The sequence below is a fragment of the Bacteroides sp. AF20-13LB genome, from assembly GCF_003603065.1.
Lineage (GTDB): Bacteria > Bacteroidota > Bacteroidia > Bacteroidales > Bacteroidaceae > Bacteroides > Bacteroides uniformis.
Window position 1 is genome coordinate 1 of record NZ_QTMH01000022.1, and the last position, 57,671, is coordinate 57,671.

48 protein-coding genes and 1 tRNA gene (1 of these 49 running past the window's edge) are annotated in these 57,671 nt (G+C 46.6%); 26 read left to right on the plus strand and 23 right to left on the minus strand.

Annotated elements, in window-relative coordinates; translation table 11 throughout:
* Positions 1-113: 113 nt before the first annotated feature.
* Positions 114-686: an FKBP-type peptidyl-prolyl cis-trans isomerase gene (locus DWX62_RS20285; RefSeq protein ID WP_005833142.1), complete on the plus strand. Its 573-nt coding sequence runs from the start codon at positions 114-116 to the stop codon at positions 684-686.
* A 92-nt stretch (positions 687-778) separates the two neighbouring features.
* On the opposite strand, the gene DWX62_RS20290 is transcribed toward DWX62_RS20285, so the two are convergent.
* Together DWX62_RS20290 and DWX62_RS20295 are read right to left on the minus strand one after the other, a co-directional pair.
* Positions 779-2,056 carry an L-serine ammonia-lyase, iron-sulfur-dependent, subunit alpha gene (locus DWX62_RS20290; RefSeq protein WP_034532834.1) on the minus strand — a complete coding sequence of 426 codons (1,278 nt, stop codon included), beginning with the start codon at positions 2,054-2,056 and terminating at the stop codon, positions 779-781.
* Between the two features lie 119 nt (positions 2,057-2,175).
* Positions 2,176-3,369, minus strand: coding sequence for a DUF4925 domain-containing protein (locus DWX62_RS20295; RefSeq protein ID WP_057252979.1), 1,194 nt, complete (start codon positions 3,367-3,369; stop codon positions 2,176-2,178).
* Positions 3,370-3,743: 374 nt separating this feature from the next.
* On the opposite strand from DWX62_RS20295, the gene aroC reads away from it, so the two are divergent.
* Genes aroC through DWX62_RS20315 form a run of 4 tightly spaced genes read left to right on the plus strand, consistent with a single transcriptional unit; the run spans position 3,744 to position 7,849 of the window.
* A complete protein-coding gene (gene aroC / locus DWX62_RS20300; RefSeq protein WP_008664052.1) occupies positions 3,744-4,820 on the plus strand; it encodes a chorismate synthase in 1,077 nt (358 codons plus the stop codon).
* Between the two features lie 9 nt (positions 4,821-4,829).
* Positions 4,830-6,185 carry a dipeptidase gene (locus tag DWX62_RS20305; RefSeq protein WP_008664054.1) on the plus strand — a complete coding sequence of 452 codons (1,356 nt, stop codon included), beginning with the start codon at positions 4,830-4,832 and terminating at the stop codon, positions 6,183-6,185.
* A gap of 15 nt (positions 6,186-6,200) precedes the next feature.
* Positions 6,201-7,280, plus strand: coding sequence for an anhydro-N-acetylmuramic acid kinase (locus DWX62_RS20310; protein WP_057252977.1), 1,080 nt, complete (start codon positions 6,201-6,203; stop codon positions 7,278-7,280).
* Positions 7,281-7,294: 14 nt separating this feature from the next.
* Positions 7,295-7,849, plus strand: a complete 555-nt coding sequence (locus DWX62_RS20315) for an NUDIX hydrolase (protein WP_008664057.1) — start codon at positions 7,295-7,297, stop codon at positions 7,847-7,849.
* 11 nt (positions 7,850-7,860) lie between these two features.
* Here DWX62_RS20315 and DWX62_RS20320 read toward each other — a convergent pair whose 3' ends face one another.
* The 3 genes from DWX62_RS20320 to mutA form a co-directional block, all read right to left on the minus strand.
* On the minus strand, positions 7,861-10,050 hold the full coding sequence (locus DWX62_RS20320; protein ID WP_118273916.1) for a DNA topoisomerase 3: 2,190 nt from the start codon (positions 10,048-10,050) through the stop codon (positions 7,861-7,863).
* Between the two features lie 313 nt (positions 10,051-10,363).
* Positions 10,364-12,511: a methylmalonyl-CoA mutase gene (gene scpA / locus DWX62_RS20330; protein ID WP_120173127.1), complete on the minus strand. Its 2,148-nt coding sequence runs from the start codon at positions 12,509-12,511 to the stop codon at positions 10,364-10,366.
* Positions 12,512-12,557: 46 nt separating this feature from the next.
* Positions 12,558-14,456 carry a methylmalonyl-CoA mutase small subunit gene (gene mutA / locus DWX62_RS20335; protein WP_120173119.1) on the minus strand — a complete coding sequence of 633 codons (1,899 nt, stop codon included), beginning with the start codon at positions 14,454-14,456 and terminating at the stop codon, positions 12,558-12,560.
* 271 nt (positions 14,457-14,727) lie between these two features.
* On the opposite strand from mutA, the gene DWX62_RS20340 reads away from it, so the two are divergent.
* Positions 14,728-16,389, plus strand: a complete 1,662-nt coding sequence (locus tag DWX62_RS20340) for a putative transporter (RefSeq protein ID WP_016273012.1) — start codon at positions 14,728-14,730, stop codon at positions 16,387-16,389.
* 93 nt (positions 16,390-16,482) lie between these two features.
* Here the strand turns inward: DWX62_RS20340 and DWX62_RS20345 are convergent, their stop codons facing one another.
* From DWX62_RS20345 to DWX62_RS20355, 3 genes are all read right to left on the minus strand, one after another.
* Complete coding sequence (locus DWX62_RS20345; RefSeq protein ID WP_120173120.1) at positions 16,483-17,412, minus strand: RagB/SusD family nutrient uptake outer membrane protein; 930 nt, start codon at positions 17,410-17,412, stop codon at positions 16,483-16,485.
* Positions 17,413-17,426: 14 nt separating this feature from the next.
* On the minus strand, positions 17,427-18,059 hold the full coding sequence (locus DWX62_RS20350; protein WP_016273014.1) for a cytidylate kinase-like family protein: 633 nt from the start codon (positions 18,057-18,059) through the stop codon (positions 17,427-17,429).
* Positions 18,060-18,143: 84 nt separating this feature from the next.
* Positions 18,144-19,499, minus strand: coding sequence for an MATE family efflux transporter (locus DWX62_RS20355; protein WP_009037946.1), 1,356 nt, complete (start codon positions 19,497-19,499; stop codon positions 18,144-18,146).
* Between the two features lie 114 nt (positions 19,500-19,613).
* On the opposite strand from DWX62_RS20355, the gene lysS reads away from it, so the two are divergent.
* From lysS to DWX62_RS20375, 4 genes are all read left to right on the plus strand, one after another.
* Positions 19,614-21,344 carry a lysine--tRNA ligase gene (lysS, locus tag DWX62_RS20360; RefSeq protein ID WP_005827209.1) on the plus strand — a complete coding sequence of 577 codons (1,731 nt, stop codon included), beginning with the start codon at positions 19,614-19,616 and terminating at the stop codon, positions 21,342-21,344.
* A gap of 98 nt (positions 21,345-21,442) precedes the next feature.
* Positions 21,443-22,438, plus strand: a complete 996-nt coding sequence (locus DWX62_RS20365; protein ID WP_120173121.1) for an NAD(P)H-dependent glycerol-3-phosphate dehydrogenase — start codon at positions 21,443-21,445, stop codon at positions 22,436-22,438.
* A gap of 48 nt (positions 22,439-22,486) precedes the next feature.
* Positions 22,487-23,824: a glucose-6-phosphate isomerase gene (locus DWX62_RS20370; protein ID WP_120173122.1), complete on the plus strand. Its 1,338-nt coding sequence runs from the start codon at positions 22,487-22,489 to the stop codon at positions 23,822-23,824.
* A gap of 130 nt (positions 23,825-23,954) precedes the next feature.
* A complete protein-coding gene (locus DWX62_RS20375; protein WP_120173123.1) occupies positions 23,955-24,710 on the plus strand; it encodes an HAD family hydrolase in 756 nt (251 codons plus the stop codon).
* 55 nt (positions 24,711-24,765) lie between these two features.
* On the opposite strand, the gene DWX62_RS20380 is transcribed toward DWX62_RS20375, so the two are convergent.
* Complete coding sequence (locus DWX62_RS20380; protein ID WP_008664066.1) at positions 24,766-25,392, minus strand: hypothetical protein; 627 nt, start codon at positions 25,390-25,392, stop codon at positions 24,766-24,768.
* Positions 25,393-25,594: 202 nt separating this feature from the next.
* Here DWX62_RS20380 and DWX62_RS20390 point away from each other — a divergent pair, with 202 nt between their 5' ends.
* Complete coding sequence (locus DWX62_RS20390; protein WP_005833165.1) at positions 25,595-26,032, plus strand: PepSY-like domain-containing protein; 438 nt, start codon at positions 25,595-25,597, stop codon at positions 26,030-26,032.
* Between the two features lie 422 nt (positions 26,033-26,454).
* Here the strand turns inward: DWX62_RS20390 and DWX62_RS20395 are convergent, their stop codons facing one another.
* The 5 genes from DWX62_RS20395 to DWX62_RS20415 all read right to left on the minus strand — a co-directional run bounded on the left by DWX62_RS20395 (position 26,455) and on the right by DWX62_RS20415 (position 29,681).
* Positions 26,455-27,336 carry an alpha/beta hydrolase-fold protein gene (locus DWX62_RS20395; RefSeq protein WP_117749123.1) on the minus strand — a complete coding sequence of 294 codons (882 nt, stop codon included), beginning with the start codon at positions 27,334-27,336 and terminating at the stop codon, positions 26,455-26,457.
* A gap of 108 nt (positions 27,337-27,444) precedes the next feature.
* Complete coding sequence (locus DWX62_RS20400) at positions 27,445-28,275, minus strand: MerR family transcriptional regulator (protein WP_120173124.1); 831 nt, start codon at positions 28,273-28,275, stop codon at positions 27,445-27,447.
* 90 nt (positions 28,276-28,365) lie between these two features.
* A complete protein-coding gene (locus tag DWX62_RS20405) occupies positions 28,366-28,839 on the minus strand; it encodes a hypothetical protein (RefSeq protein WP_005827232.1) in 474 nt (157 codons plus the stop codon).
* Positions 28,840-28,845: 6 nt separating this feature from the next.
* Complete coding sequence (gene msrA, locus DWX62_RS20410; RefSeq protein WP_225982599.1) at positions 28,846-29,397, minus strand: peptide-methionine (S)-S-oxide reductase MsrA; 552 nt, start codon at positions 29,395-29,397, stop codon at positions 28,846-28,848.
* Positions 29,398-29,608: 211 nt separating this feature from the next.
* Positions 29,609-29,681 (minus strand) — tRNA-Arg (locus DWX62_RS20415).
* A 212-nt stretch (positions 29,682-29,893) separates the two neighbouring features.
* On the opposite strand from DWX62_RS20415, the gene asnA reads away from it, so the two are divergent.
* Together asnA and ung are read left to right on the plus strand one after the other, a co-directional pair.
* Positions 29,894-30,931, plus strand: a complete 1,038-nt coding sequence (gene asnA / locus DWX62_RS20420) for an aspartate--ammonia ligase (protein WP_008664075.1) — start codon at positions 29,894-29,896, stop codon at positions 30,929-30,931.
* Positions 30,932-31,035: 104 nt separating this feature from the next.
* Positions 31,036-31,698, plus strand: coding sequence for a uracil-DNA glycosylase (gene ung, locus DWX62_RS20425; RefSeq protein WP_005827240.1), 663 nt, complete (start codon positions 31,036-31,038; stop codon positions 31,696-31,698).
* Positions 31,699-31,701: 3 nt separating this feature from the next.
* Here the strand turns inward: ung and DWX62_RS20430 are convergent, their stop codons facing one another.
* From DWX62_RS20430 to DWX62_RS20440, 3 genes are all read right to left on the minus strand, one after another.
* Positions 31,702-34,479, minus strand: coding sequence for a putative LPS assembly protein LptD (locus DWX62_RS20430; RefSeq protein ID WP_120137802.1), 2,778 nt, complete (start codon positions 34,477-34,479; stop codon positions 31,702-31,704).
* A 79-nt stretch (positions 34,480-34,558) separates the two neighbouring features.
* Complete coding sequence (locus tag DWX62_RS20435; RefSeq protein WP_005827246.1) at positions 34,559-35,095, minus strand: HD domain-containing protein; 537 nt, start codon at positions 35,093-35,095, stop codon at positions 34,559-34,561.
* A 27-nt stretch (positions 35,096-35,122) separates the two neighbouring features.
* The gene (locus tag DWX62_RS20440; RefSeq protein WP_117680594.1) at positions 35,123-36,856 is read right to left on the minus strand and encodes a glycosyltransferase family 39 protein; all 1,734 of its coding nucleotides are present in this window, start codon (positions 36,854-36,856) and stop codon (positions 35,123-35,125) included.
* Between the two features lie 187 nt (positions 36,857-37,043).
* Here DWX62_RS20440 and DWX62_RS20445 point away from each other — a divergent pair, with 187 nt between their 5' ends.
* From DWX62_RS20445 to DWX62_RS20475, 7 genes are all read left to right on the plus strand, one after another.
* The gene (locus tag DWX62_RS20445) at positions 37,044-37,421 is read left to right on the plus strand and encodes a GtrA family protein (RefSeq protein ID WP_005833184.1); all 378 of its coding nucleotides are present in this window, start codon (positions 37,044-37,046) and stop codon (positions 37,419-37,421) included.
* Between the two features lie 51 nt (positions 37,422-37,472).
* Entirely contained in the window at positions 37,473-38,444 is a 972-nt protein-coding gene (locus DWX62_RS20450; protein ID WP_120173125.1) for a glycosyltransferase family 2 protein, read from the plus strand.
* 358 nt (positions 38,445-38,802) lie between these two features.
* The gene (locus DWX62_RS20455; RefSeq protein ID WP_005827260.1) at positions 38,803-39,090 is read left to right on the plus strand and encodes a hypothetical protein; all 288 of its coding nucleotides are present in this window, start codon (positions 38,803-38,805) and stop codon (positions 39,088-39,090) included.
* Positions 39,091-39,346: 256 nt separating this feature from the next.
* Positions 39,347-39,829 carry a GNAT family N-acetyltransferase gene (locus DWX62_RS20460; protein WP_120173128.1) on the plus strand — a complete coding sequence of 161 codons (483 nt, stop codon included), beginning with the start codon at positions 39,347-39,349 and terminating at the stop codon, positions 39,827-39,829.
* Positions 39,826-40,182, plus strand: a complete 357-nt coding sequence (locus DWX62_RS20465; RefSeq protein WP_005827267.1) for a DUF3795 domain-containing protein — start codon at positions 39,826-39,828, stop codon at positions 40,180-40,182. Before DWX62_RS20460 ends, DWX62_RS20465 begins: the two co-directional genes overlap by 4 nt.
* A gap of 34 nt (positions 40,183-40,216) precedes the next feature.
* Positions 40,217-40,798, plus strand: coding sequence for a Crp/Fnr family transcriptional regulator (locus DWX62_RS20470; protein ID WP_005827269.1), 582 nt, complete (start codon positions 40,217-40,219; stop codon positions 40,796-40,798).
* Positions 40,799-40,941: 143 nt separating this feature from the next.
* Positions 40,942-41,217 carry a hypothetical protein gene (locus DWX62_RS20475; RefSeq protein ID WP_005833197.1) on the plus strand — a complete coding sequence of 92 codons (276 nt, stop codon included), beginning with the start codon at positions 40,942-40,944 and terminating at the stop codon, positions 41,215-41,217.
* 12 nt (positions 41,218-41,229) lie between these two features.
* Here DWX62_RS20475 and DWX62_RS20480 read toward each other — a convergent pair whose 3' ends face one another.
* Positions 41,230-42,183, minus strand: a complete 954-nt coding sequence (locus tag DWX62_RS20480; protein WP_005827275.1) for a transporter — start codon at positions 42,181-42,183, stop codon at positions 41,230-41,232.
* Positions 42,184-42,383: 200 nt separating this feature from the next.
* Between DWX62_RS20480 and DWX62_RS20485 the strand changes: the two genes are divergently transcribed.
* The 3 genes from DWX62_RS20485 to dnaA all read left to right on the plus strand — a co-directional run bounded on the left by DWX62_RS20485 (position 42,384) and on the right by dnaA (position 46,263).
* Positions 42,384-43,619, plus strand: a complete 1,236-nt coding sequence (locus DWX62_RS20485) for an N-acetylmuramoyl-L-alanine amidase (RefSeq protein ID WP_005827280.1) — start codon at positions 42,384-42,386, stop codon at positions 43,617-43,619.
* A 13-nt stretch (positions 43,620-43,632) separates the two neighbouring features.
* Positions 43,633-44,526, plus strand: coding sequence for an MlaD family protein (locus tag DWX62_RS20490; protein WP_005827282.1), 894 nt, complete (start codon positions 43,633-43,635; stop codon positions 44,524-44,526).
* Between the two features lie 351 nt (positions 44,527-44,877).
* Positions 44,878-46,263 (plus strand): chromosomal replication initiator protein DnaA, encoded by a 1,386-nt coding sequence (gene dnaA / locus DWX62_RS20495; protein WP_005827286.1) that lies wholly within the window; start codon positions 44,878-44,880, stop codon positions 46,261-46,263.
* Between the two features lie 71 nt (positions 46,264-46,334).
* Here dnaA and DWX62_RS20500 read toward each other — a convergent pair whose 3' ends face one another.
* Positions 46,335-47,069, minus strand: a complete 735-nt coding sequence (locus tag DWX62_RS20500; protein ID WP_044468986.1) for an NADPH-dependent oxidoreductase — start codon at positions 47,067-47,069, stop codon at positions 46,335-46,337.
* A gap of 417 nt (positions 47,070-47,486) precedes the next feature.
* On the opposite strand from DWX62_RS20500, the gene DWX62_RS20505 reads away from it, so the two are divergent.
* From DWX62_RS20505 to folB, 3 genes are all read left to right on the plus strand, one after another.
* Entirely contained in the window at positions 47,487-50,024 is a 2,538-nt protein-coding gene (locus tag DWX62_RS20505) for an adenosylcobalamin-dependent ribonucleoside-diphosphate reductase (protein WP_005827290.1), read from the plus strand.
* 131 nt (positions 50,025-50,155) lie between these two features.
* A complete protein-coding gene (locus tag DWX62_RS20510) occupies positions 50,156-52,849 on the plus strand; it encodes a 4-alpha-glucanotransferase (RefSeq protein WP_120173126.1) in 2,694 nt (897 codons plus the stop codon).
* A gap of 274 nt (positions 52,850-53,123) precedes the next feature.
* Positions 53,124-53,489, plus strand: a complete 366-nt coding sequence (gene folB, locus DWX62_RS20515; RefSeq protein WP_005830212.1) for a dihydroneopterin aldolase — start codon at positions 53,124-53,126, stop codon at positions 53,487-53,489.
* A 653-nt stretch (positions 53,490-54,142) separates the two neighbouring features.
* On the opposite strand, the gene DWX62_RS20525 is transcribed toward folB, so the two are convergent.
* The 4 genes in view from DWX62_RS20525 to mtaB are tightly spaced (at most 54 nt apart) and all read right to left on the minus strand, a layout consistent with a single transcriptional unit that may run on beyond the window.
* A complete protein-coding gene (locus tag DWX62_RS20525; protein WP_005830204.1) occupies positions 54,143-54,661 on the minus strand; it encodes a methylglyoxal synthase in 519 nt (172 codons plus the stop codon).
* A gap of 47 nt (positions 54,662-54,708) precedes the next feature.
* On the minus strand, positions 54,709-55,725 hold the full coding sequence (locus DWX62_RS20530; RefSeq protein ID WP_016273034.1) for a glycosyltransferase family 2 protein: 1,017 nt from the start codon (positions 55,723-55,725) through the stop codon (positions 54,709-54,711).
* Positions 55,718-56,617 carry a lysophospholipid acyltransferase family protein gene (locus DWX62_RS20535; protein ID WP_005833230.1) on the minus strand — a complete coding sequence of 300 codons (900 nt, stop codon included), beginning with the start codon at positions 56,615-56,617 and terminating at the stop codon, positions 55,718-55,720. The genes DWX62_RS20530 and DWX62_RS20535 overlap by 8 nt, the downstream gene beginning before the upstream one ends.
* Before the next feature lie 54 nt (positions 56,618-56,671).
* Positions 56,672-57,671: the 3' portion of a tRNA (N(6)-L-threonylcarbamoyladenosine(37)-C(2))-methylthiotransferase MtaB gene (gene mtaB / locus DWX62_RS20540; RefSeq protein ID WP_005833232.1), read on the minus strand. Its footprint extends 317 nt past the window's final position; the window shows 1,000 of its 1,317 coding nt (coding positions 318-1,317); the start codon falls outside the window, past its right edge — the gene reads right to left on this strand; the stop codon is at positions 56,672-56,674.

The window sequence follows — 57,671 nt, forward strand, 5'->3', positions numbered from 1 at the left end:
CTTATCTGCTTTATCCCCATCCCCAATGCGTAACATTGGAGGATGTTTGCTATCTTTGTCTCTTCAAATACTCAAAAAAAAGTATTTACTAATTAAATAAAGATAGAAAATTAATGGAAACAGTAGAAAACAAGTACATCACCGTAGCATATAAGCTGTACTCAATCGAAAACGGAGAAAAAGATTTCGAAGAAGAAGCACCCGTAGAGCATCCTTTTCAGTTTATCTCAGGTCTGGGAATGACACTCGAACCCTTTGAAGCCCAGATAAAAGACTTGCAGATAGGCGATAAATTCGACTTTACCATTCCGGCATCAGAAGCTTATGGTGAATATGACGACGACCATGTTATTGACCTCCCCAAAGAAATCTTCATGATAGAAGGAGAATTCGACAGCGACCGTGTAGTGGAAGGCGCCGTCATCCCCTTGATGACTTCTGAAGGTCAACGCATCAATGGAAGTGTAGTAGAAGTAAAGGAAGACGTAGTTGTAATGGACATGAATCATCCACTCGCAGGTTGTGATTTGAACTTTACCGGAGAAGTGGTGGAAAGCCGTCCGGCTACGAACGAAGAGCTTGCTGAAGTTGCCCGTATGATGGGTGGCGGTTGCGGCAGCTGCGGTTGTGGTGACTGTGGCGACGGATGCGGCGACCATGAATGTGGAGGCGGATGCTGCCACTAAAGAATTAAAAATTAAAGAATCAGACTACACAGTATTAAGCATGCCGCATGGTAATTCTTTAATTTTTAATTCTTTAATTTTTAATTTCTATATTATTTACTTGTCATTATCTCCAATACCAATTTATCCGTTTCATTCATTCCTTTAGAACCGATTTTTGTCAGATTACGGATACTTTGATCCACATCCTCATCAATAATACCTTCTACGGAAGTTACACAACGGTTTTCCATGGCCATGATGGCTGAAAGCACTGCGGTTGAAACTCCGGTAGTTACTTTCAATGCACAACTGGGTTTGGCACCATCACAAATCATTCCGGTAAGATTGGCAATCATGTTCTGCACAGCATATGCCACTTGTTCATAAGTTCCTCCCATTAGCCAGGTTATACCGCAACTGGAACCCGTGGCAGCAACCACACAACCGCATAAGGCGGATAAGCGTCCCAAACTCTGCTTGATATAGATTACTGTTAAATGGCTCAACATCAAGGCACGGATCAATTCTTCTTCCGATTTCCCGTTTTCTTCAGCATAAACCAGCACGGGAAGGGTAGCGGATATCCCTTGATTGCCACTGCCGGAATTGCTCATCACCGGAATCATGGCACCGGCCATACGGGCATCACATGCTCCCGAAGTGTAAGAAAGGATATGAGAGAAGACACTGTCGCCCATAATCCGGTGTTCGTAAGTGCCACGTAGGATTTTACCCAGTCCATGACCATATTCACCTTCGAAGGAACGTTCGGCGGCAGTCTTGTTCAGTCGTGCCGTATCAAGAATAAAACGGATGTCGTCTAATGGGGTTGTCATGGCGAAGTCATACACTTTGCGTAAAGTCAAGTCCAATACATCCTCCTCTTCGATACAAGAGGCAATTTGTTTGTCCAATAAGATGTCACCGTTGCGCGTTATATAAGTAAAGCAAGTATGCCCACCGGCAATAATAGCTGTTGCCTTGTTCGTATCAGCTTCACAACATACTTCTATATAAAGCTTCTCTTCCATATCGTTTTTTAAAGATATATGAATACGCTTTTCTTCTATGAAACGCTTTCCTGCCTCCACTGCATCAGGAGTACTTTCTTTCAAAACCTCCAATTGATATGCCGACTTACCTATTAAGGCGCCAAGCGCCACAGCAATCGGTAATCCAATCATCCCCGTACCTGGAATACCCACTCCCATTGCATTTTTCAGAATATTGGCACTCAGCAATACAGTTATCTTTTCGGGACGCTTATTCAGCACTTCCGCAGCCTTTGCTACACACAATGCCACAGCTATAGGTTCTGTACAACCAATGGCAGGAATTACTTCAGATTTAACCAAAGCAATAATCTGTCGTCTTTCCGTTTCTGTCATATCATTTCTACAATTTGATTATTTATCATGCAAATGTAGGAAAAAACAAACAAAAATCCCTCCTCTATAACCTGAAAATCAGGAGACAAAGGAGGGAAAATTCCATATCGAAAAAAAAGTTATTTAGCGGCAGTCAAGTTCAAACCAACTTCCAAACGAGTTGTTTCATTAATTATTTCAGGTAAACCCTTCAACATACCTTCTGCCATACCGGCCATACTTCCAAAATCAGGATCAGCTTTCATTGCTTCGATAAGCATATTTACAAACTCCTCATCCGAGAATAAAGGAGCAACTATATTTTTCATCAAAGGCAATAACAAATCCGTATTCAAATAAACCTTTAATTTACCTTCGTTCTTTTCGTAAGTCAAAGGCACACCGTCAGTTACCAAAGGAAGCAAAGACGTAACAGCCTGAGATAAAATTTCACTCATATCTATAGCCTTGGTAGAACTGCCCAGACGTTTTACATTGGCAATGATGGCATCCAGATTCAAATATACCTTCATTTGGGTATCACTGAGAACTACATATTGTGCAACATTCGCAGGAGTCTTAACAACAGAGGTACCTCCCTGAGCGGCATCAACATAAGAAGCTGAAATATTACCGTCAACACCCAAAGTAATATCATGCAACACACTACACAACATATCCTCTACATTCACTTTATCATCACCACCTGCGTCAATTAAAGGCATACGAAGAGCTAACGTCAAAATTGTTTGAATCGGTAGCTCCCAGCCAGGCATTACCTCTACATTCTTATTGGATTCCCAAATCAAATGAATCGGTTCTTCCGTATAATCAGAATTAAGGGGTGTAGGAACCCAAGTCGTTCCGGATAAAGCGGAATTTTTCAATGCGACATTAGTTAAATCTAATTTCAAGGAAGAAGCAGTAACCTTTCCTGCATAGTCAAAAGTACAATAATCGGTCTCACTTGTGCCGGAAAACGAACATTCATCACCTTGTATATTCAAAGTAACCGGAAGGGTTACAACCGGAGAACCAGGGAATACGCCTGCACCAAAAGAACCGGAAGCCGCTTCACGTGTAAGAATACCGGAAAGATCCAAATTGCCAGCCAATACCAAAGTAGCCTTGGTTGCATCAGAAGCATCCGGAGTAAAAGTTACTTTCTTTCCCAACATTGATCCACCGTTATAAGTCAAGTTCAAACCTGTTGCAACTGTAAACTCTGTTTGCGGCACAGGACATACTACCTTGTCATCGTCATCATCACTACAAGCCGTGAATAAACTCATTGAACAGATCAATGCAAATAAATAAAATAAATTCTTTTTCATACTTTTTTGAGTACTTGTTTAGTTAATAAAAAGCGTCCCAAGGGAGCTATTAATTTCCCATTTTAAATCAAAGGTGCAAAGTAACACTTTTTAAGGTTACAGTACAAGGTCTTTTCTAAAAAATAAATGTTCCTTTTTTCATCATTACGAGTGAAATTCGGATGCAGATTTCATAAAGAGTAAGCCATTTTTATAAAGAACAAGCCATTGGCCAAACTCTGGCAAAGGCAGGCAACTTTATGCGGAAAAGACTTTTTATCTTATTTCCTTAAACGTTTTATGAAAAAAAGTTGTTATCTTTATAAAGTCAAAAGCATTTCTTATAAAGCGTATTGGCACATTAACCTCATATATAAACCTTTAAAGCATTTGATATGTTCAACTCATTTGGAAATATTCTCCGTCTTACCAGTTTTGGGGAATCGCACGGTAAGGGCGTGGGAGGAGTGATAGACGGATTCCCTGCAGGAATAGTCATTGATATGGATTTCGTCCAGGCAGAGCTCGACCGACGCCGCCCCGGACAGTCACGTATCACTACCGCCCGGAAAGAAGGTGATAAAGTGGAGTTCCTCTCCGGCATCTTCGAAGGAAAATCCACAGGCTGCCCCATAGGATTCATTGTATGGAACCAAAACCAACATTCTGACGATTACAATAATCTGAAAGAAGTCTACCGACCGTCACATGCCGACTATACTTATAAAGTGAAATATGGCATCCGCGACCACCGCGGAGGCGGACGTTCATCAGCCCGTGAAACAATCTCGCGTGTAGTAGCGGGTGCCCTGGCCAAATTGGCGCTGAAGCAGCTGGGTATACACATCACGGCGTACACTTCACAAGTAGGTCCTATCCGCCTTGAAGAAAATTATACCGCATACGACCTCGACCTGATAGAGACCAATCCGGTCCGCTGCCCCGACCCGGCGAAGGCAAAAGAAATGGAAGAACTCATCTTCAAGATAAAGGGAGAAGGAGATACCATCGGAGGAGTGGTGACTTGTGTCGTCAAAGGATGCCCCATCGGACTGGGACAACCCGTATTCGGCAAGCTCCATGCAGCACTTGGAGCAGCCATGCTCAGCATCAATGCAGCAAAAGCATTCGAGTATGGAGACGGTTTCAAGGGATTAAAGCAGAAAGGCTCGGAGCAGAATGATGTGTTCTACAACAATAACGGACGTATCGAGACCCGCACCAATCATTCGGGCGGTATACAAGGTGGAATCAGTAACGGGCAAGACATCTATTTCCGTGTAGCCTTCAAACCCGTGGCAACCGTACTGATGGAGCAACACACCGTGAACATTGACGGTGTAGACACCACCCTGAAAGCCCGAGGACGCCATGACCCGTGTGTATTGCCACGCGCAGTACCCATCGTGGAAGCAATGACAGCAATGACATTGTTGGATTATTACCTGATTGACAGAACAACACAACTATAATATTCACCCATGGAAATAAAGAAATACATCACCGAGAACGAGCCTAAAATGCTGGAAGACTTGTTCAGCCTCATTCGCATTCCAAGCATCAGTGCCAAACCCGAGCATCACGACGATATGCTTGCCTGCGCCGAACGCTGGGCACAGTTGCTGCTCGAAGCCGGAGCGGATGAAGCCCTCGTAATGCCCTCCAAAGGTAACCCGATTGTTTTTGGACAGAAAATCGTAGACCCGGACGCCAAGACCGTATTGGTATATGCCCACTACGACGTGATGCCAGCCGAACCTCTCGAACTTTGGAAAAGCGACCCCTTTGAGCCGGAAATACGCGACGGACATATCTGGGCACGTGGTGCTGATGATGACAAAGGGCAATCTTTCATACAAGTGAAAGCGTTTGAATACCTCGTACGCAACGAACTGCTGCAAACCAACGTAAAATTCATCTTCGAAGGAGAAGAAGAAATCGGTTCGCCCAGCTTAGAAAGCTTCTGCCAGGAGCACAAAGAGTTGCTGAAAGCAGACGTCATTCTGGTTTCGGACACCAGCATGCTTGGTGCAGACCTGCCTTCACTGACCACCGGACTGCGCGGACTAGCCTATTGGGAAATAGAAGTGACCGGCCCCAACCGCGACCTACACAGCGGTCACTTCGGCGGTGCTGTTGCCAACCCCATCAATGTACTTTGCCAGATAATCAGCCAAGTGACGGACGCAGAGGGACGTATCACCGTACCGGGCTTCTATGACGATGTGGAAGAAGTTCCCCAAGCCGAGCGCGACATGATAGCCCGCATTCCTTTCGACGAAGAGAAATACAAAAAGGCTATCCATGTAAAAGCACTTTTCGGAGAGAAAGGTTACAGTACGCTGGAACGTAACAGTTGCCGTCCGTCTTTCGACGTATGCGGCATCTGGGGCGGATATACGGGTGAAGGGTCCAAGACCGTGCTCCCATCCAAGGCATACGCCAAGGTATCCTGCCGGTTGGTTCCCCACCAGGACCACCACAAGATATCCCGGCTCTTTGCCGACTACATTCTGGACATAGCGCCGGATTCAGTACAGGTAAAAGTCACTCCGATGCATGGAGGCCAAGGATATGTATGTCCCATCACCCTACCCGCCTACCAAGCCGCCGAAAAAGGTTTTGAAAAAGCTTTTGGAAAGAAACCGCTGGCAGTGCGTCGGGGTGGAAGTATCCCCATCATCTCCACTTTCGAGCAAGTACTGGGCATCAAAACCGTTCTGATGGGCTTCGGGCTCGAATCCAACGCCATCCACTCACCTAATGAGAATATACCGTTGGACATCTTCCGTAAAGGAATAGAAGCTGTTGTCGAATTCTACCTCAATTATAAATAAAACAAGAAAATCAGGATGAAAGACTTCCAAATTCAAGCCATCGGCCTGATGTCCGGCACTTCCCTTGACGGGCTGGACGTATGTTGTTGCACTTTCCGGCAGCAAGCCGGAAAATGGTCTTTCCACATAGACTGTGCAAAAGGCTATAGCTACCCCGACGCCATGAAGCAGATATTGGGTACCGGTGCACAGACAATGAGTGCTTTGGAGTTCATCACTTTCCACAGCTCCTATGGAAAGTTTCTCGGTGAACGTGTCAACGAGTTCATGCAAGAATTTGGAGTCCACCCCGATATTATCGCCTCCCACGGGCATACCATCTTCCATGAGCCTCAAAAGAGAATCATGTACCAAATAGGTGACGGAGCCGCCATTGCCGCTGAAACCCGTATACCTACCGTTTCGGATTTCCGGCGGCTGGACATCATGCTGGGTGGGCAGGGCGCTCCACTCGTACCTATTGGCGACCGGTTGCTTTTTGCCGACTACGACTTCTGTTTGAATATCGGCGGTTTCTCCAACATCTCATTCGAGCAGGACGGGCGGCGCATCGCTTTTGACATCAGTCCGGTGAATTACGTCATCAACCATTACTGCCGGCAAATAGGATTGGAATTTGACCGTGACGGCGAGATAGCACGGCAAGGCAACATCTGCCAAGAACTGCTGGACGAACTGAACGGAATGGATTTCTACCATCAGTCCGGACCGAAGTCATTGGGACGGGAGTGGGTGGAAACGCTGGTATATCCCATGCTCGAGCGTTATGGCTTGAGTATGGAGAATATGCTACGTACCTTTTACGAGCATGCCGCCTGGCAAATATCACGCATCATCACCGCCCGCCCCTTGCCCGATGGTAACGGAAAACTGCTGATTACCGGTGGAGGTGCATTCAACAAGTTCCTCATAGAACGTATCGACGCCTTGTGTCCGTGTGAAATCGTGATTCCCAGCCGGCAAATCATAGAATACAAGGAAGCCCTAATCTTTGCTTTCCTGGGTGCCCTCTATATGGTGGACACACCCGGATGCCTCGCCTCGGTGACGGGAGCCACGACAGATAATATCGGAGGGATGCTGTTTAAAATATAGTCAATTTTACCATTATGGAAAAATCAAAAGACACCTGGACCGTCTTATCCAGCGAATACCTGCATCGGGCTCCGTGGCTCACTGTGCGTAAGGACCATGTAGTGCTACCCAACGGCAACCACATCCCCTCCTATTATATATTGGAATATCCAAACTGGGTGAATACCATTGCCATCACCCGTGATGGACAATTTGTCTTTATCCGCCAATACCGGCATGGCATACAAGAAACGTCCTATGAGCTCTGTGCAGGGGTATGCGAAGAAGAGGACGGCTCTCCGATGGTTTCCGCACAACGGGAACTTTTGGAAGAAACCGGCTATGGAAACGGAGTATGGAAAGAGTTCATGCAAATCTCTCCCAATCCAAGTACCCACACCAACATTACCTACTGTTTCCTGACTACGGACGTGGAGAAAATCTCCGAGCAACAGTTGGAAGATACGGAAAACCTGACCGTACACCTGCTTTCCTTGCAGGAGGTCAAGGAATTGCTGCAGCAAGGAAGCATCCGCCAGGCGCTGATGGCTGCTCCCCTCTGGAAATACATGGCGGAGAGAATTATTTAATGTGATTACCCTTATTCAAACGGCTTACGGAATGTGCATCCGGATTTCCATTCGGAACAACCGTAAGCCGTTTTCCCCTTGATAACGGTACCTTTTCCGCAAAGCGGACAAGGCTGACCGACGAAATCGTCAGCTTGTACGGAAGCCTCCGTACTTGAAGCTGCCACAGCGCCCGAAGCCTGCTCCGTCTTTTTACCTGCGGCGGCAGACTTTCTCGGTGTTCTTTTCTTCGGCTCCTTTTTCGGCTTATCGGCAGCCTCTGTCTTGGCAGAAACCTTACTGCCCTTTTCGGGAGCAGGCGCTTGGATGGTGATGTGGCGGTTGCTGTTATCAGAAAGTACACTCATCACGACTTCCGATACCATCTGCTTCAATTCTTCCAAGAATTGTCCGGCATTATATGTCCGCCTTTCTATCTCACGTAGCTTTTTCTCCCAGATACCGGTCAGTTCCGCCGACTTCAACAGCTCCTCATGGATAATCTGTATCAGCTCCACACCGGTAGGGGTGGCTATCAGGTTCTTCTTTTCCTTGCGGATATAGTTTCGCTTGAACAGCGTCTCGATGATGGCTGCACGGGTAGATGGACGACCGATACCGTTTTCCTTCAGCGCATCACGCAGTTCGTCGTTATCCACCAGCTTGCCCGCCGTTTCCATAGCACGCAGCAGGGTGGCTTCCGTATAAGGCCGGGGCGGCTGCGTCCACTTCTCATACAAATCGGGGACGTGCGGTCCGCTTTCTCCTTTCACAAAAGCCGGAAGCACATTCTCCTCTTCTCCCTTCTCCTCTTTCTCCTCCTGCGATTGTGCCGAGGGGGTGCCGAAGATAATACGCCAACCCGGTTCCAGAATCTGCTTGCCGGTGGCCTTGAACTCTATGCTCTCTACCTCGCCCAATACGGTGGTAGTGGCAAACTTACAATCGGGATAGAATACAGCAATGAAACGGCGTGCTATCAAATCGAATACGCGACGCTCCATATCCGTCAGATTCTGCGGATGCTGGCCGGTAGGAATAATGGCGTGGTGGTCTGTTACCTTCGAGTTATCGAAAACCTTTTTGGACTTCAACAATGCAGTTCCTGTCAAAGGGGCTGTAAATGTCTCGTAATCACGCAGACCTTTCAAGATGCCGGGGCATTTGGGATAGATGTCATCACTCAAATAGGTAGTGTCTACACGTGGATAGGTAGCCACTTTCTTCTCATACAAAGACTGGATGATTTTCAGCGTCTCATCAGCGGAATAGGCAAACTTCTTGTTACATTCCACTTGCAAAGAAGTCAAGTCAAACAAGCGGAGTGGCGCCTCCCTCCCCTCTTTCTTGGTGACATCCGTCACGGTAAAAAGAGAATTCTTAATCTGGTCCAATAAAACAAGCCCACGTTCGCGGTCGGTAATGGGGTCGATACCCCGATTCTCTTCTTCTTTTTTAGGTTTCTTCCCGGCAGCTATAGCCTCTTTCTGCTTCTCGGCTTCCAATACCAGTTCCTCCTCACTTTTCCGGAGGATGGTGGAGAAAGTGGTATCTCGATAGACGGTCTTCAGCTCCCAGTATTGCTTGGGAACAAAATTCTGTATTTCCAACTGACGGTTTACAATCAGCGCCAGTGTCGGCGTTTGCACACGGCCGATAGAAAGTACCTGCCGGTTCTGCCCATACTTCATGGTGTAGAGGCGGGTGGCATTCATCCCGAGCAGCCAGTCGCCAATGGCACGCGACAAGCCTGCCTCGTACAAAGGCTGGAAATCCGACGCATCGCGCAGCTTGGCAAAGCCCTCACGGATGGCTTCCTCTGTCAATGAAGATATCCAAAGACGTTTCACCGGGCAACGTGCCCCGGCTTTCTGCATCACCCAGCGCTGTATCAATTCTCCTTCCTGCCCGGCATCACCGCAGTTTATAATCATATCGGCATGTTGCATGAGGTTCTCTATCGTATGGAACTGGCGCTCGTATGTGGGATTGCTAATCAGCTTAATGCCGAAACGGGGAGGTATCATGGGGAGGCTTCCCAAACTCCATGACTTCCAGTTAGGGGTATATTCATGCGGCTCCTTCAGCGTACAAAGATGGCCGAATGTCCAGGTCACCTGGTATCCGTTTCCTTCGATGTATCCGTCCTTCTTTTCTTTCGCTCCCAATACATCGGCTATGTCACGCGCCACAGAGGGCTTTTCGGCAATACAAACTATCATTCGTTATTCTTTTAGCGGGACAAAGGTAATAAAAAGGGGGCAAGAACGAAACGATAAGCAAGAAACGATAACATAGACCAGGTGATTTTTCTCCCCCAAAGCTGACGTACGGACATAAAAAAAGGAGTACCGCTGTACTCCAACCTTTGTTAACCTTAAATCTAATACTATGAAAAACACATTGCAAAGATACGGACTTCTGATAAATCTGCAAATTATCCAACTAAAAAAGTATGTTCTATAACACAGATTAAGAAAAAGGGACGGATATGTAAACACATACCGTCCCTCTTTTAACATTTAACGTGTCGGATTATTCTTCATCCAACAAGATTTCCAATATCTGGCAAGCAGCCTTGGCAACCGGAGTACCGGGGCCAAAGATGGCAGCTACACCTGCCTTGTAAAGGAAGTCATAGTCTTGTGCGGGAATTACACCACCGGCAATCACTACGATATCCTCACGTCCCAACTTCTTGAGCTCTTCGATAATCTGCGGAACCAATGTCTTGTGTCCGGCAGCCAATGAAGAAACCCCCACTACATGAACGTCGTTCTCAACCGCTTCGCGGGCAGCCTCGGCCGGTGTCTGGAACAAGGGTCCCATATCCACATCGAAGCCACAGTCGGCATATCCGGTTGCAACAACCTTGGCACCGCGATCGTGACCGTCCTGGCCCATCTTGGCTACCATGATACGAGGCTGACGTCCCTCTTTCTTCGCAAACTTCTCCGCCAATTCACAAGCACGGTGGAAGTCGCTGTCATTCTTACTTTCTGATGAATACACGCCTGATATAGTTCTAATTACTGCTTTATAACGTCCTACAATCTTTTCGCAAGCATAAGAGATTTCCCCCAAAGTGGCACGGACACGGGCTGCCTCGACTGCCAGTTCCAGCAAGTTTCCCTTACCGGTCTTTACACATTCAGTAATAGCCTCCAATGCCTTGTCCACTTCCGCCTGGTTACGTCCTTCCTTCAGACGCTTCAGGTTCTCAATCTGTTCCTGACGGACAGCCGTATTGTCGATTTCAAGAATATCAATCGGAGCTTCTTTCTCCAGACGATACTTGTTCACACCGACAATGGTCTGCGAACCGCTATCGATACGGGCTTGTGTACGCGCAGCAGCCTCTTCGATACGCATCTTGGGGATACCGGTTTCGATGGCTTTTGCCATACCGCCCAGCTTCTCTACTTCCTGAATCAATTCCCAAGCCTTGTGAGCCAACTCATTAGTCAAACTTTCCACATAATAAGAGCCACCCCATGGGTCTACATTCTTGCAAATGTAAGTTTCTTCCTGAATATAAATCTGCGTATTACGTGCAATACGTGCAGAGAAATCCGTCGGCAAGGCAATAGCCTCGTCAAGAGCATTGGTATGCAGTGACTGGGTATGTCCCAATGCAGCAGCCATCGCCTCGATACAAGTGCGGCCCACATTGTTGAACGGGTCTTGCTCTGTCAGCGACCAGCCGGAAGTCTGGGAGTGCGTACGCAAAGCCAGCGACTTCGGATTCTTCGGGTTGAACTGCTTCACAATCTTTGCCCACAACATACGTGCGGCACGCATTTTGGCAATTTCCATAAAGTGGTTCGTTCCGATGGCCCAGAAGAAAGAGAGACGCGGTGCGAAAGCATCGATGTCAATACCCGCAGCCGTTCCGGCACGCAGATATTCCAAACCGTCTGCCAGGGTGTAAGCCAACTCGATGTCTGCCGTAGCACCCGCTTCCTGCATGTGGTAGCCGGAGATGGAGATAGAGTTGAACTTAGGCATTTTCTGGGAAGTATATTCAAAGATGTCAGAGATAATCTTCATAGAGAATGCAGGCGGGTAGATATAGGTATTACGCACCATGAATTCCTTCAAGATATCGTTCTGGATAGTACCAGCCATTTCTTCCAACTTGGCACCCTGCTCCAGACCTGCGTTGATGTAGAATGCCATAACAGGAAGTACGGCACCGTTCATAGTCATAGAGACGGACATCTTGTTCAAAGGAATTCCATCGAACAACACCTTCATATTCTCCAAGGAACAGATAGATACACCTGCCTTACCAACGTCACCCACTACACGTTCGTGGTCGGGGTCGTAGCCACGGTGAGTGGCCAAGTCGAAAGCTACGGACAAACCTTTCTGTCCGGAAGCCAAATTACGACGGTAAAAGGCATTTGATTCTTCCGCTGTGGAAAAGCCTGCATACTGGCGGATGGTCCAAGGACGCAACGTATACATCACCGAGTACGGACCACGCAGATAAGGAGGAAGCCCGGCAGCATAGCCCAAGTGTTCCATTCCCTCAAGGTCTTCTTTTGTATAAACAGGCTTCACCTCAATGCGTTCCGGCGTTTTCCAATCAGCATGGATGCCGTTAGCCTTTTGCCACTCAGCACCATTGACGGGCTGAAAAGCGGCATATATATCTAAGTTTTTAAAATCTTTTCGCATCATGTTATTTACGATTTGACGATTTACGATTTACGATTGAAGTTGCTTACTTCAAAAGTTTGGCGTTGAATTCTTTTAATGTCTCTAATACGTTGACACGGACATGGATAAAGTTCTCGATACCGGCAGCCTTCAAGTCGTCCATGCAAGCAGGAGCACCGGCTACGATAAACATGGCACGGCCATTCAGAGCCTTGAAGGCAGGAACAGCATATTCTGCATATTCATCATCACTTGAACACAATACCACGATGTCGGCCTTGGCAGCCATAGCTGCTTCTATACCTTCTTCTACGGTGGGGAAACCGAGGTTATCCACAACTTCGTATCCGGCACAAGCCAGAAAGTTGCAAGAGTACTGTGCACGTGCCTGGCGCATGGCCAGATTACCGATAGTCAGCATAAACGCTTTCGGGCGTTTGCCGGAAGCCTCTGTTTCGAGACGCAACGCTTCAAATTCACTGGCAGCACGGTCAAAGTTCAGTGTCGGAACATCTTTTTCGCAGGTATGTCCGCCGCCGCAACAGCAAGTAGCCTCAACCGGTTTCTTATCTCCCGCCTTTTCATTAAAGTTGGGGAACTGGTTGGTACCCAGCAACACTTCCTTACGCTTGGCGACTGCAGCATGACGGGCCTTGTTGCTTTCGTTTACGGCAGCCTGCACTTTTCCGGCTTTCACGGAAGCATAGAAACCACCGTCTTCTTCTACAGTGAGGAAGAGGTCCCAAGCCTGCTTGGCAATAGAGACGGTCAAATTCTCAATATAGTAAGAACCTGCAGCTGGGTCAATAACTTTATCGAAGTGCGATTCTTCTTTCAACAGCAGTTGTTGGTTACGCGCCATACGCTCAGAGAATTCGTTAGGAGCATCATAAGTCTTGTCGAACGGAGTAACCGTCATTGAGTCAACGCCGGCAAGGGCGGCACTCATCGCCTCAGTCTGCGTACGCAACAAGTTTACGTGTGCATCAAACAAAGTCAAGTTGAATGAAGAAGTTTCCGCATGAATCTTCATCTTGGCTGCACAGCGGCATTCGTTATCCTTACCCTTGTTGTCGCAGTCGCGCAGACACTCGGGACTGTAAGAAGCCACAATATTAGCCCACAGCATACGTGCAGCGCGGAATTTGGCTATTTCAAGGAAGTAGTTGGAACTGATACCGAAATTGAACTTAATCTTCTTGGCTACCATTGCAGCCGGCAGACCGGCATCAACCAGCTGATTCATATATTCATTACCCCAAGCCAAAGCATAACCCAGTTCCTGAAAAATATAAGAACCCGCATTGTTTAATGTCAACGCGTTCACATTCAATACACGGTATTTCGGAAGGGAAGCGGTAGCCTCGAGCAGCGCCTTGGCTGTTGCCACCATATCACCTTTTTCTTTACCTTTGGCCAGCATTTTGTTGAAGTAGTCATAGTTGATGGAGCCCTGCAATTTCGTCAAGTCATAATCCTTCTTCTGGAAATAAGCGACAAGAAGTTCTGCAAGTTCCACCACATGCCCCTGGCAGGTAGAGAAATTCAACTCGACACATTCCGCGCAGATATCTTTCAACAAAGTTTCAATATACTCTGCGTTCAATTCCTTAGCCTTTACATGGAAAGAGAGTGAATCTACACCTTTATTCAAGATATCCAACGCCTTGGCATTGGCCTCTCTGGGGCATTCCACTTTGATTTCCTGACGAACAAGCCATTCATTGTTGTCTTTCTTGGTACCTCTGAGATAAGGAAACTCGCCGGGAAGAGCATCTGTTGTCTTCAAACCTTCCAAGTCCTCCATACGGTAGAAAGGTTTCACCTTAAATCCTTCGTTTGTCCTCCAAACGAGCTTCTTCTCGAAATCCGCCCCTTTCAGGTCTGCGGTAACTTTCTCCATCCACTGCTCAGTGGAAACGGGAGAAAAGTCGGAGAAGAGTTTTTCTTTACTGTCTGCCATAGTTTATTTAAAATTTAAATAGATGAATACTATTCATTTTTGTCATCAAGAGACTTGCAAATATAAGGAAATACTTAGAACAAAATCTTTTTTTAGAGAAAATTGCACTAACAGATGACTCCGTGCCCATACGGATTCAGCGTATTCACCGGAAGCATACTCTACTTTTGCAAAGTTGATATAGCAAAAAGTACCACAAAGCCTTTGCCACCTCCTTTTTATTAAGTATTTTTGCGCGAAATTTTAAAAAACGACATATTAATAAGGTACTATGAATTGGTTAGAAAGCTTGCTATGGGACCCTTCATCTGTCGCTCACATCGTTTGTTTGTATGCATTCGTAATATCTGTGGGCGTATTGCTGGGTAAGATTAAGATTTTCGGGGTATCGTTGGGGGTTACATTCGTCCTCTTTGCCGGTATCCTGATGGGCCATTTTGGCTTCACGGGCGAAACACACATTTTGCATTTTATCCGCGAATTCGGTTTGATTTTATTTGTATTCTGCATCGGTCTGCAAGTCGGGCCCTCCTTTTTTTCTTCCTTTAAGAAAGGGGGTATGCGGCTGAACATGCTTGCTGTCGGTATCGTGTTGCTGAATATCGCAGTAGCATTGAGCATCTACTTCATTGACGGAGGGATAGACCTGCCAATGATAGTAGGTATTCTCTATGGTGCCGTAACCAATACTCCGGGTCTGGGTGCCGCACAAGAAGCCTTGAACCAGATAAACTATACGGGAGACCCCATTGCATTGGGATATGCCTGCGCCTATCCGCTTGGTGTGGTAGGTATCATAGGTTCCATCATAGCCATCCGCTATATCTGCCGGGTGAACCTCAAGAAAGAGGAACAGGAACTCAACACGCAGGAAGCCGATGTTAAGCATCAGCCGCACATGCTTCACCTCGAAGTACGCAATGAATCAATTTCCGGAAAGACCCTGCTCCAGATAAAGGATTTCCTGGGACGTCCGTTTGTATGTTCGCGCATACGCCACGAGGGGCACGTCAGTATCCCCAATCATGAAACAATATTCCACGTAGGAGACCAGCTCTTCATCGTATGTTCCGAAGAAGATGCCGAAGCGGTGGCTGCCTTTATCGGAAAAGAAATACACGTAGACTGGGAAAAGCAGGACACTCCGATGGTTTCCCGCCGTATCCTCGTCACCAAGTCCGAAATCAATGGCAAGAAGTTGGGAAGCCTCCACTTCCGCAGCATGTACGGTGTAAATGTAACCCGTATCAACCGTTCGGGTATGGACTTGTTTGCCGATCCCAATCTGGTACTTCAGGTAGGTGACCGTGTAATGGTGGTCGGCCAGCAGGATGCCGTAGAACGTGTAGCCGGCGTATTGGGTAATCAGTTGAAACGTTTGGACACTCCGAATATCGTAACTATTTTTGTGGGAATCTTTTTGGGAATCCTGCTGGGTAGTCTGCCTATCGCATTCCCGGGTATGCCGACACCGGTTAAGTTAGGTTTGGCTGGTGGTCCGCTGGTAGTGGCCATCCTCATCGGACGTTTCGGTCACAAAATGCATCTTGTGACATACACCACCATGAGTGCCAACTTGATGTTGCGTGAAATCGGTATCGTGCTCTTCCTTGCCAGCGTCGGCATAGAAGCCGGTGAGCATTTTGTGCAGACCGTGGTAGAAGGCAGCGGATTGCTGTACGTGGGATATGGTTTCCTGATAACCGTTATTCCTTTGTTGATAATCGGTATGATTGCCCGCTTCTACTGCAAGGTGAACTACTTCACGTTAATGGGTCTGATTGCCGGTAGTAACACAGACCCTCCTGCATTGGCATATGCCAACCAGACATCGGGCAATGACGCTCCGGCAGTAGGCTATTCTACAGTATATCCGTTGACTATGTTCCTGCGTATTTTGGCGGGGCAGATGATATTGCTGACAATGATGTAATAGGAAATGCAATAACCTCCTTAAAATAAAACCTCCGGTCTTTTCATATTATAGTTTTGAAAAGACTGGAGGCTTTATTTTGAAGATTATCCATCAACGGCAACGATCAAAGAAAGATTCTATCGCCTCCTTATCCACAAAGTAGCCTTTCACCCCGCATACCATGCGGTTGTTCATAAGCACCCCTTCATACCCATTCCGGTCCACATCCAGCACCTCCTTCTGATAGGTTTCTGAAACGGTATGAGCCTTTTCGTCAGCAGGCAATTGCTGGTAAGTACCAATGTACCAATTGCCGTCAAACAGATTGTTTGTAGAGCTTGTCATAGAGAATCTGCTTGCCTCGGCAGCATAGAAAGTATTCTGTTTGAAAAACGTGTCATCAGCAAAACCATCCCAAGAATCGGAAGTAATCATCGTACGGTCCACGTTAGCAGCCGGCTTTGCATTGGCATGAATAATATTGTGTTCTACCAGCACATGTTTCGCAGGACCGGCAACATGTATGCTCGGCGAAAACATCCCTGCACGGGTTTCTTTGGGACGAATACCATCGCCGATACTGATATTATAGCGTACCACGTAGAAGTCCTGCCCATTGTCCCAGGAGTTACCGGTGTCCTTAGGGTCGAAATATTTCATGACGTAGACCATGGACAAAGAAGCGGCTGCGCCACCGTACCAATTGCCTTCCCCGCCCTTGCCGTTCCACGACATGCCGCGTACAAACAAAGTGCTGTAAAGCCGTGGGTCACGGTTGGCAAAATGGGCGGCATTGGGGCGCGTCACATCCAATACTCCATTGTTCATTTCCCCGTAGTTACGGTCGGTCACCGGAGTACCGTCCGTCAGGTAATAGTCATCCGCCAGGTTTAGTGTACCGTTCATTGATTCGATAGGAGTATTCCAGTGTGCATTGAAAGACATCCGGTCCACACTTGCCGAAGTCTCGGAACTTCCGTATACCTTTATACCCGGCAGAAAGAACACCCACAGCAGTAAGAGGAATCCCAATCGTGACATACCGAGCACTCAGTTCACCTAAGATTGAGTTTCTGTTTCACAAATTCCTCGATGAAATCCGTCGTTCTCTCAACTCCCAATACAGAGGAATCGATACACAAATGATATGTCTCGGCAGCCCCCCATTTTTTATAGCTGTAGTAGTTATAGTATTCGGCGCGTTTCTTATCCGCTTTGTTCATCATCTCCTCCGCTTCACGCTCAGAAATGGAATGCATTCGGCAAAGGCGTTTGATGCGCTCTTCATTGGAGCAGGAAATGAAAACATTGACACAGCGTGGATTATCCCGAAGAATATAATCAGCACAACGTCCCACGAACACGCAGGACTTCTCCTCCGCCAATCGGCGTATCACGTCACTTTGCACTTTGAACAGAGCATCATTACTCAGGCAATTCGTAGCAGGGATAGCCCCGTCACTGACAAAAGGGAAACGCATGCCGAAGAGCCCTCCAATAATGCCTTGTGAAGCTTTCTCATCAGCTTTTTCAAAAAACTCACAACATAGTCCACTCTCTTCGGAAGCCAGCCTAATCAGCTCCTTATCATAAAAATCAATTCCCAGACGGGTAGCCAGCTTCTCGCCTATCTCCCGTCCACCACTACCCAACTGACGGCCTATATTGACTATAAAATTATTGTCCATATGCTTGTTAATCTATTAGTTTGCAGATAGCAAATATAAATATTCTTACGGAATATCTACAGAAAGCATATGAAAAATTTTATTTTAATGTGCTGCAGCAGTCTTAAACTTACGGAATTGATAAACCAGCATCACCAGTGCTATCAAGCTTGCAAGCAAATCGGATACCGGCATACTATACCACACCCCGGCCACGCCAAAGAAGTGCGGCAGAATAAGCAGACAAGGAAGCAGAATCAGCATCTGCCGCGTAAGTGAAAGGAATATCGCCTTGCCCGCCATCCCTATACTTTGGAAGAAATTGGAGGTTACCATCTGGAAACCGATAATGGGGAAGAACATCACCGTAATACGCAATCCCGTAGCCGAAAGTTCCGTCAATTCTGCGTCTGATGTAAAGATACCCACCACCAGATTAGGTGCCAGCATCCCTACCAAGAAGCCAAAGGTTGTCACACAGGTGGCATAGATTATTGTCAGTTTCAGTACCTTGTTCACCCGGTCGTACAACTTTGCTCCGAAGTTATATCCGGCAATGGGCTGCATTCCCTGGTTTAATCCCATCACAATCATAACTACGATAAACACCAAGCGGTTCACAATACCAAAGGCACCGATAGCCAAGTCGCCTCCGTACTTCTTCAATCCCTGATTGATAAGGATTACAATAAGGCAAGCCGCCAGGTTCATCAGAAAAGGAGACATACCGATAGCCAGTGAATCAAATACAATCTTACGCTTCAGACGGAAGATACCCCGGCGGAAGTGCAGCAATTCATTGGCGTTATTGAACTGCTTGAGTTGCCACAGCAAGGCAATGACCTGCGCAGACACCGTAGCAATGGCAGCCCCGCGAATCCCCCAGTCGAACATAAATATAAAAATAGGAGCCAATATCGTATTGATAGCCACCGTAGCAATAGTGGCATACATCGCCTGCTTGGGATGTCCCGAAGCACGCAGCACCGCATTCAGACCCAGATAGAGATGGGTAACAACGTTGCCCAACAAGATTATCTCCATAAACTGCCGCGCATATTCCACCGTCTCATCACTGCCACCAAAGAAATAAAGGATAGGATTAAGAAAAGGAAAGACTATAACGGTAAACGCCAAACCCAACAAAATATTCAGTACAAACACATTGCCCAGCACCCGTTGCGCCGTATCATAATCCTTCTGTCCCAGCTTTACCGAAATCAGTGTAGCAGCACCTACGCCTACCAATGCACCGAAAGCAGCCCCGAGGTTCATCAACGGGAAAGTCAGTGCCAATGCCGACAGAGCCATGGTCCCCACACCGTGACCGATGAAAATACTATCTACCATATTATATAAAGAAGATGCCGTCATGGCAATGATTGCCGGCACGGCATACTGCATCAAGAGTTTTCCGATGCTCTCCGTACCCAACGCTGTGGGTGTCTTTTGTGCTGTCATACTATATACCTATTTCTTTTTACCGGGTGCAAAGGTACGTATTTTCCGTCAAAAGGTTCGCTATCTGAAAAATGTTTCGTACTTTTGTACCCAAATTGAGTGAAATATAGCGAAATGAACGTATTAGAACTAAGTGAACAAGAAATCATTCGTCGCAACAGTATGAATGAACTTCGCGCGATGGGCATTGAGCCTTATCCCGCAGCAGAGTATGTAACAAATGCTTTCTCTACCGATATTAAAGCTGAATTCAACGACGATGCAGAGCCTCGCCAAGTGTCCGTTGCCGGACGTATCATGAGCCGCCGTATCATGGGTAAAGCATCTTTCATCGAATTGCAGGACTCCAAAGGACGCATCCAGGTATATATCACCCGCGATGACATCTGCCCGGACGAGGACAAGGAGATGTACAACACCGTGTTCAAACGTTTGCTCGATTTAGGCGACTTCATCGGTATCGAAGGATTCGTATTCCGTACCCAGATGGGCGAAATCAGCATCCATGCCAAGAAGCTGACCGTACTTGCAAAGAGCATCAAGCCCCTGCCTATCGTGAAATATAAGGATGGTGTGGCTTACGACTCTTTCGAGGACCCCGAACTGCGCTACCGTCAGCGTTATGTAGACCTTATCGTAAACGACGGCGTGAAAGAAAAATTCCTGAAGCGTGCCACCGTCATCAAGACCATGCGTGCCGTGCTGGATGAAGCCGGCTACACGGAAGTGGAGACGCCGATTCTTCAATCCATCCCCGGTGGAGCAAGCGCCCGTCCGTTCATCACCCACCATAACTCTCTGGATATGGACCTCTACCTGCGTATCGCCACCGAGCTTTACTTGAAGCGACTGATTGTGGGCGGATTCGAAGGTGTATATGAAATAGGCAAGAACTTCCGTAACGAGGGTATGGACAAGAACCATAACCCGGAATTCACTTGTATGGAGCTGTACGTGCAGTACAAGGACTACAACTGGATGATGAGCTTTACGGAGAAATTGCTGGAACGCATCTGTATCGCCGTAAACGGCTGTACAGAAACCGAGATAGACGGCAAGACCATCAGCTTCAAAGCTCCCTACCGCCGTCTGCCCATCCTGGAAGCCATCAAGGAAAAGACCGGATACGACCTCGAAGGAAAGAGCGAGGACGAAATCCGCCAGGTGTGCAAGGAACTGAATATGGAGATTGACGACACCATGGGCAAGGGTAAGCTGATTGATGAAATCTTCGGCGAATTCTGCGAAGGAACTTTCATACAGCCCACTTTCATCACCGACTATCCCGTAGAGATGAGCCCGCTGACCAAGATGCACCGCAGCAAGCCGGGACTGACCGAACGCTTCGAACTGATGGTGAACGGCAAGGAACTTGCCAACGCTTACAGCGAGCTGAACGACCCGATAGACCAGGAAGAACGCTTCAAAGACCAGCTTCGCTTGAGCGAAAAGGGAGACGACGAAGCGATGTTCATCGACCAGGACTTCCTGAAGGCATTGCAATACGGTATGCCTCCCACATCGGGCATCGGTATCGGCATCGACCGTCTGACAATGTTGATGACGGGCGAATCCTTCATCCAGGAAGTGCTTTTCTTCCCACAGATGCGTCCGGAAAAGGTTATCCCCAAAGATGCTCCTGCACGATACACGGAACTAGGCATCCCCGAAGATTGGGTAGCTGTAATCCAGAAGGCGGGCTACAACCTGGTGAGTGACATGAAAGATGTGAATCCGCAAAAGCTCCACATGGACATCTGCGGTATCAACAAGAAATATAAATTGGAACTGGCAAACCCGACCGTAAACGAAGTTGCTGACTGGGTCGGAAGAATTAAGAATTAAAAATTAAAGAATTAAATAGGCAAGATTAAAGATAAGAGGAGGGTGAAGGTACTCCTTTCCCCTCTTTTAATTTTTAATTTTTAATTATTAATTTCGATATGAAACTACCCGGTAAGATAGCCATCATGGGCGGAGGAAGTTGGGCAACTGCCATTGCAAAAATGGTTCTGTCACAAGCGGAGTCTATAAATTGGTACATGCGACGCGATGATCGTATTGCCGACTTTAAACGGCTTGGTCATAACCCTGCCTACCTGACGGGCGTCAAGTTTGATACCAAGCGTATCAACTTCAACTCCAACATCAATGATGTCGTAAAAGAATCTGACACACTCATCTTCGTCACACCTTCCCCTTACCTGAAGGTTCACTTGAAGAAGCTGAAGACTAAGATTAAGGATAAATTCATCATCACTGCCATTAAAGGTATTGTGCCCGATGACAACTTGATTGTCTCGGAATATTTCACTAAGGAATATGGCGTCCCGGCTGAGAATATCGCTGTATTGGCAGGTCCCTGCCATGCGGAAGAAGTGGCTCTGGAACGCCTTTCTTATTTGACCATTGCTTGTCCCGACACCGACAAGGCTTGCACCATTGCCCGCAAACTGGCCAGTTCATTCATCAAGACCTCTGTCAGTAATGACGTTGCCGGCATTGAATACAGTTCGGTGCTGAAAAATGTATATGCCATTGCAGCCGGTATCTGCAGCGGTCTGAAATATGGCGACAACTTTCAGGCTGTGCTCATGTCCAATGCCATACAGGAAATGAACAGATTCCTGCAAACGGTACATCCGCTGAACAGAAACGTAAGTGATTCCGTTTATTTAGGTGACCTGCTGGTGACGGGATACTCCAATTTCAGCCGTAACCGCACATTCGGCACGATGATAGGCAAAGGATACTCCGTGAAAAGCGCGCAGATTGAAATGGAAATGATTGCTGAGGGATACTACGGTACAAAATGCATCAAGGAAATCAACAAACATTATCATGTCAACATGCCTATTGTAGATGCAGTATACAACATTCTGTATGAGCGTATCTCGCCGATGATTGAAATCAAGCTGCTAACCGATTCATTCCGGTAAGCGCGAAAAAAGATAAAACGAAATACTGAATTTAAAACCTAGAATATTATGATTAGTTTGAACATTGAAAAGACTCTTGGATTCATCTCCAAGGAAAACGTTTTCGCCTATGAAGCCCAGGTAAAGGCTGCACAGGAAGCATTAGAGAATGGTACCGGTAAGGGCAACGACTTCTTGGGCTGGCTGCACCTCCCCTCTTCCATCACTAAAGAGCACCTGGCTGACCTAAAGGCTACCGCACAGACGTTGCGTGACAACTGCGAGGTAGTAGTAGTTGCCGGTATTGGCGGAAGTTACCTCGGTGCACGTGCGGTGATAGAGGCTTTGTCAAACAGCTTCACCTGGTTGCAAGACAAGAAAACGGCTCCGGTCATTCTGTATGCAGGACACAACATCGGTGAAGATTATCTATATGAACTTACCGAATACTTGAAAGACAAGAAATTCGGTGTTATCAACATCTCCAAATCCGGTACCACTACTGAAACAGCCCTGGCGTTCCGTCTGCTGAAAAAGCAATGCGAAGACCAACGCGGCAAGGATATGGCAAAGAAGGTTATCGTTGCCATCACCGATGCCAAGAAAGGTGCTGCCCGCGTAACGGCCGACAACGAAGGCTACAAATCCTTCATCATCCCCGATAACGTAGGCGGACGTTTCTCTGTACTGACTCCGGTAGGCTTGCTACCCATCGCAATAGCAGGTTTCGACATCGAGAAACTGGTTGCAGGTGCAGTTGCCATGGAAAAGACTTGTGGAAAAGATGTTCCGTTTGCTGAAAATCCTGCTGCCATCTATGCAGCTACGCGTAACGAACTCTATAAGAACGGTAAGAAAATTGAAATCCTCGTAAACTACAATCCCAAACTGCACTACGTAAGCGAATGGTGGAAGCAGCTTTATGGTGAATCCGAAGGTAAGGAAAACAAGGGTATCTTCCCTGCTGCCGTAGATTTCTCCACCGACCTGCACTCCATGGGACAATGGATTCAGGAAGGCGAACGTACCATCTACGAAACTGTCATCTCCGTGGAGAAGACACAGCACTCCCTGCAAGTACCTTCGGACGAAGCCAACCTCGACGGACTGAACTTCCTGGCAGGCAAGCACGTAGACGAAGTGAACAAAATGGCTGAATTGGGAACACAGCTTGCCCACGTTGACGGCGGCGTACCCAACATGCGCATCGTTATCCCTGCACTGAATGAAGAAAGCATCGGAGGTCTGCTCTACTTCTTTGAAATAGCTTGCGGTATCAGCGGTTATATTTTGGGAGTCAATCCGTTCAACCAACCGGGTGTGGAAGCATACAAGAAGAATATGTTTGCATTACTGAACAAGCCCGGCTACGAAGAAGAGTCCAAAGCTATCCAGGCAAGACTCTGATAAATTAAGAATTGAGAGTTGAAAATCGGGAAACGGCTTTTCATTGCGCTTGTTGTACAGCCGTTTCTCAATTTTCAACTCTCAATGTATTTACCCCGCATTTCTTAATTTTTAATCCTCAATCTACCAAGTGTTCGAAAACTCTATCGCCCGTTATCTGGAAAAGCACGGGCATCCCAACATCCAATTGAAAGCAGTTCTTTTTGACATGGACGGCGTACTGTTCAACTCCATGCCCTACCATGCCGATGCCTGGCATAAAGTAATGGAACGTCATGGCCTGCACTTGAGCCGTGAAGAGGCATACATGCACGAGGGACGTACCGGAGCCTCCACCATCAACATCGTTTATCAACGCCAGTATGGCAAGGATGCCACTCCCGAAATGATAGAAAGCATCTATGCAGAGAAAAGCGCCGAATTCAGTACCCACCCGGAACCGGAACGTATGCCGGGTGCTTGGGAAATACTGCAAAAGGTAAAAGCGGCAGGACTTATTCCGGTACTTGTCACCGGTTCGGGCCAACACTCCCTGCTGAACCGCCTTGTCCACAACTTCCCCGGTATGTTTCAGCGCGACCACATGGTGACCGCCTTTGATGTGAAATACGGGAAGCCCCATCCTGAGCCTTATTTGATGGGACTGGAAAAAGCCGGAGTACAAGCCAATGAAGCTATAGTTGTAGAAAATGCACCTATCGGAGTACAAGCCGGAACAGCAGCAGGCATATTCACTGTAGCAGTCAATACCGGTCCGCTGGACAGGCAGGTATTACTGGATGCCGGAGCAGATTTATTGTTTCCGTCCATGCAGGCGCTTTGTGACGACTGGGAAAGGTTGCAAACCGCATTAGATGCCAGTAATAGCCTTCGCCACAAAGATTGACGGCGACCCAAACAATATAACAGTTGATTGGAGCTTATATAACCAAGTAATACCATTACTTGATATACAGAAGACATCTATTGTCTTTCTTCTTAAAGCGCTCCAATCTACCCATTTTCTCCTTCTCGGTTTCTTTAATAGGGAACGTTATTCTACAGGTATCTTTATCATAATCATACAATTCTCTGGCAGGAACTACATAAACAGATTCCGGACTGTCACCACACCATCCAAAGCCAAAAACATAAAACAAGTTTTTTATCGGACGGTTCAACAGATTGGAATTCATATACCCCTCGTACTTTTCAATGTCTTTTATATCGAGATAAAAACCTATCTTACTTCGCCATTTACATTCTACAGCTATAATATCTCCAACTTCATGAATGGTACTCGTTGTGGTAACACACTCCATCAACAAATCCGGAGATGATGAAGACAGAGGCCTATACCCCTCAATGTATTTATCACCTCTCCAATCTAAAAGCCGCCAAAATATTTTCTTATCACATAGATCCGAATAACCATCTTTACTAATATTGGAGTTCTTCACAACCCATTCCTCAAATCTATCTCCTAAATATTTACTTTTCTTCCTTTCTTTAAAATATTGAAAGGTATCCATAAACCGATATTGGAAAACACCTACAAAATCATCGATAAACTGATTTAATATTTTCATAGCCATAATAGTCTATTGTGTCTTTAAATAATATTCATTGCAAACAAAAATTCATAGGTGAAGAGCCGCAACACCCATTTTCAAAAATAGATTTTTTTTCATTTCCAAAAATAGAGTTTTTTTCCCAATTCTTTCCAGATTTCCTTCCCATCTTTGTAATACAGAAAACAAATAAAGTATTAATTATTAAAAATAGAGAAGTATGAAAAAATTAGTTATGATGTTGGTTTGTATGTTTGCAGTGCACACAATGGTAATGGCGGATAATGATAAGCCGATAGAGGTGAGCCAGTTGCCGGCGAAGGCGCAGACATTTATCAAGACTTATTTTAAAGACCATAAGGTGGCAATGGCTAAATTGGAGTCGGGAATGTTTTATAAAAGCTATGATGTGGTGTTCACGAATGGGGAGAAGGTAGAATTTGATAAATCGGGAGAATGGAAGGAGGTACGATGCAGACAAAGTGAAGTTCCTGCACAGATTGTACCGGAAGCGATACGTAACTATGTAAAGACCAATTATCCGGATGCAAGAATTCTTCAGATTGAGTACGATGACAATGAGTATGAGATAAAGTTGTCTAATCGTTGGGAAATTACATTTGACTCTAAAATGAGGGTGATTGACATTGACGATTGATGACAAGAAAGATTTAGAATATGTAGATTATAAAGTAAAGTATCAAGAAGCTGAAAACAGTTGCTTGGAGAGGGTTTCTCCAGGCAACTGTTTTTTTTATGCACTTCCGTACGGTAGCAGGGCATATGGTGCTGCGCTCATTGTACAACAGTGGTTGTACTACTATTCCAATTGCCCGGAGTCAACGAAGCCCCGGCTGCACTTTTGCAGTTTTTTAATCAGTGTGTCCGGAGAAGGACACTCAACCTTCTCCGGAGCTGAAAATACTGATTTATAAGGAAACGGCGCTTCTCGGCGCTTCCTGCCGGAAGGCGACTCAGGCTATGACGCTTTCAGGATTTCGGCAGACCTCACCATGGTATAGGTAGTCCCCTTAGTACAATGGCGCATATCATTCAGCTTACTGAAAAATAAAGTTTTTTTCAGAGAGGTTTGTTCGGCAGAGAAATTCCAACCGCAGAACGGAAGAACAACGTTTTCAGTCCGTCATAAAATCCCGGAAGAGCAACCGTTCCATGCGTCTCTTCCGGGAACTTTTTTGATACCACCCGCAAATGCCGCTTCTCCATACGAGGAACTGCACTCCCTATAAAATCATCTGTCAGGGGAAAGTGGATCAGCTTCCTATCAAGACGCGGCTGAGTGGCAAACGCAACATACAGTTGCTTTCCTGAAAAGTCAACCTTATCCACCTGCCGTTCTACCTGTTTCTGAAAATATCCTTTATCCCACCATAAACTGGGGTCTATGGCGATGTATGTATCAAATGCACCGGGATAATTCAGCAAAACATGCAGCGTGAACAACCCGGCATAAGAATGTCCGGCCAACAAGTGTTGTCCATTCACCGGCAAGTCTTGTTCCACTGCGGGGCGTAGCTCCTCCGTCAGAAAACGGCAAAATTGTCCTGCCCCACCCCCTTCCGGTTTATCGCCCGGACGGACAGTTCCGTCACGCCGGGCAGCGGAACAGGTTGGCGTAAAGTCTCTGGTTCTGTTTGTATTCAGGACAGCCACAACGATACAGGGCGGTAAGGAAGAAACTTTGGAGGTGGAAAACAAGCGAGTAAAACCTACCACCGAATGAAAAAAAGAATCACCGTCCAGCAAATAAAGAACCGGATAACTTTCCTCTTTTTCACCCGGGCGGGTTGCAGGTACATACACCCAATATTCTCTAGCCTCATTCAAGACATGCGAAAACAAAGTGTGGCGAGTCCCGATAGAAATAGCTTCTTGCGCTCTCAGCGGAAAACCGAGCCAAGTGACAACTACCAATATAAACAGAATATGCAGGCTTCTCATTTCAATTCTTTTTTCAGTCTGCAAAGTTCGCAGAAAATAAGTTGACTACCTATCCCTATTTTTAGGTATTCTCACGGTTGAAAGCTTTCCGCAAAAATCAAAGGCTGATTAAGAAAGTTTGATGGGCAACTGAATTTCCGTCATCCATTCATCCACCGTTTCTTTGTTCCAAATGCCGTCAATATGGCAAAACCGGGGACGGTCAATGACCTCGTATCCATTTGCCTCGGCATACGCAAAAAGCTCGGCGAAAGTTTCGGGCATATGCTCATAAGCACCGTAATGGTTGACACAGAGCGCAACCGGTACTTCCGGAAGTTCCTTGAATTTAATCAGTTCCGAATCTTCCTTGCGTTCAGCCACCGCTTCAAAAAACTCGATATCAATATCAACCCCATATTCCTCATTATATTCCACCGTGAAACAATATTCCGGGGCAGGACATTCACAACCCAAACGGTACATTTCAGGCCCGATAATATTCGGACAAAGATTGAACAGTTTCTGATAAGAGTCTATTTTACGGCGATGGGTAGCAAAAATTCTTGAAGGGAGGGATTTCTTAAACACTTTTTCCATAACATTCTCTTGTTTATGGAGTAAATTTTCCAATTTGGCAAGTTCGGTCTGCCGCCATATCAAGTGTTCAATCTCGTTTTTGCAACGTTCTATTTTAACCTTCAACAATTCAGCATCCGGAAATTCCTTGCCATCGGCAAACAACTCGGATATCTCTTCGAGGCTGAACCCTAATTGCTTGAGGTAAACAATACGGCTCATACACCGGAGCTGGCTGATGTCGTAATAGCGATACCCCGTCCACTCATCCACTTCAACGGGTATCATCAATCCTATCTCTTCATAATGACGAAGCGTCTTAACGGTCACTTGGCAAAGTTTGGAAAACTCTCCGATTTTAAACTTCATTTTATTCTTCATAAACTCATGCGCATTTTGTTTATGAAGCAAAGATAGGTCCTGCCCTTAGGGACGAGTCAAGAGATTGCTTCAAAAAAAACACATATTTCACTATTCACAACGGCAATAGGTGTTTGCACCGCACGTACAACGAGGCAACAGCTGCTCACTCAGTTCATCGCGGTAAAATTCATACAGCCGCCGGTACATGGTTTCATAGAGTGAGGCAACTTGTTTCTCCTGCTCACTTTCATTTTGAAAACGATTTTTAAAGGGATCTTCAAAATCAAAATGCACCTGCTGCTTGGCATCCAGAGTGATAAACTTCAGTTCTTCTCCGGCTTCTTTACATAGGGTAATCACGTAGTCCCACGACCGGTGCGTATAGGTCCCGACACCAGACGGTTTCTTGCGAGACACGCTGAAACCATTCTGTTCCATCACATTGCACACGGCATCGGGAACGCAGTTCCCCTCCATAATTCCTGCCGTAGAGATATTCATTCCCCTGCCAAATGCATGCAGGAGTTCCTGCGCGATACGGCTGCGGCACGTATCTTCATTACTTATTAACAGTATATCCATTGTCCGTTACTTTTCCAGGTTTAAATACTCGCCATCTCCTTCTTTCTTCATCTTCGCTTTACGTGCCAGGTCGAACAAGGTGGGGTTAATGTGGCAATATCCACCAGGATTTTTGTCCAGATAGTCTTGATGATAATCTTCGGCGAGATAGAAGTTCTTCAAAGGCTCTATCTCTACAACCAACGGACGGGAGTAGTTGGCAGCCAGCCGGTCAACGGTTTCACGAATAACGGGCAGGTCGGCGGTATCCGTATAATAGATACCCGTGCGATACTGTGTACCTCTATCCCCCCCTTGCTTATTGAGGCTGGTAGGGTCAATCGTTTTGAAATAAAGGTCGATAAGGAAAGGCAAGTCCACCTCATCGGGATCATACTGTACTTTTACGGTTTCGGCAAAGTCCGTGGTACCGGTACATACCTGCTGATAGGTAGGATTGGCTATATTTCCATTGGCATATCCCACCTGGGTAGCCTCCACACCTTCTATTTGTTTCAGGAAATGTTCGGTACCCCAAAAACATCCTCCTGCCAGATAAATCTCTTTCATTGGTTTCATGTCTGTTCTCCTTTCTGACCGTCCTTCCGGCTTACCGGCATAGGACAGACAAGTCATTAACATTGCAAAAATAAATATTATTTGTTTCATACCTCTAACTCTATGGAAATTATAACAAGAAAGAGAACCGTATGGTTGACTTTTCTGGATGTATTGTATAAAAAGAAACTCCCTTTGCAAAGTATTCATGCAAAGGGAGTTCCTTTCTTTGTGACCCCGGTGCGATTCAAACGCACGACCTTCAGAACCGGAATCTGACGCTCTATTCACTAAGCTACGGAGCCAAATGTGGATGCAAAAGTATAAAAAAATTAGCAGATTCCTAACATTCAAACGCTTTTTATATCAAACCGAGGAATATTTTTATTATTACTTTGAGAAGACTAACCGCAATTACACAAACATTTTGTTCTTTTTTCCCACAAAACAGAAGCAAGTATCAATATTATTCCTATCTTTGCCGAGCAATTTAATAGAAGTTATACTGAATAAATTTATGAGCTACCTGATAACACCTGAAGGTTACAAACCTTTATTGGACCTAAAACAGACTGAATTAGGGATTAAACAAATTAAAGAGTTCTTCCAATTGAACCTCTCTTCCGAACTGCGCCTGCGACGTGTGACAGCTCCACTGTTCGTATTGAAAGGAATGGGTATCAATGACGACCTCAATGGAGTGGAACGTGCCGTAACTTTCCCTATCAAAGATTTGGGCGACGCCAAAGCTGAAGTGGTGCACTCCCTCGCCAAATGGAAACGCCTCACGCTTGCCGAATACCATATCGAACCGGGATATGGCATCTACACAGACATGAATGCCATCCGTGCCGATGAAGAACTGGGCAATCTGCATTCCCTTTATGTAGACCAGTGGGACTGGGAACGCGTCATTACTGCCGAAGACCGCAATGTGGAATTCCTCAAGGAGATAGTAACCCGTATCTATGCAGCTATGGTGCGCACAGAATATATGGTATATGAGATGTATCCGCAAATCAAGCCTTGCCTGCCCCAGAAACTTCACTTTATCCATGCCGAAGAATTGCGCCAACTGTATCCGGACTTGGAACCCAAATGCCGCGAACATGCCATTTGCAAGAAATACGGTGCAGTGTTCATCATCGGTATCGGATGCAAGCTGAGCGACGGCAAGAAGCACGACGGACGCGCCCCGGACTACGACGACTATACCAGCAAAGGGCTGAACGACCTCCCCGGACTGAACGGTGACCTCCTGCTATGGGACCACATCCTGCAACGCAGCATCGAACTTTCCTCCATGGGTATCCGCGTAGACAAGGAAGCCCTGCTTCGCCAGCTCAAAGAGGAAGGCGAAGAGGAACGCCTGGAACTTTACTTCCACAAACGCTTGATGAATGATACACTGCCGCTTTCCATCGGTGGCGGTATAGGGCAGTCCCGCCTCTGTATGTTCTATCTGCGCAAGGCGCATATCGGTGAGATACAAGCCAGTATCTGGCCGGAAGATATGCGCAAAGAGTGCAAGGAACACAATATACACTTGATTTGATATACATTTATCCCGTCATATAATATAAAGTTCACCCCCTCAAAAGGTTGGACTTTATTTTTTATTTTGTACTTTAGCATCCGAAACTACTAACAGATCCAATTATGAATGTTCAAATAGAAGAAAGCTGGAAAGCACATCTGCAACCTGAATTTGAGAAAGATTATTTCCGTACATTGACTGATTTTGTACGGGACGAATATGGGAAATATGCAATATATCCTCCGGGAAAGCTGATATTCAATGCATTCAACCTATGCCCTTTTGACAAAGTAAAAGTCGTGATAATCGGTCAAGACCCCTATCATGGTCCGGGACAAGCACACGGACTTTGTTTCTCCGTAAATGACGGTGTTCCTTTCCCTCCTTCCTTACTTAATATTTTCAAGGAAATAAAAAATGACATTGGCACTGATGCCCCCACTACCGGCAATCTGACACGCTGGGCAGAGCAAGGCATATTGCTGCTCAATGCTACCCTCACCGTACGTGCACACCAAGCCGGTTCTCACCAAAACCGAGGTTGGGAAACATTTACAGATGCGGCTATCCGCATTCTCGCCGAAGAAAAAGAGCATCTTGTATTTATTCTTTGGGGAGCCTACGCCCAACGTAAAGGGGCATTCATCGACCGTAGCCGACATCTGGTACTCACCTCGGCACATCCATCTCCCCTATCCGCTTATAACGGCTTCTTCGGGAACAAGCATTTCAGCAAAACAAACGAGTATTTGCGGGAACATGGAGAGACGGAAATAATTTGGTAAACATCAATACCACTGAATATTACTCTGAGTCTGGCTTCTCTGTTCCCATTTCAAGTCTTGCAGGATACTTGCATTGGCACGGATGGTAAAGTTATAGTATTTCCAGCGTCCGAAAGGTGATATGGCAGCCGTCATGCTGAAACAGTGCAGGTCACGTGTGATGTTGAAAGCGGTCTGCGTTATCTCCTTCGCATTGAAGTCATAACCGGAATTGAAGCTGACAGCCCATTTATTGGTAAGCTTGACGTTACCGTTTATATTAAGGGAATTCAGGCTGAATTTGTACGGATAGCGCATGTTCTTACGATTAATGGGCTTACTGGTGTCTTCCGTAATATTGAAACCGGTACTGAAGTTGATAGACCAAGGCATCTTGAATACCTGATAGCCGTCAGCATCGGCAGCAGCCTTTTCCTTCTTCTTCTTCGGAGTGCCGTCCTCGGTAGTTTCCCCCTCCATGTCACCGTCTTCCTCCGTCGAGGCATTCTGGTCTTGGCCCTGCTCCTCGTCATCCTTCTGACCGGTGAAGAAGTTCCTTATTTTCTTCCACGAATCATTGTTCACGGTCCAACTGAACGACGTACCATATCCCGACCAACGACCGAAACGGCCATACGACCATTCCGTACGGTTACCGGGCACCACCCTTCCGTTCTCATCAAACTCGTAAGCATAAGTGGCAAAGGTAGAGCTCATACTCAACGTATAACTCTTGCTCAACTTCAGACGGAGATTAAAGCTCAAGTCACTCCAAGGACGCACCTGGGCAGCCGTGTTGTAACTGATACCCATACTCAAATCGTCAATCAGGCTCACCTTGCGGATAGAGTCATTCTTATCCTTGAACTTCATTTCAAGGTTATTGGAGATATTGAAACTGATAAGCCCCTGCTTTCCTCCACTTGGCGGACTGAACACCTGACCGGCATAATAGGAATACTGCACGGTATCGCGAATGCCGTTCTGGTCTTTTATATAAGAGTCATAATAGCCAAAACGGGACGAAGTGAAATCGGGTGCAGCGCTGAAACTGATGGAGGGAGTGATGACGTGACGTATCTGTATCTCCTTCTTCTTCATAAACAATGGCTTGTACATACCATAAACTTTGGTATTGATACCCAGACTGGCACTGTAGTCGTATACACGGTGAAAACCGTAGGTCGTATCATTCACCTCCTTGCCTTGCTCATCGTCCCAGTCCTTCTTCACCTTGCGGGTGTACCAACGCTCCGTATAGTTTACGGTAGGCGTCACATTGAAGTACTTGAACAAAGTAAACGTGGCACTTACCGGAATCTCATGCTGCATACCGTTCTCCCAATCGCGTATCAGGTTCTTCTTGAACAACAGATTGTCCTTCGTCTTGATACTGTTCTTCACACGGCCAGTATAGCGAACGGAAATCTTCTCATACCACTTTTCATCTCCCACTGCATGTTTACGCTTGAAAGGGAAAATGGTACTCAAGGAAATGGTCATGTCCGGTAAAGTCACCGCGATAGAGGAGTTGCGCATGGTCTGGGCAATATTACCTGAAGCGGAGATGCTCAGATGCTGGTCGGGAAAGTTACGCGAATAGCTGACACTGGAAGTCTTGGTATTCTGCGACATTGCCTGGGAGTTGTACATATTGCCGATATTGGTACGCTCATAACTACTGGTAGCAAAGTTCACACTGGCAGAAAAGGTAGAATTCGGACTCGCTTTCGGGTCCTGCCGGTGAGACCACACCACCTTGAAGTCTTTGGCAACCGAGTAGTCGGGCAAGCCTTTGTCACCGGTCTTGGTCACCTGATAGCTTGCCTGCAGCAAACCGGAATATTTGTAACGCTTCACATAGTTCGACTCCATATTCAGCGCCCAAGAACCTTTCGTGAAGATATCCGCCCGCAGCTTCAAGTCCATTTGGTCACTGATGGCGAAGTAATATCCACCGTCCGTCAGACCGAAGCCACGATTGGAGTCATCCATATAGGTAGGCATCAGAAAACCGGACTGGTAACTGCTAGAAAACGGGAAAAAGAAAAATGGAACGGCAAGCGGAAGCGGCACATCCTCTACTACCAGATAGGCAGGTCCCGTCACCACGTTCTTTTTCGGACGTACCTTGGCATAAGTCATCTGCATATAAAAATGGGGGTGGTCATGATGGTCACAAGTCGTGTAACGACCGCTCCTCATATAGAGTTCATCATTATTCCCTTTCTTGGCATTATTACCGGTCACGTATCCCTCGCCCTGCTGGCTGACAACATTGCTGATAAGACCTCTTTTACTCTTGAAGTTATAACGGATAGTATCGGTTTCGTAGGAGGTGTCCCCGTCTTTGAAGACCGGTCTTCCCTTGGCTGTTCCTACAGAATCGACCACGCCACGGGCAAAAACCGTACTGTTGTCCATATCCATAGAGATGACATCAGCCTCCAGGTCAGCACCCGGATAACTCACCTTTCCCTGGCCGTAAAGATGGGCAAAGCCACTCTGCGTAAATACAATGGAGTCATTGGCTTCGTAGGCTACGGGAGCATCCAATGCATCCTTCTTGGGAGGCGCAGCCGCTACCGTATCTTGTTGCAACGAATCGGCAGGAAGCCCCTTTCCCCCTTGCAGGGAGTCTCCCATCTGCAAACTATCCCCTACCTGCAACGTGTCTGTCCGCTGAATATTCGGAGGCGCGACCTTCGCTCTACGGCGCTGAGAAGCAGCCCCACCGGAGAGAAGAAGCAAGACGAATAGTAGTATGAATGATATGAATGTATTTGCTTTCAATGGCGTCATTAACTAATAGTTTACGCTTGGAGGGGCAAAAGTACATAATTTATACGGATAATCTCCCTTTTTAAAGAAATTTAGATTGCTACAAGAACTGTTCGCACCAATTATCAAAGCGCCGTACCCCTTCTTCACCATAACGTTCCAAACTTTTTCGGGCTTTTTCTACACTTTTCTCCTTTTCCAAATGAGTTTTTGAATAAAACTTATCGGCAAAACAGATAGCTTGTTCTTCCAAGCTGACCGGAACCATTTCACGATGCGGTACGGGCAAATCCTGCGCAATGATTCCCTCCAATGAAAGTCCGGCACCCGTATGGCGTTCACAAACCAAAGCATGGCGGGGATAGCCTTCGCCGCGTATCAGGTCGGCTCCCAAATAACCGTGACAGATATAAGGCTTGTCGCCAAAACAATGGATACCTGCCGCATCTGTAAGAAAAATGCCTATATCGTGCAGCATGGCAGCCTCGTACAGAAAATCCTTATCCAATGAAAGTTCCGGATGGCGGTCGGCAATCCATAACGACTTGTCGGCTACGGAACGGCTGTGCGTCAACAGTATATGCCGCAACTCATTCTCTTCCGGATAATATTTGTTAATGATATCTATCGGATTCATTTTAAGTTATGAGTTATGAGTTATAAATTATGGGTTATGAATGTCAATCGCCCTAAATTTATACATGCAGATTTCATTACGCATATCACAACTGCGTCTGTCTGTACGGAATATCTTTTCCAGATGATACGTCTGTTCCAGCTGTCCCAACATATTCTCCTCCTCCTTTACGGGAACCAATAAATAGCCCTCCCCGCTGGACGGACGTTCCTTTTCAATGTGCCGCATGCGGTCTTTCAGATAGAAGTTAACACCATAGAAACTCATTTTCGAGTAAGAATAGACCACACCTTCCGGAACATACGTATTGACCCTTTCAGCCAAATGTTTATCTGATTTCACAGCCAGCACCGTGGGCTGATAAACCGAATCCAATGATACGAAAAGGCAGAGCATACATCCTGCTATGCCATATAATAATGACCGGCTATCCGCACGCTTTATCACCATGCGTAATGTGCAGACAGCGGCTACTACGGGAAGCGCTACCAGGAGCCACTTGGGAACAGACAAAGCCACATCCTCCAACGCATGCATAAAGGCTACATTCTCAGCGGCATGGCGTCCGCTTCCAAAAACGCTGTCGGGAACCAGGCCGAGACGAACTACGACAAAAACAAGCGTAAGCAACAAGCCCAAAGAAGCAAAGATGATTGCACAAATCCTGAAAACTCGTGCCCCCTTTTGTACCAAAGCCAACAGATACTCAGCTATCAGCACTGCCATAAACGGATAGATGGGAAGCAGATAAACGCTCCGCTTACTCTTGGGGATGCAGTAGAAGACAAAGATTATCAGAATGACCAGCCACGTGAACAATTGTACCGGAGACTGGTTGCGGAAAGCAGTCCAGCCCTTCTTCAACCGCAACAGCAGGGTCTCCCCTTCCGGCAGACAACGCATGTTTTTCCACTTCAAGCCAAACAAGGAAATTACCAGAACCAACGTCCAGGGAATCCATCCCCAAATCAAAGTCAGGAAATTATACCATATAGGATTTTCATGGGACTCGTAGGACATTTTGCCCATAAACCGCCCGGTATTCTCCTCCAGAACCAAATCGAGGAACGGTTGTCCACCTTGTCTGTAAGCTACGTATACCCAAGCTAAATAAGGAACAAAAGAAAGCAAGCCGATACCTACCAACGAGAAAAACGCTTTCCAGAAAGAACGTCCGCGCAACAACTGATACACACCGATACACGCGCAAGGGAATATGGAGCCTACCGGCCCTTTGGTCAACGTGGCACATCCCATCAGCAACACCGCAAGCCAGGGCACTCCGCGGCATCCCTTCTCATCCCAGCGGAACAGCAGACAAAGGGAAATAACGATAAAGGCAACCTGAACCATATCGACCCGACAAGCGACAGCCGCCCGATGCACCTCGAAAGAAGACAAAAGAAGAATAGAGGCCAGAAACGCCGTTTGAACGTTTTTACGTTTTGCCACAAAGGCAAAGAACATTAACTGCATGGCTAAAAAAGCCAATGCAGACGGGAAACGGGCAGAAAACTCCGTCACCTCTCCAAAAAGGGAAGAGACGGCGGCTATTGACCAGTAGAAGAAAGGGGGTTTATAAGCAATATCAGTACCATAGTTCACCGGAAGTATCCAGTTTCCACTTTCCAGCATAGAAAGGGCAACAATCGCCTCCCGCGGTTCCCCCTTGGAATAAAAAATGGTTTCTCCCAGAAAGGGAACAACCACAAGCACACTCAGCAGCGCAATAAACCAGAACGCCTTCTTTCTGTCCGACATACCTTATTTGTTTTTTATGTTTTCTGGACGCAAAGATAGCGCAAACCGAAAGCAGATGCAAATTTATTTGCAATTTGCTGAGATGCAGCTTAATTTCGCAAAGCAAAATTACAAATAATTCTGAAACAATGCCTAACTTTGCCGCCCCAATGATAATGGCAACAGAGAGTAGATATTTAATGTTAAGATGAAGCGGCTGAAACAACTACCGGAATTTGTACGCTTCGTAATGGTGGGCATCTTTGCGACAGCTCTGCACTACGGATTGTATTTTGTATTACAACGGGTTATCAATGTAAACATAGCCTATACACTGGGATATGCTCTCAGCTTCATCGCCAATTTCTATCTGACTGCTTACTTTACCTTCGGCCGAAAGCCCTCATGGAGAAAAGCCTTCGGATTTGGAGGAGCACACTTATGCAGCTATCTGCTACACATGGGGTTGCTGAACCTCTCTCTCTGGATGGGCATCCCCAAACCTCTGGCCCCCATTCCGGTTTTCGCCATCGCCATTCCGGTCAACTTCTTACTCGTACGTTTCGTTTTCAAAAGAAAAGAGTGATAATTTGTTTTTCTCCCGATTTCTTACGAATATTGCAAAAAGATTTGTTCTATGATGGAAAACTCTCCCATACTCGCCGTTGTCGTACCTTGCTACAAAGAAGAGGCAGTGCTGCATGAAACCCATAAACGATTGAGCCAATTATTCGACCGGCTGATACAAGCCCGGCAAATTTCCCCGGAAAGCTATATATTATATGTAAACGACGGAAGCACCGACCAGACATGGGCTATCATCAAAGAACTGCACCAAAATACGGCCTATGCCTGCGGACTGAACCTGGCAGGAAACGTAGGACACCAGAATGCCCTGCTGGCAGGACTCAATGCAGTAAAAGACCGTTGCGAGATAGCCATTTCCATTGATGCAGACTTGCAAGATGACATCCAGGTGATTCCGGACATGATAAACAGCTATAAAGCGGGCAATGACATCGTTTATGGCGTACGTAAAGAACGGAAGACCGACACTTTCTTCAAACGCAACACCGCTTTGGTCTTTTATCGGCTGATGAAGGCAATGGGGGTAAAATCCGTCTACAACCATGCCGACTACCGCCTGATGAGCCAGCGGGCTGTACAACACCTATGCCGCTTCCGCGAGCGCAACCTTTTTCTTCGGGGGCTGGTTCCCCTCATCGGCTACCAGACGGACTGCGTGTATTACAACCGTGAAAAACGCTTTGCCGGAGAATCAAAGTACCCTTTCCGGAAGATGCTCAACTTTGCCATTGACGGCATCACTTCTTTTTCCGTCAAACCGGTCCGTATGATTTTTTGGATAGGCTGCATCTTTATTCTTGTGGCACTATGTGTCACCGGATGGACACTTCACTCCTACACACAGCATAACACCGTTCCCGGATGGTCATCACTGATGATTTCCGTCTGGTTGGTAGGAGGCGTGATACTTGTGTCCTTGGGAATTGTGGGCGAATACATCGGCAAAATATACATTGAAGTGAAAGACCGACCGCGCTACAATGAAGAAGAGCTTCTGATGCCATCCGACAAAACAGAATAAAAGAAGCCCATCATCATTCTACACAAAAGTTTAAAAAAGGAAAAACACTTATCACGCTATCACACTATAATAAAGGTATAGGGAACAGTATGTGTCTTTCTTGCCGACAAGTTGGCAAGATTTTGCCACCCTATTGGCAAGACTTTGCCACCGCGTTGGCAAAAGTTTGCCAAAAGCATGGCAATGGGTTGGCAAAATGACTCTCTGGCAAACAACGAGTTAACATAACTACCAAAATCGTATCGTCACATCAGTTTATATCAAAAAACACAAAATCGCTTGCGAAAGCGACATAAATGCCGTATCTTAGTACACGTGCAAGCAAACCATTTTGCTTACACATGATAAAAATCTGCTTATGGGAACATTAGGCTGCATAAATGACATGCTACAAAGGGATAAAGAGAACCGTGCTCTCCGCAAGTTGAGCAGAGGACGGATGCGGGAGCACTACAAATACCTTGTAAAAAGGAAAGGTCCTGAGAGAGCCGATGTAACCATTGAGGAAATAGAAGAAATCCGAAGAAATACTACTGAAAAGGAATTATCAGATAAAGAACATCTATTCAGGGCAAAGACGATTCTTGCAGCATGTGCTTTAGTCTTGCTTTTATTGGGAGTACTTTGTTATAAATTGTTCTTATAAGCAGGTCTGAAACCGATTGACAAGAAATCTACCCGGTTAAATTCATCAGCCATTGGCTGGCGATTGAAAGCAGATTCCCATGCTTCATAAAAAATTCGCATACTTTTTATATTCGAAGCAGAGAATCAACAACTTGGTTTCCTAAACCAATAAATTAGAAATGAAAAAATTATCTTTGCAAACACAATAAATACATTGAAAGACTTTCTGTTAGAACATGGAACATCTAAAAGCATACATTTTAGCACTTAAAAACATGAATACAGATTTTACAATTAGAATTGCCCAACAGTCTGATGCCCTTGAACTTGTGAGTTTGTTTCAAGAGACAGTCCTCCATATAAACAAGCGTGACTATTCAGAAGCAGAAGTGGCAGATTGGGCATCGTGTGGAAACGACCTCTCCCGCATAAAAGACATGATTAAGACACATTATTTTATTGTGGCAACCAATCAACAGTCACAGATTGTCGGCTTTTCATCCATTACCCACCAAGGATATTTGCATTCTATGTTTATTCATAAAGATTTTCAAGGTAAAGGCATTGCTACCATACTTCTAAATGAGATAGAACGGTATGCAACCGCAAGAGGAATCATGCGAATTACATCAGAAGTAAGCCTGACAGCCCGTCCATTCTTTGAGAAAAGAGGCTATATAGTAGAAGTGGAACAGAAACGCAAAGCCAACCAACTTTATCTCACCAATTTTTGGATGGCGAAAAGGCTGGCTGAATGAAATCGTATAACGGACGTATTCCTGCTTGTGGTGTCTTTTGTGGTGGTTGTCCCATATACACAAGAGAAAAAAGTCCCTGCAAAGGAGCAGAACAGAATGGTTCTCGCTGTGAAAAATGTAAAACATTCCATTTATGTTGCTTGGAAAAAAGAATAACACATTGTTTCCAGTGTTCTGATTTCCCATGTACTAAATTCAAAAGATTTACCAAACGTTGGCTAAAATACGGACAAAACTTCATTGAAAACCAAAAGCTTTTAAAAAACGTAGGTGAAGTTAAATTTTTAAAGTATTATAATAAGAGAATCCACAACCAACTTACCAACAATGACAAAAAATCAGGAATAAAATAATAATTTTGTACCTTTCGAAAAACATGTGTTGTAAATGACAGATTTTAATTCATACATGGGCAATATAGACACTGACTTTTTTAGGGAACTGTGTTTAAGAAACGGAGAACTACGGTATTATAAAAGAAATGAATTTATCCTCCGAGAGGGAGAAGTCGGTTCTTTCTTCGGGTTTATTGTATCCGGTGTAATCAAATATACCTGCATCAACCAAACTGAAAACAAAACATATAATGTAGGTTTTTCTTTTGCCAATGAATTTATCTCTGATTATCCCAATTGTTTATACGACATAAAATCTGAATTGAATATACAAGCAATAACCCCATGTAGAATCTACATCTGTTCTTCCGAATTACTTCTACAAGAATTTGAAGAGAACAAAGAAAATCAACGAATAGCCCGCATTGCAGCCGAACAATTATTTTTTCAGTCGTATTCACGTTACTTGGATTTGTTCAGATTTACATCGGAAGAACGCTATCTCCAACTTCTTAAAAAATGTCCAGAAATCCTACAAATGGTACCCCTAAAAGAAATTGCGTCTTACTTGAAAATAACCCCTATTCACATGAGCCGCATCAGACACAAACAGAGTTTTGACAGCAAAGAATAAACATAGGTTTAGAAATTCAATCATTTAACAATATTCCAAGACAATATTGATTCTGTCAGGAAGTTCTCTTTTATTTTTGCCCTATCCTTTGGCTGATTCAGCGAAAGGCAGGAATGAAAGGAGTTAAACATAGAGTCCTATATATGAGAACAAGAAAAGTATTTAGAATGCCACTTGATAAAATTCTTTGTTTATCAGCCAATGCTATATTAACCATTATTGCACTATGGAGTATTGCATCAGTCTTTTTCGAAAACGCCACAATTGATTCTATAATAGCCCGTTTCAGCGTGGCTTCTGCCTGCATGGCCAACCTATTTTCAAAACATCGCCTTATCCGGATAATATTCCTCATTATGGCATTTGTACTGATAATTGTTGCAACCGCCCTCTATGTCCATAAAGCAAATAAGATGTAAAATACTCAGCAGTTATTCCGTCTCATTTTTCCTTTTCTTCCACAGCTGATAACTATTGATTATATTCTGCCACAGCACATACGATCCCGGACCGACGGAAGATAACGGATTAAGATAAGTATATGCCATCCAGATGGCAAGCACCGTATTCTTTTGCCCCAGCGCCTGCCCTCCACTGATGCGCTCACCATAATGACCGCCGATTCTCTTTCCCAAATAGAATTGTATACAGCAGGTTATCAGTCCCGCCAGGGCTATCAGCAGTTCAACAAATACCGGTGCATCACTATTGACCAATGAACGTACCGTCTGCCCTGAGACAATGGCAAGAGCTACCGCCCACAAATAGAAGGCTGCATCATGGAAACCCAACAGAAAATGATGCACCTTCGGCACAAACGCACGCAGAAACCATGCCAGCAAGAAAGGACAAAGCAGCAATGGAAAGACTTTACTCAGAATTTTCAGGAATGCAACAAAAAAAGTAATGTCAGCATGAGGCTCCACCAACGGGAAAACCAAAGGAACAGCCACAGCTGCCAGAAGATTGGACAACAACGTATAGGTCGTCAGGCTGGATGCGCTTCCACCCAGTTTACCGGTAATGACAGCCGCAGCGGTTGCAGTGGGACAAATGAGGCAGACCATTGCACCTTCAAACACTTCCCGGTAGACCTCCTCCATAGGGCAACACACCAACAATACCGCAACAATCAAGCAAGAAACCGTCTGGAACAGCAGTAACCATCCATGCCACGATTTGGGTTTCAGTTCATGCACCTCCACCTTGCAGAAAGTGAGCAGAAGTTGGGAAAAAATCAAAAGCGGAGTCAGGAAAGCCACTAACCCATTCACATAAGGTTTGGCAGGCTCCACAAAAGGAATGTCTGCAAAAAAGAAATATCCCAAAGTACCGGCAAGCATTGCCAAAGGCAACGTCCAGTTCTTTATAAAACGAACCAGCATACTTGATTTGCTATTTTAATTATCTGCCGCAAAGTTACGCATATTATCAATACATTGAGCCACTAATTACTCAAACACAGACATTAATTACACTAAAAATGAGAAGAAGAACAATAAAACTGAACATAATCCATTAGTTTTCTATAAATTTCCACTACATTTGCCAAGCGAAAAGGAAGCATTGTCTTTGCTACAATTATATGAAACTATACAGACGATACATATTATATATAAGTATATGCTTAGGGCTGCTTATCTCCCCCTTTTGCAGTGGCAGCGCTGAAGCGAAAGACTTTGTTGTCGTTATAGACCCCGGACACGGTGGACACGACCCGGGTGCAGTGGGAAAAATTTCCAAAGAGAAGAATATCAACCTGAATGTAGCACTCAAACTTGGCAAACAAATCAAGAAGAACTGCCCTGATGTAAAAGTTATCTATACGCGGGACCGGGACATATTCATCCCCCTGGACCGGCGCGCTGAAATTGCCAATAACGCCAAAGCTGATTTGTTCATCTCCATACATACCAATGCCCTGGCCAAAAACCGGACGGCCAAAGGAGCCTCCACCTGGACACTGGGTCTGGCAAAATCGGATGCCAATCTGGAAGTAGCCAAGCGCGAAAATGCCGTTATCCTCTACGAAAGCGACTACAAGACGCGGTATGCCGGCTTCAATCCCAACTCGGCAGAGTCCTACATCATCTTCGAATTCATGCAAGACAAATACATGTCACAGAGTGTGCACCTCGCCTCCCTCGTACAAAAGCATTTCCGCCAAACCTGCAAACGTACAGATCGGGGCGTGCACCAGGCAGGTTTTCTGGTATTGAAGGCCAGTGCCATGCCAAGCATACTGGTGGAACTCGGATTCATCTCCACACCGGAAGAGGAACGGTACCTGAACACTGAAGCAGGAACCACCTCACTTGCCAACGGTATCTTCCGCGCTTTCCTCACCTATAAGCGCGAGCAGGAAATCCGGTTGAACGGAAGCAGCAATACCATTCTTCCGGAGGATGTACCCGAGCCCGTTCAAGAAGAAGGCAACGCAGCTACAGCGACACCGGAAAAGAAAAATGCACCTCAAGCGGAGAGTAACCAAGCTGCCCAACGCCCGCAAAGGTCAGAAAATGCAGCCGTTTCCCAAACAGAACAGAGCGGCATCGTGTTTAAGATACAGATACTCACTTCTTCACGTCCTCTGGCCAAGAATGACAAAAGACTGAAAGGACTGAAAGACGTGGATTATTATAAAGAAGGCGGAATCTACAAATATACGTACGGCGCATCACCCGATTACAACAAGGTGCTGCGCAGCAAACGTAGCATTACGGACAAATTCAAGGACGCATTCATCATTGCGTTCAAGAATGGAGAAAAGATAAACGTCAACACAGCCATCAGCGAATTTAAAAAGAACAGAAATAAATAACAAAAGATACATCATGAAGTATATTACAAAAGAAGTTAGAATAGGAATAGCAGGCATAGCTGCACTTTGCATATTGGTATACGGCATCAACTACCTGAAAGGGATAAATATGTTCAAGCCCTCCAGCTATTTCTACGTGAAATTCCAGAATGTCAATGGGCTGACAAAATCCAGCCCGGTCTTTGCCGACGGCTTCCGCGTGGGTATTGTCCGCGACTTGTACTACGACTATACCCAACCGGGCAAAGTCGTTGCCGAAATAGATGTTGACCCAGAGCTGCGCATTCCCAAAGGAAGTACGGCAGAACTGGCAGCCGAAATGCTTGGCGGCGTAAAGATGAACCTGCTGCTTGCCAATAACCCACGGGAGAAATACCAGATTGGAGACACAATCCCCGGCGTGCTGAACAACGGAATGATGGAAAAAGTTGCCACCATGATGCCGCAAGTAGAGAAGATGCTGCCCAAGCTGGATTCCATCCTCGCATCCTTAAATGTCATACTAGCCGACCCCGCCATCCCTGCAACCTTGCATAACGTACAAGATTTAACAGCAAGTATGGCCGTCACAAGCCGCCAGTTGCAAACTCTAATGAAGGATGATATTCCACAACTGACCGGCAAGCTCAATACCATTGGAGACAACTTTGCACTCATTTCCAACAACTTAAAGGAGATAGATTATGCTGCCGCCATGCAAAAGGTAGACGCAACTTTGAACAATGTAAAAATGATTACAGACAAATTGAACCAGAAAGACAATACCGTCGGACTTTTGCTAAACGACCCTTCTCTATATAATAATCTGAACGCCACCACTGCCAACGCAGCAAGTTTATTGGAAGACTTGAAATCGCATCCGAAACGATACGTCCATTTCTCCCTATTCGGCAAGAAAGATAAGTAAAAGATGGACGTTATATAGATTTTGTCTAAATAATAAGTCTATAAAGGAATTAAAAGGAAAGCCCTCATTTGCTCTATACAAGGAGCGAAAAAGGGCTTTTTCCTGCTCTGGGCACAGAAAGAAAACAAGAGACGCAAAGCTACATAAACCACTATATGACAAAGTATTAGATAAATGCAACACACCTTATATAAGGAGTATACTCATAGTAACCGATAAGTAGCTGAAAGTAAAGAGCTTATTACTTTCCCTAAAAACGCAAGAAAAAAAGGATTTGTTTTTCTCGAATAAGATTGCCAATTTTGCAATCGTAGAAGTTATGCTTAATTAATAAATGTATTTATAGCCGTTATGAGTGAAATAGATCATGTCGGGCTGTGGAACCGCTGTCTTGAAATCATCAGAGACAATGTTCCGGAGCAGACATACAAAACATGGTTTCTTCCCATCATACCTTTAAAATATGAAGACAAAACGCTGGTCGTACAAGTGCCCAGCCAGTTCTTCTATGAGTTTTTGGAGGACAAATTTGTTGATTTGTTGCGCAAGACTCTCTATAAGGTCATTGGTGAGGGAACTAAATTGATGTATAACGTAATGGTGGACAAGAGCTCGCGGAAAACCGTCGACCTGGAGTCTACACAGCGTACCATCATACCGCAAAAACAAGTGATGGACAAAAGGATTCCGCAGATTCCCGTCCCCGAACTTGACCCGCACCTTAATCCAGAATACAACTTTGAAACCTTCATCGAAGGTTACAGCAACAAGCTGTCGCGCAGCGTTGCAGAAGCTGTCGCTCTCAATCCGGCTAAAACAATCTTCAATCCGCTGTTCCTATACGGAGCATCAGGTGTAGGCAAAACCCATCTTGCCAATGCTATCGGAACCAAAATCAAGGAACTATACCCGGAGAAAAGGGTATTGTATGTATCTGCACACCTATTCCAAGTGCAATACACCGATTCCGTACGTAACAATACGACTAACGACTTCATCAACTTCTACCAGACCATTGATATTCTAATCATTGATGATATTCAGGAATTTGCCGGCGTGACCAAAACGCAGAATACATTCTTCCATATCTTCAACCATCTGCATCAGAACGGCAAGCAGCTCATCCTCACTTCCGACCGTGCACCGGTATTGCTGCAGGGCATGGAAGAGCGTCTGATTACACGTTTTAAATGGGGAATGGTGGCTGAGCTGGAGAAACCTACCGTAGAACTCCGCAAGAACATTCTGCGCAACAAGATACACCGTGACGGCCTGCAGTTCCCCCAGGAAGTGATTGACTATATTGCAGAGAACGTGGGCGACAGTGTACGTGACCTGGAGGGCATCGTCATTTCCATTATGGCGCATTCCACCATATACAATAAAGAAATAGACCTGGAACTGACGCAACGTATCGTCCGCAAGGTAGTGAACAGCGAAAGCAAGGCAGTGACTGTCGATGAAATCATCAACACCGTATGCAAGCACTTCGGATTGGAAACTGCCACCATCCACACAAAATCCAGAAAGCGGGAAGTGGTGCAAGCACGACAAATAGCCATGTATTTAGCCAAAAACCATACAGACTTCTCTACTGCAAAAATCGGTGCGCTAATTGGACATAAAGACCATGCCACCGTATTGCATGCATGTAAAACCATCAAAGAACTGAAAGAGGTGGACAAATCATTCCGTGCGGAAATCGACGAGATTCAAGCCGCACTGAAAAAAGGATAAGAATAAAGGATAAGGGATTAAATGCAGCTAAGTATGCATTAGCTTAACCCCTTATCCCTAATCCTTAATTTTCAAAATCCCTGCTTTTTCATTATCTTCCAAAGATTCTCCGACATTGCCTCACTGTCTTTCTTCGTATAACGCACATCTGTAAAGACCTGCGCCAGCGTTTCCTTATTGTTCTCCAAGATGAACTGCTTGTTCTCAGGAAGCGATTCTTTATAGGCATACAACCGGTCAATGTCCTGAGGAGTATAATCATGATAAACCTCTTCGTGTACAATGGCCTCCAGCGGCAAACGGTCCACTTGTTCCGGCTGTTCGGCAGGCCATCCCACTGTGACTGTCGTGATGGGAAACACCAATTCCGGCAACTCCAACGCTTCGACAATCATCTGAGGGTTGTAAGTGGTAGTTCCCAGATAGCAAATGCCCAACCCCTTCTCCTCGGCAGCCACACAAAAAGTCTGTGCCACTAGCAAGGTATCGACAGCCCCCGTCACAAACCACTCAAAGTTGTTGTATCCCGGCTCAGCCTTACGTTGCTCACACCACTTGCTGAAGCGGCGCAAATCTATGCAGAAAGTAAGCACTACCGGCGCCGTCCGAACCATCGGCTGATTGAAATGTGCAGGCGCCAGTTTGGCTTTACGCTCTGCATCACGCGTCACAATCACACTATAAACCTGCATGTTCCCGACTGTAGAAGCCCGGAAAGAGGTTTCAAGCAAATCATTTAACAAATCAGCAGAAATATCCTTCTGCTGGTATTTTCGGATTGTTCTCCTTTGTTTCAAGCTTTCCATTCTTTCTTTTTTTGCAAAGATAATGTAATCCACGAACAATTCATTCAAGAGTTCACACTTTTTTTATCATCATATATCCGGAATAAAATACATCTTTTCAACAAGAAATGAACAATTATTATCTCTACGAGCAGATAAAAGTAACCTTATGTTCGACTAAACCGAGAACCTTTCAGCCCAACAAGTTGTTAATAAATTCCATTTTGGAAAACTTATTCGTTTACTCAAATCATTAAAACATTATAAACCAATAAATTAATAGCAATCAATAGAAAACTATATATCGGTTAATAAAAACATTCATTTTAATTTTGCCAAGTTGAAAAACATTCATAGCTTTGCAAATACATTTGTTAACGATAAGTACAACTTCTACAACTTTACTTATTTGTAACTAATCCTAAGAGATACAACATTGTGGAAAAGAAAAATTATTCTTATGACGAAGCCTACGGAGAATCTTTAAAATACTTCCAAGGCGACGAGTTGGCTGCCAGAGTTTGGGTAAACAAATATGCAGTCAAAGATTCTTTCGGAAATATTTACGAAAAGTCTCCGGAAGACATGCATTGGCGGATAGCCAATGAGGTAGCCCGCATTGAGGCCAAGTACCCCAATCCATTAAGTTCAGAGGAACTTTTCGGCTTGCTCGACCACTTCAAGTACATTGTTCCGCAAGGAAGCCCGATGACCGGAATCGGGAACAACTATCAGGTAGCCTCTCTGTCCAACTGCTTTGTTATCGGTGTGGACGGCGAAGCGGATTCTTATGGTGCCATCTTCAAGATAGACGAAGAACAAGTACAGCTGATGAAACGCCGTGGCGGCGTGGGACACGACTTATCCCATATCCGTCCGAAAGGTTCACCGGTAAAGAACTCGGCACTGACCTCCACCGGCTTGGTTCCCTTCATGGAACGCTATTCAAACTCTACACGCGAAGTAGCTCAAGATGGACGCCGCGGCGCACTGATGCTCAGCGTATCCATCAAACACCCCGACTCGGAAGCCTTCATCGATGCCAAGATGACTGAGGGCAAAGTGACCGGAGCCAACGTTTCCGTAAAACTGACCGACGACTTCATGCAGGCCGCCATCGAAGGCAAACCATATACACAGCAATATCCGATTGACGCCACAGAGCCGGCATTTCAAAAAGACATTGACGCATCCGCATTATGGAAAAAGATTGTGCACAATGCATGGAAATCGGCAGAACCCGGTGTATTGTTCTGGGATACCATATTAAAGGAATCCGTGCCCGACTGCTATGCAGACCTGGGCTACCGTACCGTATCCACCAATCCATGCGGCGAAATTCCACTGTGCCCGTACGACTCCTGCCGTCTGCTCGCCATCAACCTTTACTCATACGTGGTCAATCCGTTCAAGCCGGACGCCTACTTTGACTTTGAGCTATTCAAGAAGCATGTAGCTTTGGCCCAACGCATCATGGACGATATCATCGACCTTGAACTGGAGAAGATAGAGCGCATCATGAGCAAGATAGATGCCGACCCCGAAAGTGAAGACGTGAAACATACAGAACGCGTTTTGTGGCAGAAGATTTACAAGAAAAGCGCCCAAGGCCGCCGTACCGGTGTAGGCATCACGGCAGAAGGCGACATGCTTGCCGCCCTGGGATTGCGTTATGGCACTGAAGAGGCAACCGAATTCTCGGAGCAAGTACACAAGACGGTGGCACTCAACGCCTATCGCTCCTCCATAGAAATGGCCAAAGAACGCGGCGCATTCGAGGTGTACGATACAGAACGCGAAAAGAACAACCCGTTCATCAACCGCCTGCGTGAAGCTGACCCGGAAATGTACGAGGAGATGAAGAAGTACGGACGCCGCAACATTGCCTGTCTGACCATCGCCCCGACCGGCACCACCAGCCTGATGACTCAAACCACCTCCGGTATCGAGCCCGTATTCCTGCCCGTGTACAAGCGCCGCCGCAAAGTGAATCCCAACGATACGAACGTCCATGTGGACTTCATCGACGAAACCGGAGATGCCTTTGAAGAATATATCGTGTTCCACCCCAAGTTCGTGACTTGGATGGAAGCACAAGGATACAACCCCGCCAAACGCTACACGCAGGAAGAAGTGGATGCCCTGGTAGAGAAATCACCTTATTATAAAGCAACCTCCAACGACGTGGACTGGCTGATGAAAGTCAAGATGCAGGGACGTATCCAAAAATGGGTGGATCACTCTATCAGCGTAACCATCAACCTGCCGAACGACGTAGACGAAGACCTCGTGAACCGTCTGTATGTAGAAGCATGGAAATCCGGCTGCAAGGGCTGTACGGTTTACCGCGACGGTTCGCGTTCCGGCGTGCTCATCTCTACCAAGAGTGACAAGAAGTCCGAACTTCCCCCGTGCAAACCGCCTACGGTCGTTGAAACACGTCCCAGAATATTGGATGCAGACGTTGTCCGCTTCCAGAACAACAAGGAGAAATGGGTGGCATTCGTCGGCTTGCTGGACAATCATCCCTACGAAATATTCACCGGTGTGCTGGATGATGATGAAGGCATCATCCTGCCGAAGAATGTGGTGTCGGGCCACATCATCAAGAATGTGGATGAGCACGGAAACAAGCGTTACGACTTCCAGTTCGAGAACAAGCGCGGATACAAAGTCACCATCGAGGGTCTGTCCGAGAAGTTCAACAAAGAGTATTGGAACTATGCCAAGCTGATTTCCGGTGTATTGCGCTACCGCATGCCTATCGAGCAGGTCATCAAGCTGGTAGGTTCACTGCAACTGGACAGCGAAAACATCAACACCTGGAAGAACGGTGTGGAACGCGCCCTGAAGAAATACATCCAGGACGGCACGGAAGCCAAAGGCAAGAAATGCCCCAACTGCGGTAACGAAACACTGGTTTACCAAGAAGGTTGCCTCATCTGCAAGACGTGCGGAGCTTCTCGCTGTGGATAATCCCACGGCAAGCACAAACGTTTGCATAGGAATTTAAATGACTTAGATAACGGTAGCTGCATGATTATGAGGAATAATTTCTATACTTGCATAATCATTGCAGCTATTGCTATTTCTAAATCTAATATAATATGACACTAATATTCAATATCGAGTATCGCACCAGCTGGGGTGAAGAAGTCAGAGTCCTGGGTTCCATCCCGGAACTTGGCAACAACCAGCCCAACAAAGCCACCCCCCTGCACACTGTAGACGGCATTCACTGGACCGCGGAAGTGGATATCCAGATTCCCGGTAATGGAAGCGTCGAATACAGTTACCACATCTATCGAGATGGCAGAACCATACGGACAGAGTGGAACAGCCTGCCACGCATCCTGCACGTTGCAGACAATCCGAAGAAAGTTTACCGCATAGAAGATTGTTGGAAGAATCTGCCCGAGCAGCAGTATTTTTATACATCCGCTTTCACAGAATCCCTGCTGGCGCATCGCGAACGCAGTGCCGCCCCGAAAAGCTACAAAAAGGGGTTGCTGATAAAGGCGTACGCCCCCTGCATAGACAGTGACCATTGCCTGGCACTCTGCGGAAACCAGAAGGCGCTGGGTGACTGGAACCCGGACAAAGCTGCCCTTATGAGCGACATCGACTTCCCCGAATGGCAGGTAGAAGTGGATGCCGGTAAAATCAGCTTCCCGCTGGAGTATAAATTCGTCCTTTACAACAAGAAAGAGCGCCGTGCCGTGGCCTGGGAGAACAATCCCAACCGCTATATGGCCGACCCGCAGATAGCCGCCAACGAAACGCTGGCTGTCGGCGACCGTTATGTATACTTCAATCTTCCTGCATGGAAAGGTTCCGGAGTAGCCGTACCCGTATTCTCCCTACGCTCCGAGAAAAGCTTCGGTGTAGGCGATTTCGGCGACTTGAAGCGCATGATTGACTGGGCAGTTGCCACCAATCAGAAGGCGGTGCAGATTCTGCCCATCAACGACACTACCATGACGCATACCTGGACAGACTCCTACCCTTACAGTAGCATCTCCATCTATGCCTTCCATCCCATGTACGCCGACCTGAAGCAGTTGGGCAGCTTGAAGGACAAGAAGGTGATGGCCGAATTCAACAAACGCCAGAAAGAACTGAATGCCCTGCCCGCCGTGGACTACGAAGCTGTGAACAAAACAAAGTGGGAATACTTCCACCTCATCTTCAAGCAGGAAGGGGAAAAGGTGCTGGCCTCGGATGCATTCCGTAATTTCTACGAGGCCAACAAGGAATGGTTGCAGCCATATGCCGTCTTCAGCTACCTGCGTGATGCCTACAAGACCCCGAATTTCCGCGAGTGGCCCAAGTATGCCACCTACGATGCCAAGGAGATAGAGACATTGTGCCGGCCGGACTCTGCCGACTATCCGCATATTGCCATCTACTACTACATCCAGTTCAATCTGCACCTGCAACTGCTTGCCGCCACCGAGCATGCGCGCGCCAACGGCGTAGTGCTGAAAGGCGACATCCCCATCGGCATCAGCCGCAACAGTGTGGAAGCCTGGAAGGAACCCCACTACTTCAACCTGAACGGCCAAGCCGGCGCACCGCCCGATGATTTCTCCGTGAACGGGCAGAACTGGGGCTTTCCCACCTACAACTGGGATGTCATGGAGAAAGACGGCTATGCCTGGTGGATGAAGCGTTTCCACAAAATGGCAGAATACTTCGATGCCTACCGCATAGACCATATCCTCGGCTTCTTCCGCATTTGGGAGATACCGATGCACGCCGTACACGGGCTGTTGGGACAATTCGTCCCCGCCCTGCCCATGACGCGCGAGGAGATAGAAAGCTACGGGCTGGCATTCCGCGAAGACTTCTTCCTGAAGCCCTATATCCATGAGTACTTCCTCGGACAAATCTTCGGCCCGCATACAGACTATGTGAAGCAGACCTTCATAGAGCCGGCAGACACGTGGGAGGTTTACCGCATGCGTCCCGAGTTCGACACCCAGCGCAAAGTGGAAGCCTACTTTGCCGGAAAGACGGACGATGACAGCATCTGGATTCGTGACGGGCTTTACGCCCTTATCAGCGATGTGCTGTTCGTGCCCGACCGCAACAATCCGCACGAATACCATCCGCGCATCGGCGTGCAGCACGACTACATCTACCGCGCACTGAACGATTGGGAAAAGGCTGCCTTCAACCGGCTGTATGACCAGTACTACTATCACCGCCACAATGACTTCTGGGGACAGCAAGCCATGAAGAAACTACCGCAACTGACACAGTCCACGCGCATGCTGGTATGCGGTGAGGACTTAGGCATGATTCCCGATTGCGTGGCATGGGTGATGAACGACCTGCGTATCCTTTCCCTGGAGATACAACGTATGCCGAAAGACCCGAAACAAGAATTCGGCCACACTGACTGGTATCCGTACCGTTCGGTCTGCACCATCTCCACGCACGACATGTCTACCCTGCGCGGCTGGTGGGAAGAAGACTTCCAACAGACGCAGCGTTACTACAACACCATGCTCGGGCACTACGGTGCCGCACCGGCAACGGCCACGCCGGAGCTCTGCGAAGAAGTGGTTCGCAATCACCTCCATAGCAACTCCATCCTCTGCATCCTCTCCCTGCAAGACTGGATGTCCATGGACGGCAAATGGCGCAACCCGAACGTGCAGGAAGAACGCATCAATATTCCTGCCAACCCGCGGCACTACTGGCGCTGGCGCATGCACCTGACACTGGAACAACTGATGAAGGCAGAAAGCTTGAACGAGAAAATAAGGTGCATGATAGAAAGCACCGGAAGATAAGAAAGGATTCTTAGCAAAGTATTATTTTAGGCACGGATTACATGGACAATCACGGATAATATTGAAAGCAACCGTGATAACCCGTATAATTCCGTGCCTAAAATAGTTCGATAAGTTTATTTCGACCCTCACATAATTGTATTCTATAAAAAACAATTTCGCGCTATTTTTATATTTTACAGAATACAATCCGCAACCTGAATCGTAATAACCGGATACTGATTTGCCCGTACCACAAAATATCAGTAAGTTTGCAGAAAACAATCTACAAGTAATGACCAGTTATATTTTCCTTGACACGCTTCGCTTCTTCGCCCATCACGGCGTGGGCGAACAAGAAACCGTGGTAGGCAATGAGTTTACCGTCAGCCTGCGCCTGCAAGTTGATATCCGGCGTGCGGCAGAAACGGACGACGTAGCCGACACCGTGAGCTATGCCGATGTACATACAGCTGTGAAGGCAGAGATGGACATTCCTTCCAAACTATTGGAACATGTATGCGGGCGAATTATAAACCGATTGTTCCACGACTTCCCACAGATAGAAGAAATAACCCTCAAGCTGGCAAAGCGCAATCCACCGATGGGCGCGGATATAGAGGCTGCAGGAGTGGAAATATGCCAACGCCGCGGAGAATGACAGATTGCCGAATCACCCCATTCACTATTGATACACAGACACTTCCCACTGCAAAGACACTGCATGCTTTTTGCAGTGGCGCTGCAAACGGTTTGCAGTAACACTGCACATATATTTGCAGTAGTACTGCAACAGCTTTGCAGTAACGCTGCAACAGATATGCAGTAGCACTGCAAAATGTATACAGAAGTTCTGCAGTGAGCATGCAGCAACTTTTCTGCCGTAGAATACAACCATTGATACCAATATTCCGTACCTTTGCCCCATCATCAACAAAAAGTCAATGAGAAACGCTATACAACGACTGGCATTACTCCCCATCGTCACTTTCTTCCTGCTACCGGCCGCTTGCTATCAAATACAGCTCCGAGTTTCATTGGAGAAATGCCCTCTACCTGCCCACCCCTTACGACTTTACAAACCCATACAACTATGCAGACTTCAGAAGGAATGAACTATTGAAAATAAACCTCACAGAGTTCCGCTTCCCCTACCAATACCTCAACGACATAGAATGGGCAGATTCACCAACACCATTATTGTGCAACTCTATGACTTCAAACGGCAAGGGTGGGCTATCGCACCAGTGTGGGCTGTCCATGAACGAAGGGTAGCGATAGATTAAGAATGCCCAGTAGAACCGAGTTTCATCCTTATTTTTGCCGTTTCCGCTTCTTTGCCGATTCCACCGCTTCGGCCACCACCGGCTTATTTGCAAACCGCTTGGTGTAGTTGCTGTAATCGGGAACAGTGCGTTCATACGTCGGGTCGACAAACAACGGGCTGGAAATGATATGGTCTGCCGTACTGCGGTTGCAGCAGAACACGATGTTCTCCACACCGGCAAGGCGGGTCAACGCCTTCACATCCGTATCGTGCGGCTGAAGGGTCATCGGGTCGGTGAAAAAGAAAAGATAGTCAATCTCTCCGTCCACAATGCGCGAGCCCATCTGCTGGTCACCGCCCAAAGGACCGGATTTAAGGATAGTGAAATCCCACTCCACATCAGGATGTTTCTCCCGGAGGGCTTCGAGGATAAGGGTACCCGTGGTGCCCGTACAATAGAATTTATGCCCCATCAGCAATTCCGAGTTCCACAGTACCCACTCGATGAGGTCTTTCTTCATGGCGTCGTGTGCCACTAATCCGATTTTTCTAACTAGTTTTTCCATAATTCAAAACCTTTAATAGATTGAACAATTATAAAAGGCAACAGTTCCTACAATTGGGAAAAGAATTTCTTTCCATGCAGATAAAACTGCGCCAATATACTGTTTTTTGTCCGTTCCGGTATTACGGCAAGCGTAGTTTTTTTCAGATTCTCTTTGCGGGACGCTGCCAATGAAGTGCGGAGGGAGTGGTAGGCACGGCGCGCACGGAATACGGCCAAAGCATTGGGTAACTGGCCTTTCAGCATGAAACTGAACGCAGCCACATAATCGAGCACCGCACGTACACGCATCACGGACGCCAAGTCCTCCTGCGGCAGATTCTTATAAAGCATGACAAGGTTATTACGAAAATTGAGGAAGGTCTTGCGCGGATTCTCCTTCTTCAAAGTGGCCCCTCCCACATGAAATACCACACTCTGCGGTATACATGCCAACTGTCTGCCACGGGCACGAAGCCGCCAACATAAATCTATCTCCTCCATGTGGGCAAAAAAACGTCCGTCCAGCCCACCCGCTTCCCGGTAGTCTGCCAGACGGATGAACAGAGCCGCCCCCGTAGCCCAGAAAATGGGTATCACCGTGTCGTATTGCCCCTTGTCCTCTTCTACCACGCCCATAATACGGCCGCGGCAGAAGGGATAGCCATAGCGGTCGATGAAACCTCCCGCAGCTCCGGCATATTCAAACTGCCCCTTGTTACGCCAACTGCGTATCTTCGGCTGGCAAGCGGCCGTCTCCGGATAGGCATCCATATACTCTGCCAACGGGACAAGCCAGTGCTCGGTGACCTCTACATCGGAGTTGAGCAGCACTACATATTCTGCCTCCACCTGCTTCAATGCCAGATTGTATCCGTCGGCAAAACCGTGGTTCTCTTCCAGCAGAATCAAGTGCACAGAAGGAAACTCGCGACGGAGCATTGCCACGGAAGCATCCGTAGAGCCATTGTCCGCCACATACACCACAGCACCATCCACCTCCGAAAAACGCACAACAGAGGGAAGGAAGGAACGGAGCATATCACATCCGTTCCAATTCAATATGACAACAGCAATCTTATCCATGTTGCACAGATTCTTTTCGTTTATTTTTCCAGCGTTTATGAGACCAGAACCAATAAGCCGGTTCGCGCCGGATGGTCTGCTCCAGACGACGGGCGAAGCACTCGGTTATCTCGCCATCCGCCGTCTGCTTGGGAGTTTCGGTAACCAAATCGAAGAGCACTTTGCAATATCCCCTGGATGTCCGTTCCAATTCACAATAAAAGACGGGGAAGTCCATCAGCTTGGCAATGCGCTCGGCGCCATCCATGAACACGGTGTCCTGATTCAAGAAAGTGGTCCAATAATGGGCCTCGCTGCGGTTGGGCGACTGGTCTGTAATCAGGCCGATGGCTATCCGCCTGCCTTCACGGCGAAGCTTTATCACTTCGCGTGCCGTGGAATGTTTCGCCACATTGTATCCTCCGAACCGGGCACGGATATGCTTAAACATCTCGTCCAGATACTTATTGCTTAGCGGTTTGTACACCTGCACCGGGATGTCGCCCGGATGCATGATGGCCCCCATGCCTATAATCCACTCAAAATTGGCATAATGGGGAATCAACAGTACAATGCCTCCATGCTTCTCTATCATGGCAAGGTATTCTTCCTTATTATCATACTTCATCCGGCGGCAGAGCTCCTCGAAAGACATGCGCAGCATCTTCACCTCTTCCAGCATATAGTCGCAGATATAATGGTAGAACTTGCGCTCTATCTCCATCAATTCGGTTTCCGACTTCTCCGGAAAGGAATTGCGAAGGTTGCGGCGAACGACTTTCTTCCGATAATGCACGACGTGGCGCATCAGGAAGTACAGCCCGTCAGACAATGCATAAAGCGCCCGGAAAGGCAGAAGTGCCACAAGCCACATGCCCGCATAAGTCAGCCAATAGACAATTTTTGATTTCACTTCGTCAGTTATGAGTTATAAGTTATGAGTTATTTGTTGCAAAGGCGGCATTCCTCATTCCATTGCTCCCAAGAGTGCGGTGCCGTCGGCATTGAAATCGCCCAGGCGCACAGACACGAGCTGGTTGTCCAAGGCAGCATCATGAGGGACTTCCACACGGATATAATTGGGAGTGAAGCCGTGCATCGGCAGTCCGGGTTTGGGACGTTCCAGCAACACCGGCATCGTCTGCCCGATATGGCGCGCATAAAAAGCACGGGTCTTTTCGTCCGAAAGCTCCAGCAATTGCTGGCTCCTGCGGTGCTTTTCTTCGGGTGCCACCACGTGGTCTATCTTCAAGGCTTGCGTGCCGGGACGCTCCGAATAGCTGAAGACATGGAGCTGCGTCACGTCCAGGCTCTTGATAAACTCATAAGCCTGCCCGAAATACTCCTCCGTCTCTCCACGGGTACCCACAATCACGTCTACCCCTATAAAGGAATCGGGCATCACTTCCTTTATCTTCTTTATCTTCGAGGCAAACAAGGCGGTATCGTAACGGCGTCGCATCAGCTTCAGCACCTCGTCACTGCCCGACTGCAGCGGTATATGGAAATGAGGCATGAAACGCCGGGAACGGGACACGTATTCTATGATTTCATCTGTCAGCAGATTCGGCTCGATGGAGGATATGCGGTAACGCTCAATGCCTTCCACCTCGTCCAGCGCCTTCACCAAGTCGAAGAAAGTCTCACCGGTAGACTTGCCGAAGTCTCCGATATTGACGCCGGTCAATACAATTTCCTTTCCACCTTCGGCAGCCGCCTGGCTGGCCTGCTCCACCATAGAAGCAATGCTGCCGTTACGGCTACGTCCGCGGGCAAAGGGAATGGTGCAATAGGAACAATAATAATCGCAGCCGTCCTGCACTTTCAGGAAGAAGCGTGTCCGGTCGCCACGCGAACAAGACGGGGCAAACGAACGTATATCCTTCAAAGCGGAAGTGTAGGCCTCGCCGGTCTCGTGCTTCTGCAGATTGCCCAGGTAGTGGAGCAGGTCCTTCTTCTGCTCGGCT

Bases quoted from the DNA above. Each gene is read 5' to 3' on its own strand.
- DWX62_RS20525 (WP_005830204.1), bottom strand. From the start codon at position 54,661: ATGGAAAAACTAGTTAGAAAAATCGGATTAGTGGCACACGACGCCATG.
- DWX62_RS20405 (WP_005827232.1), bottom strand. From the start codon at position 28,839: ATGGATATACTGTTAATAAGTAATGAAGATACGTGCCGCAGCCGTATC.
- DWX62_RS20530 (WP_016273034.1), bottom strand. From the start codon at position 55,725: ATGGATAAGATTGCTGTTGTCATATTGAATTGGAACGGATGTGATATG.
- DWX62_RS20380 (WP_008664066.1), bottom strand. From the start codon at position 25,392: ATGAAAATATTAAATCAGTTTATCGATGATTTTGTAGGTGTTTTCCAA.
- DWX62_RS20440 (WP_117680594.1), bottom strand. From the start codon at position 36,856: ATGTCGGACAGAAAGAAGGCGTTCTGGTTTATTGCGCTGCTGAGTGTG.
- DWX62_RS20370 (WP_120173122.1), top strand. From the start codon at position 22,487: ATGATTAGTTTGAACATTGAAAAGACTCTTGGATTCATCTCCAAGGAA.
- DWX62_RS20315 (WP_008664057.1), top strand. From the start codon at position 7,295: ATGGAAAAATCAAAAGACACCTGGACCGTCTTATCCAGCGAATACCTG.
- folB (WP_005830212.1), top strand. From the start codon at position 53,124: ATGACCAGTTATATTTTCCTTGACACGCTTCGCTTCTTCGCCCATCAC.
- DWX62_RS20295 (WP_057252979.1), bottom strand. From the start codon at position 3,369: ATGAAAAAGAATTTATTTTATTTATTTGCATTGATCTGTTCAATGAGT.
- DWX62_RS20470 (WP_005827269.1), top strand. From the start codon at position 40,217: ATGACAGATTTTAATTCATACATGGGCAATATAGACACTGACTTTTTT.
- DWX62_RS20510 (WP_120173126.1), top strand. From the start codon at position 50,156: ATGACACTAATATTCAATATCGAGTATCGCACCAGCTGGGGTGAAGAA.
- DWX62_RS20475 (WP_005833197.1), top strand. From the start codon at position 40,942: ATGAGAACAAGAAAAGTATTTAGAATGCCACTTGATAAAATTCTTTGT.
- DWX62_RS20450 (WP_120173125.1), top strand. From the start codon at position 37,473: ATGATGGAAAACTCTCCCATACTCGCCGTTGTCGTACCTTGCTACAAA.
- DWX62_RS20435 (WP_005827246.1), bottom strand. From the start codon at position 35,095: ATGAATCCGATAGATATCATTAACAAATATTATCCGGAAGAGAATGAG.
- DWX62_RS20320 (WP_118273916.1), bottom strand. From the start codon at position 10,050: ATGATAGTTTGTATTGCCGAAAAGCCCTCTGTGGCGCGTGACATAGCC.
- DWX62_RS20285 (WP_005833142.1), top strand. From the start codon at position 114: ATGGAAACAGTAGAAAACAAGTACATCACCGTAGCATATAAGCTGTAC.
- DWX62_RS20455 (WP_005827260.1), top strand. From the start codon at position 38,803: ATGGGAACATTAGGCTGCATAAATGACATGCTACAAAGGGATAAAGAG.
- dnaA (WP_005827286.1), top strand. From the start codon at position 44,878: ATGAGTGAAATAGATCATGTCGGGCTGTGGAACCGCTGTCTTGAAATC.
- DWX62_RS20460 (WP_120173128.1), top strand. From the start codon at position 39,347: ATGAATACAGATTTTACAATTAGAATTGCCCAACAGTCTGATGCCCTT.
- DWX62_RS20305 (WP_008664054.1), top strand. From the start codon at position 4,830: ATGGAAATAAAGAAATACATCACCGAGAACGAGCCTAAAATGCTGGAA.
- DWX62_RS20310 (WP_057252977.1), top strand. From the start codon at position 6,201: ATGAAAGACTTCCAAATTCAAGCCATCGGCCTGATGTCCGGCACTTCC.
- DWX62_RS20355 (WP_009037946.1), bottom strand. From the start codon at position 19,499: ATGACAGCACAAAAGACACCCACAGCGTTGGGTACGGAGAGCATCGGA.
- ung (WP_005827240.1), top strand. From the start codon at position 31,036: ATGAATGTTCAAATAGAAGAAAGCTGGAAAGCACATCTGCAACCTGAA.
- DWX62_RS20395 (WP_117749123.1), bottom strand. From the start codon at position 27,336: ATGAGAAGCCTGCATATTCTGTTTATATTGGTAGTTGTCACTTGGCTC.
- DWX62_RS20350 (WP_016273014.1), bottom strand. From the start codon at position 18,059: ATGGACAATAATTTTATAGTCAATATAGGCCGTCAGTTGGGTAGTGGT.
- DWX62_RS20400 (WP_120173124.1), bottom strand. From the start codon at position 28,275: ATGAAGAATAAAATGAAGTTTAAAATCGGAGAGTTTTCCAAACTTTGC.
- DWX62_RS20485 (WP_005827280.1), top strand. From the start codon at position 42,384: ATGAAACTATACAGACGATACATATTATATATAAGTATATGCTTAGGG.
- aroC (WP_008664052.1), top strand. From the start codon at position 3,744: ATGTTCAACTCATTTGGAAATATTCTCCGTCTTACCAGTTTTGGGGAA.
- DWX62_RS20480 (WP_005827275.1), bottom strand. From the start codon at position 42,183: ATGCTGGTTCGTTTTATAAAGAACTGGACGTTGCCTTTGGCAATGCTT.
- lysS (WP_005827209.1), top strand. From the start codon at position 19,614: ATGAACGTATTAGAACTAAGTGAACAAGAAATCATTCGTCGCAACAGT.
- asnA (WP_008664075.1), top strand. From the start codon at position 29,894: ATGAGCTACCTGATAACACCTGAAGGTTACAAACCTTTATTGGACCTA.
- DWX62_RS20345 (WP_120173120.1), bottom strand. From the start codon at position 17,412: ATGTCACGATTGGGATTCCTCTTACTGCTGTGGGTGTTCTTTCTGCCG.
- mutA (WP_120173119.1), bottom strand. From the start codon at position 14,456: ATGGCAGACAGTAAAGAAAAACTCTTCTCCGACTTTTCTCCCGTTTCC.
- DWX62_RS20445 (WP_005833184.1), top strand. From the start codon at position 37,044: ATGAAGCGGCTGAAACAACTACCGGAATTTGTACGCTTCGTAATGGTG.
- DWX62_RS20290 (WP_034532834.1), bottom strand. From the start codon at position 2,056: ATGACAGAAACGGAAAGACGACAGATTATTGCTTTGGTTAAATCTGAA.
- DWX62_RS20430 (WP_120137802.1), bottom strand. From the start codon at position 34,479: ATGACGCCATTGAAAGCAAATACATTCATATCATTCATACTACTATTC.
- scpA (WP_120173127.1), bottom strand. From the start codon at position 12,511: ATGCGAAAAGATTTTAAAAACTTAGATATATATGCCGCTTTTCAGCCC.
- DWX62_RS20490 (WP_005827282.1), top strand. From the start codon at position 43,633: ATGAAGTATATTACAAAAGAAGTTAGAATAGGAATAGCAGGCATAGCT.
- DWX62_RS20365 (WP_120173121.1), top strand. From the start codon at position 21,443: ATGAAACTACCCGGTAAGATAGCCATCATGGGCGGAGGAAGTTGGGCA.
- DWX62_RS20465 (WP_005827267.1), top strand. From the start codon at position 39,826: ATGAAATCGTATAACGGACGTATTCCTGCTTGTGGTGTCTTTTGTGGT.
- msrA (WP_225982599.1), bottom strand. From the start codon at position 29,397: ATGAAACCAATGAAAGAGATTTATCTGGCAGGAGGATGTTTTTGGGGT.
- DWX62_RS20500 (WP_044468986.1), bottom strand. From the start codon at position 47,069: ATGGAAAGCTTGAAACAAAGGAGAACAATCCGAAAATACCAGCAGAAG.
- DWX62_RS20390 (WP_005833165.1), top strand. From the start codon at position 25,595: ATGAAAAAATTAGTTATGATGTTGGTTTGTATGTTTGCAGTGCACACA.
- DWX62_RS20340 (WP_016273012.1), top strand. From the start codon at position 14,728: ATGAATTGGTTAGAAAGCTTGCTATGGGACCCTTCATCTGTCGCTCAC.